The 57,671-nt window shown below is 61.9% G+C and carries 41 protein-coding genes and 12 pseudogenes (1 of these 53 running past the window's edge); 26 read left to right on the top strand and 27 right to left on the bottom strand.

The window, feature by feature from the left end; translation table 11 throughout:
* Together ACF2JD_RS08995 and ACF2JD_RS08990 are read right to left on the bottom strand one after the other, a co-directional pair.
* A protein-coding gene (locus ACF2JD_RS08995) for an acyl-CoA dehydrogenase family protein (RefSeq protein ID WP_171276076.1) crosses the window boundary here: on the bottom strand, positions 1–734 show its 5' portion. The gene continues 424 nt to the left of window position 1, outside the view; 734 of the gene's 1,158 nt are visible here — the first part of the coding sequence; the start codon lies at positions 732–734; its stop codon lies off the left edge, out of view.
* Positions 735–844: 110 nt separating this feature from the next.
* The gene (locus ACF2JD_RS08990; protein ID WP_440987234.1) at positions 845–2,356 is read right to left on the bottom strand and encodes a CoA-acylating methylmalonate-semialdehyde dehydrogenase; all 1,512 of its coding nucleotides are present in this window, start codon (positions 2,354–2,356) and stop codon (positions 845–847) included.
* 276 nt (positions 2,357–2,632) lie between these two features.
* Here ACF2JD_RS08990 and ACF2JD_RS08985 point away from each other — a divergent pair, with 276 nt between their 5' ends.
* The 11 genes and pseudogenes from ACF2JD_RS08985 to ACF2JD_RS08925 all read left to right on the top strand — a co-directional run bounded on the left by ACF2JD_RS08985 (position 2,633) and on the right by ACF2JD_RS08925 (position 14,910).
* Complete coding sequence (locus ACF2JD_RS08985; RefSeq protein ID WP_234570600.1) at positions 2,633–3,781, top strand: isovaleryl-CoA dehydrogenase; 1,149 nt, start codon at positions 2,633–2,635, stop codon at positions 3,779–3,781.
* A gap of 55 nt (positions 3,782–3,836) precedes the next feature.
* The gene (locus ACF2JD_RS08980; protein ID WP_440987233.1) at positions 3,837–5,456 is read left to right on the top strand and encodes a carboxyl transferase domain-containing protein; all 1,620 of its coding nucleotides are present in this window, start codon (positions 3,837–3,839) and stop codon (positions 5,454–5,456) included.
* An 11-nt stretch (positions 5,457–5,467) separates the two neighbouring features.
* A pseudogene (locus ACF2JD_RS08975) lies at positions 5,468–6,317 on the top strand (enoyl-CoA hydratase-related protein).
* Positions 6,314–8,282: pseudogene (locus ACF2JD_RS08970) on the top strand (acetyl/propionyl/methylcrotonyl-CoA carboxylase subunit alpha). The pseudogenes ACF2JD_RS08975 and ACF2JD_RS08970 overlap by 4 nt, the downstream one beginning before the upstream one ends.
* Positions 8,279–9,245: pseudogene (locus ACF2JD_RS08965) on the top strand (hydroxymethylglutaryl-CoA lyase). The pseudogenes ACF2JD_RS08970 and ACF2JD_RS08965 overlap by 4 nt, the downstream one beginning before the upstream one ends.
* Positions 9,246–9,247: 2 nt before the next feature.
* Positions 9,248–9,659: pseudogene (locus ACF2JD_RS08960) on the top strand (MerR family transcriptional regulator).
* Between the two features lie 36 nt (positions 9,660–9,695).
* A pseudogene (locus ACF2JD_RS08955) lies at positions 9,696–10,449 on the top strand (substrate-binding periplasmic protein).
* Between the two features lie 86 nt (positions 10,450–10,535).
* Positions 10,536–10,667 (top strand): hypothetical protein, encoded by a 132-nt coding sequence (locus ACF2JD_RS08950; RefSeq protein ID WP_440987232.1) that lies wholly within the window; start codon positions 10,536–10,538, stop codon positions 10,665–10,667.
* Positions 10,668–10,897: 230 nt separating this feature from the next.
* Positions 10,898–11,089, top strand: a complete 192-nt coding sequence (locus ACF2JD_RS08945; protein WP_440987231.1) for a hypothetical protein — start codon at positions 10,898–10,900, stop codon at positions 11,087–11,089.
* 891 nt (positions 11,090–11,980) lie between these two features.
* Complete coding sequence (locus tag ACF2JD_RS08930; RefSeq protein ID WP_440987230.1) at positions 11,981–13,474, top strand: DUF748 domain-containing protein; 1,494 nt, start codon at positions 11,981–11,983, stop codon at positions 13,472–13,474.
* Positions 13,475–14,313: 839 nt separating this feature from the next.
* Positions 14,314–14,910: an acetate uptake transporter gene (locus tag ACF2JD_RS08925; protein WP_005315399.1), complete on the top strand. Its 597-nt coding sequence runs from the start codon at positions 14,314–14,316 to the stop codon at positions 14,908–14,910.
* A 78-nt stretch (positions 14,911–14,988) separates the two neighbouring features.
* On the opposite strand, the gene ACF2JD_RS08920 is transcribed toward ACF2JD_RS08925, so the two are convergent.
* From ACF2JD_RS08920 to ACF2JD_RS08910, 3 genes and pseudogenes are all read right to left on the bottom strand, one after another.
* Entirely contained in the window at positions 14,989–15,798 is an 810-nt protein-coding gene (locus tag ACF2JD_RS08920; RefSeq protein WP_163136873.1) for a M90 family metallopeptidase, read from the bottom strand.
* A pseudogene (locus tag ACF2JD_RS08915) lies at positions 15,780–16,149 on the bottom strand (GNAT family N-acetyltransferase); the annotation flags it as partial. The pseudogene ACF2JD_RS08915 and the gene ACF2JD_RS08920, both read right to left, overlap by 19 nt.
* Positions 16,150–16,226: 77 nt before the next feature.
* A complete protein-coding gene (locus tag ACF2JD_RS08910) occupies positions 16,227–16,427 on the bottom strand; it encodes a hypothetical protein (protein WP_440987229.1) in 201 nt (66 codons plus the stop codon).
* Between the two features lie 159 nt (positions 16,428–16,586).
* On the opposite strand from ACF2JD_RS08910, the gene ACF2JD_RS08905 reads away from it, so the two are divergent.
* Positions 16,587–18,083 (top strand): alanine/glycine:cation symporter family protein, encoded by a 1,497-nt coding sequence (locus ACF2JD_RS08905; protein ID WP_163136877.1) that lies wholly within the window; start codon positions 16,587–16,589, stop codon positions 18,081–18,083.
* A gap of 73 nt (positions 18,084–18,156) precedes the next feature.
* On the opposite strand, the gene ACF2JD_RS08900 is transcribed toward ACF2JD_RS08905, so the two are convergent.
* A complete protein-coding gene (locus ACF2JD_RS08900; protein WP_393935637.1) occupies positions 18,157–18,963 on the bottom strand; it encodes a crotonase/enoyl-CoA hydratase family protein in 807 nt (268 codons plus the stop codon).
* Between the two features lie 158 nt (positions 18,964–19,121).
* Here ACF2JD_RS08900 and ACF2JD_RS08895 point away from each other — a divergent pair, with 158 nt between their 5' ends.
* The 5 genes from ACF2JD_RS08895 to ACF2JD_RS08875 all read left to right on the top strand — a co-directional run bounded on the left by ACF2JD_RS08895 (position 19,122) and on the right by ACF2JD_RS08875 (position 25,412).
* Positions 19,122–20,909: a putative nucleotidyltransferase substrate binding domain-containing protein gene (locus tag ACF2JD_RS08895; RefSeq protein ID WP_440987228.1), complete on the top strand. Its 1,788-nt coding sequence runs from the start codon at positions 19,122–19,124 to the stop codon at positions 20,907–20,909.
* A gap of 2 nt (positions 20,910–20,911) precedes the next feature.
* Positions 20,912–21,538 carry a 3'-5' exonuclease gene (locus tag ACF2JD_RS08890; protein WP_429089695.1) on the top strand — a complete coding sequence of 209 codons (627 nt, stop codon included), beginning with the start codon at positions 20,912–20,914 and terminating at the stop codon, positions 21,536–21,538.
* Between the two features lie 106 nt (positions 21,539–21,644).
* Positions 21,645–21,956: a DUF485 domain-containing protein gene (locus ACF2JD_RS08885; protein WP_106886928.1), complete on the top strand. Its 312-nt coding sequence runs from the start codon at positions 21,645–21,647 to the stop codon at positions 21,954–21,956.
* Positions 21,953–23,608, top strand: a complete 1,656-nt coding sequence (locus ACF2JD_RS08880) for a cation acetate symporter (protein ID WP_106886929.1) — start codon at positions 21,953–21,955, stop codon at positions 23,606–23,608. The genes ACF2JD_RS08885 and ACF2JD_RS08880 overlap by 4 nt, the downstream gene beginning before the upstream one ends.
* Positions 23,609–23,819: 211 nt before the next feature.
* Positions 23,820–25,412 carry an ABC-F family ATPase gene (locus tag ACF2JD_RS08875; RefSeq protein WP_106886930.1) on the top strand — a complete coding sequence of 531 codons (1,593 nt, stop codon included), beginning with the start codon at positions 23,820–23,822 and terminating at the stop codon, positions 25,410–25,412.
* A gap of 259 nt (positions 25,413–25,671) precedes the next feature.
* On the opposite strand, the pseudogene ppiD reads toward ACF2JD_RS08875, so the two are convergent.
* The 7 genes and pseudogenes from ppiD to ACF2JD_RS08840 form a co-directional block, all read right to left on the bottom strand.
* Positions 25,672–27,586 (bottom strand): annotated as a pseudogene (ppiD, locus tag ACF2JD_RS08870) (peptidylprolyl isomerase).
* 149 nt (positions 27,587–27,735) lie between these two features.
* Entirely contained in the window at positions 27,736–28,008 is a 273-nt protein-coding gene (hupB, locus tag ACF2JD_RS08865) for a nucleoid-associated protein HU-beta (protein ID WP_005315375.1), read from the bottom strand.
* Positions 28,009–28,248: 240 nt separating this feature from the next.
* Positions 28,249–30,603, bottom strand: a complete 2,355-nt coding sequence (lon, locus tag ACF2JD_RS08860) for an endopeptidase La (protein ID WP_043130769.1) — start codon at positions 30,601–30,603, stop codon at positions 28,249–28,251.
* A 140-nt stretch (positions 30,604–30,743) separates the two neighbouring features.
* A complete protein-coding gene (clpX, locus tag ACF2JD_RS08855; protein ID WP_005324108.1) occupies positions 30,744–32,018 on the bottom strand; it encodes an ATP-dependent protease ATP-binding subunit ClpX in 1,275 nt (424 codons plus the stop codon).
* Between the two features lie 70 nt (positions 32,019–32,088).
* Positions 32,089–32,712 carry an ATP-dependent Clp endopeptidase proteolytic subunit ClpP gene (clpP, locus tag ACF2JD_RS08850; RefSeq protein ID WP_005324106.1) on the bottom strand — a complete coding sequence of 208 codons (624 nt, stop codon included), beginning with the start codon at positions 32,710–32,712 and terminating at the stop codon, positions 32,089–32,091.
* Between the two features lie 86 nt (positions 32,713–32,798).
* Complete coding sequence (tig, locus tag ACF2JD_RS08845; protein ID WP_106886931.1) at positions 32,799–34,109, bottom strand: trigger factor; 1,311 nt, start codon at positions 34,107–34,109, stop codon at positions 32,799–32,801.
* 42 nt (positions 34,110–34,151) lie between these two features.
* Positions 34,152–34,385 carry a hypothetical protein gene (locus tag ACF2JD_RS08840; protein WP_395948498.1) on the bottom strand — a complete coding sequence of 78 codons (234 nt, stop codon included), beginning with the start codon at positions 34,383–34,385 and terminating at the stop codon, positions 34,152–34,154.
* Positions 34,386–34,539: 154 nt separating this feature from the next.
* Between ACF2JD_RS08840 and ACF2JD_RS08835 the strand changes: the two genes are divergently transcribed.
* On the top strand, positions 34,540–34,974 hold the full coding sequence (locus ACF2JD_RS08835) for a YccF domain-containing protein (RefSeq protein WP_106886933.1): 435 nt from the start codon (positions 34,540–34,542) through the stop codon (positions 34,972–34,974).
* 90 nt (positions 34,975–35,064) lie between these two features.
* Positions 35,065–35,655 carry a 5'-deoxynucleotidase gene (yfbR, locus tag ACF2JD_RS08830; protein ID WP_168234985.1) on the top strand — a complete coding sequence of 197 codons (591 nt, stop codon included), beginning with the start codon at positions 35,065–35,067 and terminating at the stop codon, positions 35,653–35,655.
* A gap of 99 nt (positions 35,656–35,754) precedes the next feature.
* Here the strand turns inward: yfbR and lolE are convergent, their stop codons facing one another.
* From lolE to ACF2JD_RS08815, 3 genes are all read right to left on the bottom strand, one after another.
* Positions 35,755–36,996: a lipoprotein-releasing ABC transporter permease subunit LolE gene (lolE, locus tag ACF2JD_RS08825; RefSeq protein WP_440987227.1), complete on the bottom strand. Its 1,242-nt coding sequence runs from the start codon at positions 36,994–36,996 to the stop codon at positions 35,755–35,757.
* A complete protein-coding gene (gene lolD / locus ACF2JD_RS08820) occupies positions 36,996–37,694 on the bottom strand; it encodes a lipoprotein-releasing ABC transporter ATP-binding protein LolD (RefSeq protein WP_167402261.1) in 699 nt (232 codons plus the stop codon). The genes lolE and lolD overlap by 1 nt, the downstream gene beginning before the upstream one ends.
* 97 nt (positions 37,695–37,791) lie before the next feature.
* Positions 37,792–39,027: a lipoprotein-releasing ABC transporter permease subunit gene (locus tag ACF2JD_RS08815; RefSeq protein WP_440987226.1), complete on the bottom strand. Its 1,236-nt coding sequence runs from the start codon at positions 39,025–39,027 to the stop codon at positions 37,792–37,794.
* A 310-nt stretch (positions 39,028–39,337) separates the two neighbouring features.
* On the opposite strand from ACF2JD_RS08815, the gene ACF2JD_RS08810 reads away from it, so the two are divergent.
* Positions 39,338–39,913, top strand: a complete 576-nt coding sequence (locus ACF2JD_RS08810; RefSeq protein WP_106886938.1) for a PilZ domain-containing protein — start codon at positions 39,338–39,340, stop codon at positions 39,911–39,913.
* Positions 39,914–39,953: 40 nt separating this feature from the next.
* A pseudogene (gene mfd / locus ACF2JD_RS08805) lies at positions 39,954–43,407 on the top strand (transcription-repair coupling factor).
* A gap of 80 nt (positions 43,408–43,487) precedes the next feature.
* Here mfd and fbp read toward each other — a convergent pair.
* Positions 43,488–44,522: a class 1 fructose-bisphosphatase gene (gene fbp / locus ACF2JD_RS08800; protein WP_025326809.1), complete on the bottom strand. Its 1,035-nt coding sequence runs from the start codon at positions 44,520–44,522 to the stop codon at positions 43,488–43,490.
* Between the two features lie 361 nt (positions 44,523–44,883).
* Between fbp and ACF2JD_RS08795 the strand changes: the two genes are divergently transcribed.
* Positions 44,884–46,500, top strand: coding sequence for an ABC transporter substrate-binding protein (locus tag ACF2JD_RS08795; RefSeq protein WP_440987225.1), 1,617 nt, complete (start codon positions 44,884–44,886; stop codon positions 46,498–46,500).
* Positions 46,501–46,546: 46 nt separating this feature from the next.
* On the opposite strand, the gene ACF2JD_RS08790 is transcribed toward ACF2JD_RS08795, so the two are convergent.
* The 3 genes from ACF2JD_RS08790 to sixA all read right to left on the bottom strand — a co-directional run bounded on the left by ACF2JD_RS08790 (position 46,547) and on the right by sixA (position 48,473).
* Positions 46,547–47,467 carry a DMT family transporter gene (locus ACF2JD_RS08790; RefSeq protein ID WP_395948501.1) on the bottom strand — a complete coding sequence of 307 codons (921 nt, stop codon included), beginning with the start codon at positions 47,465–47,467 and terminating at the stop codon, positions 46,547–46,549.
* A gap of 198 nt (positions 47,468–47,665) precedes the next feature.
* A complete protein-coding gene (locus ACF2JD_RS08785) occupies positions 47,666–47,872 on the bottom strand; it encodes a DUF1107 domain-containing protein (protein ID WP_005324080.1) in 207 nt (68 codons plus the stop codon).
* A gap of 133 nt (positions 47,873–48,005) precedes the next feature.
* Positions 48,006–48,473, bottom strand: coding sequence for a phosphohistidine phosphatase SixA (sixA, locus tag ACF2JD_RS08780; RefSeq protein WP_025326806.1), 468 nt, complete (start codon positions 48,471–48,473; stop codon positions 48,006–48,008).
* Positions 48,474–48,635: 162 nt separating this feature from the next.
* On the opposite strand from sixA, the pseudogene ACF2JD_RS08775 reads away from it, so the two are divergent.
* Positions 48,636–51,409 (top strand): annotated as a pseudogene (locus tag ACF2JD_RS08775) (insulinase family protein).
* Between the two features lie 263 nt (positions 51,410–51,672).
* On the opposite strand, the pseudogene ACF2JD_RS08770 reads toward ACF2JD_RS08775, so the two are convergent.
* Positions 51,673–52,376: pseudogene (locus ACF2JD_RS08770) on the bottom strand (thiopurine S-methyltransferase).
* A gap of 230 nt (positions 52,377–52,606) precedes the next feature.
* On the bottom strand, positions 52,607–52,831 hold the full coding sequence (locus ACF2JD_RS08765; RefSeq protein WP_440987224.1) for a hypothetical protein: 225 nt from the start codon (positions 52,829–52,831) through the stop codon (positions 52,607–52,609).
* Between the two features lie 73 nt (positions 52,832–52,904).
* Here ACF2JD_RS08765 and ACF2JD_RS08760 point away from each other — a divergent pair, with 73 nt between their 5' ends.
* Positions 52,905–53,030 carry a hypothetical protein gene (locus ACF2JD_RS08760; protein WP_440987223.1) on the top strand — a complete coding sequence of 42 codons (126 nt, stop codon included), beginning with the start codon at positions 52,905–52,907 and terminating at the stop codon, positions 53,028–53,030.
* 73 nt (positions 53,031–53,103) lie between these two features.
* Here the strand turns inward: ACF2JD_RS08760 and ACF2JD_RS08755 are convergent, their stop codons facing one another.
* Positions 53,104–53,250, bottom strand: a complete 147-nt coding sequence (locus ACF2JD_RS08755) for a hypothetical protein (protein ID WP_440987222.1) — start codon at positions 53,248–53,250, stop codon at positions 53,104–53,106.
* A 79-nt stretch (positions 53,251–53,329) separates the two neighbouring features.
* Positions 53,330–53,950 (bottom strand): leucine-rich repeat domain-containing protein, encoded by a 621-nt coding sequence (locus ACF2JD_RS08750; protein ID WP_440987221.1) that lies wholly within the window; start codon positions 53,948–53,950, stop codon positions 53,330–53,332.
* A gap of 139 nt (positions 53,951–54,089) precedes the next feature.
* Here ACF2JD_RS08750 and ACF2JD_RS08745 point away from each other — a divergent pair.
* Positions 54,090–54,227: pseudogene (locus tag ACF2JD_RS08745) on the top strand (methylated-DNA--[protein]-cysteine S-methyltransferase); the annotation flags it as partial.
* A gap of 141 nt (positions 54,228–54,368) precedes the next feature.
* Here ACF2JD_RS08745 and ACF2JD_RS08740 read toward each other — a convergent pair.
* Entirely contained in the window at positions 54,369–54,950 is a 582-nt protein-coding gene (locus ACF2JD_RS08740) for a GNAT family N-acetyltransferase (RefSeq protein WP_440987220.1), read from the bottom strand.
* A gap of 190 nt (positions 54,951–55,140) precedes the next feature.
* Here ACF2JD_RS08740 and ACF2JD_RS08735 point away from each other — a divergent pair.
* Positions 55,141–55,425, top strand: a pseudogene (locus tag ACF2JD_RS08735) (methylated-DNA--[protein]-cysteine S-methyltransferase); the annotation flags it as partial.
* A 320-nt stretch (positions 55,426–55,745) separates the two neighbouring features.
* On the opposite strand, the gene ACF2JD_RS08730 reads toward ACF2JD_RS08735, so the two are convergent.
* Positions 55,746–56,591, bottom strand: a complete 846-nt coding sequence (locus ACF2JD_RS08730) for a hypothetical protein (protein WP_440987219.1) — start codon at positions 56,589–56,591, stop codon at positions 55,746–55,748.
* Between the two features lie 518 nt (positions 56,592–57,109).
* The gene (locus tag ACF2JD_RS08725; RefSeq protein ID WP_025326799.1) at positions 57,110–57,382 is read right to left on the bottom strand and encodes a hypothetical protein; all 273 of its coding nucleotides are present in this window, start codon (positions 57,380–57,382) and stop codon (positions 57,110–57,112) included.
* Positions 57,383–57,671 lie beyond the last annotated feature (289 nt).

The raw sequence follows: 57,671 nt of genomic DNA, 5'->3' as shown, positions 1-57,671 counted from the left end.
GCGATGTTGATGCGCCCCCCATCGAGCGCCTGCATGGCAAACCTGAACCCTTCCCCCTCCTCCCCCAGCCGGTAGCGGGCAGGAATGCGCACGGCGCTGAAATTCACCTCCCGGGTCGGCTGGCTGTTCCAGCCCATCTTCTCCTCCGCCTTGCCATAGCTCACACCCGGCGTCTCGGCGGGCACCATAAAGGCAGATATCCCCTTGGCCCCCTCGCCCCCGGTGCGGGCCATCACCACCAGCACCTCTGTGCTGCCCGCCCCCGAGATGAAGACCTTGCTGCCGTCGATGAGGTAGTCATCGCCGTCCCGCACCGCACGGGTCTTGAGGGCGGCGGCGTCCGATCCCGCCCCCGCCTCGGTGAGGCAGTAAGAGCCCAGCAGCTCGCCGCTGGCCAGCCTCGGCACCCACTCTGCCGCCACCTCGGCCGGCAGCCAGCTGCCCAGCATCCAGCTCACCATGTTGTGTATGGTCAGGTAAGCCGTGGTGGAGGTGCAACCCATGGCCAGGCGCTCGAAGATGAGGCTGGCGTCGAGCCGGCTCAAGCCGAGCCCGTCATATTGCTCCGGGGTGTAGAGGCCGCACAGGCCCAGCGCCGCCGCCTGCTTGATGGTGGGGATGGGGAATTCGTGCTCCCTGTCCCAGCGCGCGGCGTGGGGCTTGAGCGCCAGATCGGCGAAGGCACCGGCCGAGTCGACACAGGCCCGTTGGGATTCGGTCAGGGTAAAATCCATCTTGTTCGCTTCCTCGTTATCTCGATTGCTTGTCGCAGATCCACCGTTCACCACAGGGGGATAGCCATGGTGGGCGTCGGCGGGAGTGCCGTCGACCCATCGGCCACACCTCACCGCAGGTGGATGGTCATGTTGGGTCCGGTCGGTATGTCCTCATCGAACCAGCGCTCGGTCACCGTCTTGGTCTCTGTGTAGAAACGCACCGCCTGCTTGCCATAGGCGTGCAGATCCCCGTAGAAGGAGCCGCGCCAGCCGGTGAAGGAGAAGAAGGGCAGCGGCACCGGAATGGGCACGTTGATCCCCACCTGACCCACCGCCACCTCGTGGCGGAACTTGCGGGCCGCGGCGCCGCAACCGGTGAAGATGGAGGTGCCGTTGCCATAGGGGTTGTCGTTGATGAGGGCGAGCGCCTCGTCCAGGCTCTCCACCTCCAGGCAGGCGAGCACGGGGCCGAAGATCTCCTCCTTATAGATGCGCATCTCGGGCGTCACGCCGCGAAACAGGGTCGGCCCCACCCAGTTGCCCACCGGGTAACCGGGCACGTCGCAAAAACGCCCGTCCAGCAGACACTGGGCCCCCTCGGCCATGCCTGCTTCAATCAGCCCCTCGACTCGTACCTTGGCTTCAGGGCTGATAAGGGGGCCATAGGCAGCTTGCGGATCGTGCCAGACACCCGGCTTGACCCTGGCAAACTCGGCGGCGAGATCCGGGATCCAGTCGCGGGCACTACCCACGAAGACCGCCACGCTGATGGCCATGCAACGCTGACCGGCGGCGCCCACCCCGGCCCCCACCAGGTTGCTCAGCACCTGTGCCTTGTTGGCATCCGGCATGATCACCATGTGGTTCTTGGCGCCGACAAAACACTGGGCGCGCTTGAGGTGGTCGGTGGCGGTGCGATAGACATGGGCCCCGACCCGGGCAGAGCCCACGAAGCTCACCGCCTTCACGTCCGGGTGGGCGAGCAGCGCATCCACCTGCTCGGCGCCGCCGTGCACCACGCTGAGGATGCCCGCTGGCGCCCCCGCCTCGGTGAACAGCTCGGCCAGCCGCATGGGGGTCAGGGGATCCTGTTCAGAAGGTTTGAGCACGAAGCCGTTGCCGCAGGCCACCGCCAGGGGGAACATCCAGAGCGGTATCATGGCGGGGAAGTTGAACGGCGTGATACCGACGCAGACCCCCAGCGGCTGCACCCAGGAGTGGCCATCCACCCGGCGCGCCACGTTGCCCATGGTCTCCCCCAGGGTCTGGCTGGCGACGCCGCAGGCCTGCTCCACCACCTCGATGCCGCGCCACACATCTCCCCTGGCGTCCGCCAGATTCTTGCCCGTCTCCTGGGCCAGCAGGGTCGCCAGCTCGTCGTGATGGGCTTTGAGCAGATGCTGGTAGTTGAACATGACCCGGGCCCGCTCAGGGGCCGGCACCTCCCGCCACAGCAGGTAGGCGTCGTGAGCGCGGCGCACCGCAAGCTCCACCTCGGCCGGGGTGGCTCTCGGTACCCGCGCCAGCAGGCTCTGATCCGCCGGGTTGGTCACCTCGATCCAGGACTCGCTCGCGGAAGGGTACGCCTCGCCGCCAATATAAAGCGGCAGATCCCCGTACTGGGTATGGTGTTGGCTCATACCGCACTCTCCTTGGCTGTCCGGTGGCTGGCACTGTGCCAGAGCCCCTCAGGCAGGCCGGCAGACCGGATGCACTCGCTGATCATCTTGCTCACTCCTTGCGTTTGCCCGCTCGGGGCTATGCCCCTTGCAGTCGGCACTCAACGAATTTACCTTAGACTAACAACTCATTTACGTTTACGCTAACGTAAACTTAAATCACGAATGGACTGACCAGTTTTCCCTCCGTTTCGGAGGCGCGAGATTGGTGAGCACCAGAGACCAAGGAGAGCAAGGATGCATGCCCTGATGGATGAAACCCTCCGCGCCCTGACCGAGCAGGTCGAGGCCTTCTGCCAGAAAATGATCGCCCCGCGCGCCGCCGAGATTGACCAGAGCAACGCCTTCCCCCGCGACCTCTGGCCCCTGATGGGTGAGCTCGGGCTCCACGGCATTACGGTGGCGGAAGAGTATGAGGGGGTGGATCTGGGTTATCTCGCCCATGTGCTGGTGATGGAGCAGGTGAGCCGTGCCAGCGCCTCGGTCGGCCTCTCCTACGGCGCCCACTCCAACCTCTGCATCAACCAGATCCACCGCCACGGCACCCCTGATCAGAAGGCCCGCTACCTGCCCGATCTGGTCAGTGGCAAGCACGTGGGGGCGCTCGCCATGAGCGAGCCGGGGGCCGGTTCCGACGTGGTCAGCATGCGGCTCACCGCGGTGCGCGAGAATGATCACTATGTGCTGAACGGCAACAAGATGTGGATCACCAACGGCCCGGATGCGGACACCTTCGTCATCTATGCCAAGACGGATGCCAATGCCGGGGCCAAGGGGATCTCCGCCTTTATCGTCGAAGCGGGCACCCCGGGGTTCACCACGGCCCAGAAGCTCGACAAGCTCGGCATGCGCGGCTCCAGCACCTGCGAGCTGGTGTTCGACAACTGCCCCGTGCCGGCAGAGAACCTGCTAGGCGCCCTGCACGGCGGGGCCCGGGTACTGATGAGCGGCCTCGACTACGAGCGGGTGGTGCTGGCCGCCGGCCCCCTTGGCATCATGCAGGCCTGCATGGACGTGGTGCTCCCCTATGTGCGCGAACGCAAGCAGTTCGGCCAGGCCATCGGCGATTTCCAGCTGGTGCAGGGCAAGCTCGCCGACATGTATACCCGGCTCGCCAGCAGTCGCGCCCTGGTCTATTCGGTGGCGAGCGATTGCGATCTGGGCCATACCAGCCGCAAGGATTGCGCCGCCGCCATCCTCTTTGCCGCCGAGAATGCCACCCAGATGGCGCTCGATGCCATCCAGTTGCTCGGCGGTAATGGCTATATCAACGAATACCCCACCGGCCGCCTGCTGCGGGACGCCAAGCTCTACGAGATAGGGGCCGGCACCTCGGAGATCCGCCGCTGGCTCATCGGCCGCGAGCTGATGGGAGAGAACGCATGATGCTTCTCTCTTTGCCCCCTGCCATTGGCAGCAACAACCAGATGGGAGAGAACCCATGAGCCAGATCCACTCCCGCCTGGATACCACGAGCGCCGACTTTGCCGCCAATCGGGAGGCCATGCAGACCCTGGTGGCCGATCTCAACGCCCGCCTCGCCGAGATAGCCCAGGGCGGCGGCGCGGCCAACAACGCCCGCCATCAGGGCCGTGGCAAGCTGCTGCCCCGCGAGCGCATCAATCAGTTGCTGGACCCGGGCTCCCCCTTCCTCGAGCTCTCGGCACTGGCTGCCTGGCAGGTCTATGAGGAGCCCGTGCCCGCCGCTGGCATCATCACCGGGCTCGGCCAGATTGCGGGCCGGCTCTGCCTGCTGGTGGTGAACGACGCCACCGTCAAGGGGGGCACCTACTACCCGCTCACGGTGAAAAAGCACCTGCGGGCACAGGCCATCGCCGAGCGGCTGCGCCTCCCCTGCCTCTATCTGGTGGATTCCGGCGGTGCTTTCCTCCCCATGCAGGACGAGGTGTTCCCCGACCGGGAGCATTTTGGCCGCATCTTCTACAACCAGGCCCGCATGTCGGCCCAGAACATCCCCCAGCTCGCCGTGGTGATGGGGCTCTGCACCGCAGGGGGCGCCTATGTGCCCGCCATGGCGGATGAGTCCATCATGGTCAGGGAACAGGCCACCATCTTCCTGGCGGGCCCGCCCCTGGTCAAAGCCGCCACCGGCGAGGAGATCAGCGCCGAAGCCCTGGGGGGGGCCCTGGTGCACTGCGCCCACTCCGGGGTGGCCGACCACCTGGCCGAAGACGATGCTCATGCCCTGGCCATAGCCCGCACCCTGGTGAGCAATCTGGGGGAAAACAGCCTGCCAACCTCGGGTTTGCCTTCAGGCCACCCAAGCTACGATGAGCCCCTCTACCCCATAGAGGAGCTCTACGGCCTGGTGGGCACCAGCCTCAAGCGCCCCTATGATGCCCGGGAGCTCATCGCCCGCCTGGTGGATGGCTCCGTGTTCGACGAATTCAAGGCCCTGTTCGGCACCACGCTCGTCACCGGGTTCTCCCGCATCCAGGGTATGCCGGTGGGGATACTCGCCAACAACGGCGTGCTCCACAGCGACAGCGCCCAGAAAGGTGCCCACTTTATCCAGCTCTGTAACAAGCGTGCCATTCCCCTGCTGTTCCTGCAGAACATCACCGGCTTTATGGTGGGAAGCCAAGCCGAGCGGGAGGGCATCGCCAAGCACGGCGCCAAGCTGGTCACCGCCGTGGCCTGCAGCAGGGTGCCCAAAATAACCCTGCTCGTCGGGGGCAGCTTTGGCGCCGGCAACTACGGCATGTGCGGCCGCGCCTATGAGCCCGATTTTCTGTTCAGCTGGCCCAACAGCCGCATCTCCGTCATGGGAGGCGAGCAAGCTGCCGGGGTGCTGGTGCAGGTGCGCCGGGACAAGCTGGCGGCCGACGGCAAGACCCTGGGGGAGCAGGAGGCGGACGCCATCCGCGCCCCCGTTATCGCGCAATATGAACGCCAGGGGCACCCCTACTACGCCAGCGCAAGGCTCTGGGATGACGGCGTCATCGATCCCGTCCAGAGCCGCACCGTGCTGGCCCTGGCGCTGGCCGCCTGCCAGGGGGCCAAGCCCGGGCCCGAGCAATACGGCATCTTCAGGATGTAAGGAGCAAAACGATGTCAGATCCACTCACTTCCTCAGCACCTCCCAGACCCCGTTTCGGCTGGAACGGCACGGCCCGCTGGCCGAGCTGGTGCTGTCGCGCCCGGCCCGCCACAACGCCTTTGATGCCGACCTGATGCTGGGGCTGCTCGACTGCCTCGACGATCTGGCCCATCTCCATGGTCATGATCTCGCCGAACGCCCCCACGCCCTGCTGCTGCGGGCAGAGGGCAAACACTTTTGCGCGGGCGCCGACCTCAACTGGATGCGCAACCTGGCCCACGCCGATTTCGAGCACAACCGGGAGGATGCCCGGGTACTGGCGCGGCTGATGCAGACCCTGGACGAGCTCCCCTTCCCCACGGTGGCGCTGGTGCAAGGGGCCGCCTATGGCGGAGCGCTGGGCCTCATCTGCGCCTGCGACATGGTGCTGGCCAGCGACGATGCCCGCTTCTGCCTCTCCGAGGTGAGCCTGGGCCTGGTGCCCGCGGTGATCAGCCCCTACGTGGTGCGCGCCATGGGGATGCGTCAGGCGCGCCGCTACATGCTCAGCGCCGAGCCGTTCGATGCCATCACCGCCTGTCGGCTCAATGTGGCGCACCAACTCTGCAAACCGGAGAAGCTGCTGGCGGAGGGACGGGCGCAGGCCCTGCGTCTGTGCCGCAACGGGCCGGAGGCGATGAAAGAGACCAAACGACTGCTGGCCGCCATAGAGGCCCACCTTCCCGCCTGCACGAAGAGAAAACCGTCGAGACCATCGCCCGGGTGCGGGTCGGGCTCGAAGCCCAGGAGGGGATGCAGGCCTTCTTCGACAAACGCCCTCCCGCCTGGCGCCCCCGTTTCAAGGACGAGTGTGGAGCATGACCCATCACACTCAGATTAAGCGCCTGCTGATCGCCAATCGCGGCGAAATCGCCGTGCGCATCATCAAGACGGCCCGAAACGCCTCGGCATTCACACCATCGCCCTCTACTCGGACGCCGACGCCCACGCCATGCACACCCGTCTGGCCGATGAGGCCTGGCATCTGGGGCCCGCACCGGCCAGAGAGAGCTACCTCGACACCGGCAAGGTGCTGAAGATTGCCCAAGAGGCGCGCGCCGATGCCATCCATCCCGGTTACGGCTTTCTGTCGGAAAACAGCGATTTTGCCACCGCCTGCGAACAGCGCGGCCTGCGCTTTGTCGGCCCAAGCGGCGCCGCCATTCTCGCCATGGGCGACAAATCGGGCGCCAAGGCGCTGATGCAGGCAGCCGGCGTGCCGGTGCTGCCCGGCTATCACGGCACGGATCAGCGGCCGGACTTTTTGCGCGATCAGGCGAGCCAGATTGGCTTCCCGCTCCTTATCAAGGCGGCCAGTGGCGGCGGTGGCAAGGGGATGCGCCGGGTCGATCAGCTGGCCGACTTTGACGAGCCGCTGGCGGCAGTCAAACGGGAAGCCCTGGCCGCCTTCGGGGATGACAGTGTGCTGCTCGAGCGCTACCTCGCCCGCGCCCGCCACGTGGAGGTGCAGGTCTTCGCCGATACCCTCGGCAACGTCACCTACCTGGGGGACAGGGACTGCTCCTTGCAGCGCCGCCACCAGAAGGTAATCGAAGAGGCCCCCGCCCCCAACATAGCCCCGGCGCTGCGCCGCGCCATGGGCGAGGCGGCCGTGGCCGCCGCCCGGGCCATCGACTATGTGGGGGCCGGTACCATCGAATTTCTGCTGTGCGGGGAGGCGTTCTTCTTCATGGAGATGAACACCCGGCTGCAGGTGGAGCACCCTGTCACCGAGGCCGTCACCGGCCAGGATCTGGTGGCCTGGCAGCTGGCAGTCGCCGAGGGCAAGCCCCTGCCGCTCACCCAGGAGGAAGTGGTGCTGCGCGGCCATGCCGTGGAGGCGCGCCTCTACGCCGAGGACGTAGGCGCAGGCTTCTTGCCCGCCAGCGGCCCCATCCATTGGCTGCACTGGCCACAGGGGGTACGCATCGACACCGGGGTCACCGCGGGCGATGAGGTGAGCCCCTATTACGATCCCATGATCGCCAAGCTGGTCGCCCACGGCCAGAGCCGCGCCGAGGCCTTTGCCAAGCTGGCCGATGCCCTGGCGGCCCTGAGTCTCGGCCCCCTGGTGCACAACGGCCCACTGCTGCTGCGCCTGTGTGAGGAGCCGGACGTGCTGGCAATGGCGCACCACACCCAGTGGCCCATCCCCACCACAGCACAGCCCATTCCTGAGCTCGCCTGGCCGCTGGCCACCCTCTGGCTGGCGAGCCGCACTGCGGCCCTCCCCTGGCAGCAAGCCTGCGGATTTCGGCTGGGGCCGGATCGCAGCTGGACAGCAGCGGTGCGCATCGGTGATGAGCACCGGGTATTGACCCTTAACGAGCGGGGCGGCCAGTTTGAGTGGCAAGGGGAGACCCATTGCTACCAGCTCGGTGATGATCATATCCGGCTGCAGCAGGGCGGGCTGCTGGCAGCAGATCCCCATTCAGACCCTCGCAGGCCGGAGGCAACCTTCATCATGACAACTGGCGGGCAGCGCATCCGCTTCGCGGCCGATGATCAGCAGCACAGCCACCACCATGATCAGGCAGATGAGAAGGCGCAGGGCGCCATCGCCCCCATGCACGGCATCGTAGTGGCGTACTGGTCGAGCAGGGGCAAACAGTCAGCAAGGGGCAACCCCTGCTGGTGCTGGAGGCGATGAAGATGGAACACCAGTCCTCGTGCAGAGCGGGACGGGGTAATTGAAGCCCTGCAGTGCAAACAGGGCGAGCAGGTAAGCCAGGGCGCCGTGCTGGTGCGCTTTGCCGAAAAGATACCGCACAGGAGGAACACCCATGAACCGAGCACAGGAGAGCCGGACGACAAGGTCAGTCTGGTGGAGATGGGGCCGCGAGATGGCCTGCAAAATGAAGCCGCCCCCTCTCGCTGGTGCAGCGGCTGGAGCTGATCCAGCGCCTTACCGACAGCGGTCTGCAGCGCATCGAGGTCGGCGCCTTTGTCTCTGCCAAAAAGGTGCCGCAGATGGCGGACTCCGCCGCACTTTTTGAGGCCCTGCCCCGCAAGGGAGCGACTCGTTACGGCGCCCTGGTGCCCAATTTGCAGGGCTTGCAGGCCGCGATCCAGGCCAGGGTCGACGAGATTGGCCTCTTCACAGCCTGCTCAGACGGCTTCACCCGCGCCAATATCGGCATCAGCGTGGAGGAATCCCTGGTGCGCTTCGCCCCGCTGGTGGCTGAGGCGCGCCGCCTCGGCATCAAGGTGCGGGGATACCTTTCCACCGTCATCGCCTGCCCCTATGACGGCCCGACCCGCCCGAAACGGGTCGCCGCCCTGGCCGAGCGGCTGCTGGATCTCGGCTGTCACGAGATCTCCCTTGGTGACACCATAGGAGTCGGCACCCCGGGCACTGTGGCGCCCATGCTGGATGCTGTGCTGCACGAAGTCCCGGCCGGCCGGCTCGCGGTGCACTTTCACGATACCTATGGCCAGGGGCTCGCCAACCTGCTGCCGGCGCTCGAGCGCGGCATCCGCACCATAGACTGCTCTGTGGCGGGGCTCGGCGGCTGCCCCTATGCCCCCGGCGCCTCCGGCAACGTTGCCTCGGAAGAGGTGGTTTACCTGCTGCACGGCCTTGGCATGAGCACAGGAGTGAACCTCGACAAGCTGGCCGCCACCGGCCAGTGGGTGAGCGAGCAGCTCGGCCGCCCCAACGGCTCCCGGGTCGGGCAGGCGCTCCATGCCAATGCCGAGCGGCTGCGCGCCCGCCTCTGCCAGCCACACGCCCAGCAACAGGAGTCATGACCATGTCCCGTTCCCTGCCCGGCAAGGAAGGAGCACCTACAGCATCTCCGAGCTGGCCCACGAGTTCGATGTCACGCCGCGCACCATCCGCTACTACGAGGACGAGGGGCTGATCACCCCGGCCCGGGAGGGGCAGACCCGCATCTACAGCCACAAGGACAGGATCCGCCTGAAATTGACCCTGCGTGGCAAGCGGCTCGGCTTCAGCCTGGCGGAGATCCGCGAGCTGTTCGACATGTATGACACCGACCGCTCGAGCCGGATCCAGCTCCACTCCATGATCCAGCTGATCGAGGCAAAACGCACTCCCTGCGCCAGCAGCTGGAGGATATCCAGATGGTGATGGCCGAGCTGGAGGCCGCCGAACAGCGCTGTGTTAATTCCCTTAACAGCTTGAAAAGCAGCGCAGATTAACCGAATCTGGGATCATGCTATTGCCCTGGGGATCCCATGAAATATTGGTGCTGGTTGTTGCTGCTGTTCAGCCTGTCTGGCATGGAGCCATCCCCTCATCAAGGTTGGTGGCTACCCCTATGCCCCCTTCGTGGTCAAACTCGACAGCACACTATGAAGGGCTGACCCTGGATCTCATCGACCAGCTCAACGACATCCAGCAAGAGGTGAGTTTCGTGTTTGTCCCCACCTCGGCCGCCAACCGCTACAAGGCGCTGATATGGGCCGTTTCTCGCTGATGCTGTTTGAAGACAGCCGCTGGGGCTGGAACACCGATAAATACAAGATGACAGCCCCCTTTGCGGTGGTGGCGAGGTTACGTCGCCCTCAAGGCGGGCCGGGATCAACGCTTTTTCGACAACCCCCAGCATCATCTTATCGGGGTGACCGGCTATCACTACGGCATCGGTCAGTTCAATGCCGATCCCGAGCTACCTGCAGCAGCAAGCTCAATATCACCCTGGTCAAGGACAACATCAGCGCCCTGCAAGCCCTGCTCAAAGGGCGTGGCGAGGTGGCCATTCTCAACGTCTCCTACCTTAACCAGTATCTGCTGGCCCATCCCGACACAGCCGACCAGCTGCTGATCTCGCAAAAATGGGATCAACAGTATCAACACCGCGCCATCCTTCACCCTGCGGCCCCCATTACCCCTGCCCAGCTGGAACAGTGGCTGGCAGCGCTGCAACAAAAGGGTGAACTGGATCGCCTTTGGACAAAGTACGGCGTACAACAGCACGCAACCCCATGATTACTATCCAGCTTTTCTGTACCATGGCGGGAACCAAATGGGAGTGCACCAAATGAACACCACCGAGCCCGCGTCCCCAGCTCTGCTTGCTACGCTACCTTGCCTACGCTTTCCTGCTGCTTCTTATCCTGCGTCACCATCTGCTGCTGTGGCAAGCCCCCAACCTCATCCAGCGCCACCTGCCGGGCTGGCTGGCCAGCACTACGGCCTGCAGCTGACCCTGGGGGAGATTGACGTAGGCTGCGCAACCCTCCCTCACTCTCGGCCCACCGCCCTGCTCGATGCCAGCAGCAGCCCATCATCCGTTTTGAGCAGCTCTTTATCACCCCCAGACCTGCAAGCCAGCTGGCAGCAGAAAGGCCCTGGTGCTGGAGGTCACCCTGACCAAACCCGTGGTGCTGCTGCGCGGCTGGCAGGACAACAGGGGATGTTCGTTTCAATCTGACCGATGCGCTGGCCACCTTGCTCTCGCCAGTGCAAGCCCTCCCCCGACCGAGACAGCCAGCGCCCGCTGGTGGTAAGCATCGCCAGCATCGCGGTCACTGACGGCCATGTGCGCTATCAGGATCAGCGCAAGCAGAGCGAACCCGGCTGGTTGCCGCCCCTCAATCTGGAGAAAGTGACCCTGCAAGCTCGATAACCTGCGCGCCGAGGCAAACTACAACCCCTATCGGCTGAGCGCCGCCCTCAACGGCAAAAGCAGCCTCGCCGCCCACGGCAAGTTCGACATGATGAGCGGCATGGGTCAGGGCAAGCGAGCCTCAAGCAGGTCGAGCTGAAACCCTTCGCCCCGCTCTGGGCACCCTACGTCAAGCTGGACTGGCCAAGGGCCACGCCAATGCAGAGCTGGAGTACCAGCTCCGAGGGCAAGCAAGGGGCTGCAGTGGCAATTGTCCAAAGGCAAGCTGACCCTGGACAACTGGCAGCTTAAAAAACAAAGGGCGACGAATTTGCCCGCTTCAACCAGCTGGCCCTGACCGCGAGCTGGCGGTCGATGGCAACAAGCAGTCCCTGCAGATTGGCAAGGTGACCCTGCAGCAGCCCCTGCTCAAGGCCACCCTCAACCCACAGCAGGAGCTGGATCTGGCTGACTTGCTGATTGAACAGGCCCCCGCCAAACCCGTCAAAGCCGCTAAAACGAGGTGGCCAACAATGCGGCGCAAACCGGCACAACAAGCAAAGACAGCCGGTAACGGCAGACGGCGCCAGACAAACCCTGGCAGTGGCAGATCAAGCAGATCGCCATCGACAAGGGCGATCTCACCTTCACCGAATCGAGCAGCGGCAAACCGCTGGCACGCCAGCTCTCCGGCCTCAAGCTGGCGCTGGGGCCACTGGGCAGCAAGGGGAGCAACCTAGCAAACTGACTCTGGCCACCCACTTCAACCAGAGCAGCCCCCTCGCCTTTGATGGCCAACTGACCCTGACCCTTTCACCTTAAGCGGCGACATCAACCAGCAGGGGCTGCCCCTGACGCTGGCACAGCCCTATCTGGCAGATCTGCTGCGCATCAGCGTGCGCGACGGGCTGCTTGCCAGCCGCACCAAACTGGCCCTCGCCACCACCGCCCAAGGGGCCCTCAGCAAGCTGGACCCTGCAAGGGGGGCTCGATATCAACGGGCTCAAAGTGCTCGATCGGGCCGACAACCAGCGACTGCTGCAGATCAGACACCTGCAGCTCACCGGCCTGCACTATGACGGCATCAGCCAGCAGATGCGGATAAGGACATTGCTGAGCAAACCCTTCGCCCGCATCGAGATCAACGAAACTGGGGTCACCAACGTGCAACAGTTGCTGCTGCCGCAACCGGCCAGCAACAGCACCCAAGCGGCTGCAAGCAGCGCCCGCACCGCACATCGTTTCACCATCGACCAGGTGCGCACCACCCAGGGCAACCTGCGATTTGCCGATCGCAGCCTGAGCCCGGAATTCGTGGTGGACATCGCCTCCCTCGCGGGCCAGAGCCGCCACATCACCAATGTCCCGGGGCAGCGCTCCGAGCTCGACTTCAACGGCAAGGTGGACAGATATGCCCCCGTCACCATAAGGGGCGGCGCCAACCTGCTGATCGCCGATCCCGTGCTCGACGTCGCCGTGGCCTTCAACAATCTGGAGCTCACCACCTTCACCCCCTACTCCAGCACTTATGCCGGCTACGCCATCGACAAGGGGCAGCTCTCCATGAAGCTCAACTACAAGCTGCAGGGCAACCGGCTGGAGGGGGACAACGACATCACCATCAAGAAGCTGCAGCTCGGCGAAAAGGTGAAGAGCGAGCAGGCCAAGGATCTGCCTCTGGGCCTTGCCATCGCCCTGCTGAGCGACGCCAGCGGTGTCATCAAGATGAACCTCAAGGTGAAGGGCAACCTGGATCAGCCGGATTTCAGCCTGGGCAACATCTTCTGGGACGTGCTCGGCAACACCCTCGGCAAGGCCATCACCTCCCCCTTCTCCCTGCTGGCCTCCCTGACCGGCGGCACCAAGGATCTCGATGAGCTCCCCTTCCTGCCAGGCGATCCCGCCCTTACCCCGACCCAGCAGAGCAAGCTGACCACCCTGGCCCAGGCGCTGAAAGACAGACCCAGGCTCAGCATGAACATCCGCGGCAAGGTCAACTTCAACCAGGAGCGCCCCCTATTGCAGCGCCAGAAACTGGAGCGGGTGCTGGCCAAGATCACCGGCAGCCCGGTGGATCTCGCCCTGCTGGAGCAGGACCCCGCCCTGCAGAGTGCCCTGGCCGAGGCCTATGAGGCCAAGTTCAGCGAAAACCTCGGCACCCTGGCCGATCGCCTGACGCTCCCGGCTCAGAGCCCGGCTCTGCGCGCCCAGGCGGTGATCCTGTTGCGGGATCAGCAGCTGATCACCGCCAAGTCCCTGCGCAACCTCGCCATGCGCCGGGCCCAGAACACCAAGGAGTATCTGGTGGATACCCAGGGCATCACGCCGGATCGCCTGTTCGTGCTCGACAGCCAGGTCAAGGAGACCGACAAGGAAGCCAAGGTGGTCCTCACCCTGGATAATTGAGCCGCTGTGATGGCCCCGCTAAGGGGGATCTTCCCCCTTCTGGTTCCCCTTCTCTGATCGCCGCTTAGCGCGCTTTCTTGCTAGCCCCACGCCCTTGGCCTTGCGACATTCCTCCCCAGTGAAGAGGCTGACAAGCCGGCACCTGCCCACCCCACGGGAGGGTTGAAAATCTGGCGCACCCACACAAGCCTCCTTCTGGCGGTGGGCAGACCGCCTCTGTGTGCCCGCGCCCTTCCCTCAAGCTGATGGGCGTGAAATACGCGGACCTTCCTTCCCCCGCGACTCGTGAGAGAGAATCATCGGCTGCGCTGCCCGGCTCCTTGTGTCTGGGGCAGGCAGCGCCACACTCTCCTCTATCCAGCCTCTGCCCACCCCCAAGTACGCCCCTGCCTGGCGTAGGGACCAGTAACCCCCCACCGGCCTCAACCCTGCCCCAGGGACGCACTTACTGCGAGACAGGGAATTGGCAGCACCATGCAGCGGAAGGCTCGGGGTCATCAAAGGGGGTTGAACAACTCTTGTCTGATGGCATATGAGATGAATTTTCCACCCGGGCGTCACTTGCTCAAGGGCGAGGCGGTACCCACAACCCGGTCATAGCGGCAGAGGCGTATTTTGTTGCCCGCTTTCATTTCGGGAGCCCTGCATACAAAAAAGCAACATTGAAAACGTTATCCATTCACCTGTCGTCTACCTGAATGGCACGAATGGTTGGTCACTTAAAATTTCGTGTCATTTTTTTACCATTTAGCCCCCTCACCCCCTTGCTCGGGACCAAGAGCCTGCCTAAAATCGCGCGTCTTTTATCAACCCCCACCTCTATTTTTGGAGAACGCCACGTGAGCGAAAAATTGGCCAACCCTGCCCCTCTGGGTCTGATGGGTTTCGGTATGACCACCATTCTGCTGAACATCCATAACGCAGGTTTCTTCCCCATCAGCGCCATGATCCTGGCCATGGGCCTGTGCTATGGCGGTCTGGCCCAGATCATCGCCGGTATCATGGAGTTCAAGCGTGGCAACACCTTCGGTGTCACCGCCTTCATCTCCTACGGCACCTTCTGGTGGAGCCTGGTGTTCCTGCTGGTGATGCCGACCATGGGTCTGGCCGAAGCCACTCCCCACGCCTACATGGGCTGGTACCTGCTGATGTGGGGCATGTTCACCCTCTTCATGCTGGTTGGCACCGTCAACTTCCCGCGCGTGAAGCAGTTCGTGTTCGCCTCCCTGACAGTGCTCTTCTTCCTGCTGGCCGCCCGTGATTTCACCGGCAGCACCCTGATCGGCACCATCGCCGGTTTCGAAGGCATCATCTGTGGTGCCAGCGCCATCTACCTGGCCATGGCCACAGTGATCAACGAGCAGTTCGGCCGCACTGTGCTGCCGATTGGCGATCACAAGAAAGCCGCCGCAGTCCAGCTCAAGGCTGCCGCATAATCTGCCGCGTCCTGGCGCTCGCGCCCATGCAAAAGGCACCTTCGGGTGCCTTTTGTTTTTCTGTCGCCGCAATGCCGGTCAGCTGTGCTGCTCGGCATCCCCCGCCAGCAATCGGGTGGCCGGGAAGCGGGCGGCAGGCTGCTGACCATAGAAGCGGGCGAGCTGCTCGTAGACGGCGGGATAGACGGCCCGCAGGCGCAGGGGCTCGGTGAAGAAGCTCTCGCTGCACACCGCGAAAAACTCGGCGGGGTGGGTGGCGGCATAGGGGTCTATCTGCGTCACCTCTCCCCTGGCCAGTTCTGCATTCATCTCATCGAACGCGCTCTGCAGCGCCTGGGTCCATTGCCGCTGATCCATGCCGCTCGGGAGCGGCGGCCCCCCGTCGGCATCCCCCCCCAGCATGTCGAGCTTGTGCGCCAGCTCGTGGATCACCAGGTTGAAGCCATCCCAGTCCCCATCCTGCTGCAACTCGCTCCAGGCCAGCACCAGGGGCCCCTGAGGCCAGGATTCGCCGGCGTTCTCCTCCTCCCACTCGCTCACCAGCCCGAACTCGTCCTGCACCTCCTGGCGGCGGGTAACGGGCTCGGGGATGATGATCACCTCGTGAAAGCCGCGATACCACTCCAGCCCCAGATGCAAGATGGGCAGCACCGCCTGCAGGGCCAGCACTCCCTGCTGACGGGGGCTGAGCTCGACCCCGAGCTGGGTCAGCGTCTTGCGGGAGAGGAAGTGGCGGGCCAGTTCAATCAACTGCTGCTCTTCATCCTGGGAGAAGCCCTGCAAGATGGGCACGGCCGCCAGGGCCTGCTGCCACTCCAGCGCCTGCGGGGCATGACGCTCCCCGGGAGAGGCAAGACCGAATACCGCTTTCAACCTGGACCAGAACACACAGACTCCTTCTTTTGATGCCACATCAAGTTACAGCATTTCACGAACCGTTTCGGCCGCTCCCATACCCTGCGCCAGATAGAAGCGATGGGCCCCCCTCGCGCTTGAGGCTGCTGGAGAGCTCCAGCTGACTGCAACCTGCGGCCCGCGCCATCGCCTTCGGCCTTCCGCCAGCAGCAGGCACGCCAACTGCCGCGTCCCCTTGCACCCTTCATCGACAACCAGCGCCGAGATCAGGCCCCAGCTGGTGCAACATGCAGCGGTGCAGCCAGTGCCACACCAGCACCCCGACCACTTGTCCCCCAGGCAGGCCACCAGCACCTCGCTGGCGGGATCCGGCTCGGCCAGCCGTCAGATCCACAGCGCCTGTCGGGCTGACCGATAACATTGCGAACAGGTGGGCGATGGCGCTCGCTGCCACATCGACCTCAGGGGACGTATTCCCTCAACGTCTCAGGAGGTTTTTCATTGTTGGCCTCATGTTTGGCTTCAAAATGCTTTACGCCCGTCACAAGGTCTGGCTGTTTCAGGAGAAAATAACGCCATTTCACCATAGAAAACGCTGCCTGCCATGGATCCCGTGCCACCACATCAAGTTCACAAATTAGCAACACTAACGTAAATTTCACTGGGAAGCACCGAAACAAGTCGATATGTTACAACGCCATGCATGGCCAATGCCGCTTAACCCCTCAACCTCGCGCTCATTTGTTAACTGGATTGTTAACAAAAGGGCGAGTGGGCGAGAGCCCATCTGCCAAGACAGCGCAACAAAGGAGTTGTTGTACATGAATGAGATCGTCAATGCCATCAATGGCGTGATTTGGAGCCCAGCGCTCATCTATCTGTGTCTGGGGGTGGGCCTCTACTTCTCCCTGCGCAGCCGTTTCCTGCAACTGCGCCACATGAAAGAGATGGTGCGCCTGATGTTCCAGGGCAAGGGCAACGATGCCGGTGTCTCCTCCTTCCAGGCACTCTCCATGACCCTGGCCGGTCGGGTCGGTACCGGCAACATCGCCGGCGTCGCCACCGCCATCACCTTCGGGGGCCCGGGCGCCCTGTTCTGGATGTGGATGGTCGCCTTCCTCGGCGCCAGCTCCGCCTTCGTGGAATCCACCCTGGGTCAGGTCTACAAGGAGAAGATCAACGGTGAATACCGCGGCGGCCCGGCCTTCTACATCGAGAAAGGGCTCGGCATGAAGTGGTACGCCTGGACCTTCGCCATCGCCACCATCTTCGCCTGCGGCGTCTTGCTGCCTGGGGTGCAAGCGAACTCCATCGGCTCCAGCCTGCAGACCGCCTTTGACATCGATCCGAACGTCACCGCCGCCGGTCTGGCGCTGCTGCTCGGCTTCATCATCTTCGGCGGCGTCAAGCGCATCGCCAACTTCGCCAGTACAGTGGTGCCCTTCATGGCGCTGGGCTACATCATAGTCGCCTGCGTCATCATCGCCCTCAACATCGGCCAGCTGCCAGGCGTCATCCTGCTGATCTGGAAGAGCGCCTTCGGGATGGAAGCCGGTTTCGGTGCCATTCTGGGTCTGGCCATCATGTGGGGCGTCAAACGTGGGGTCTACTCCAACGAAGCGGCTCAGGGCACAGGCCCGCACGCCTCCTCCGCCGCCGCCGTGAGCCACCCGGCCAAGCAGGGCCTGGTGCAGGCGTTCTCCGTCTACATCGACACCCTGTTCGTCTGCTCCGCCACCGGCTTTATGCTGCTGATCACCGGCCTGTACAACGTACAGGGACCGGACGGCGCCGCCATCTACACCGGCATCGCCGGCATCGCGGCCGGTCCAGGCTATGTGCAGACCGCCATGGAGAGCATGATGCCCGGCTTTGGCAACTACTTCGTCGCCATCGCCCTGTTCTTCTTCGCGTTCACCACCATAGTGGCCTACTACTACATCGCCGAAACCAACATCGCCTTTATCAACCGCAAGATTAACCGTCCCTGGCTCACCTTCCTGCTGAAGATTGCGCTGATGGCTGCCACCGTCTATGGCACAGTCAAGACCGCCGATCTGGCCTGGGGTCTGGGTGACATCGGGGTCGGCCTGATGGCCTGGCTCAACATCGGCGCCATACTGATGCTGCAAAAGCCCGCCTTCGCCTGCCTGAAGGATTACGAGGCACAGCTGGCACAGGGGGTTGATCCCGTGTTCCACCCGGAGAAACTCGGCATCAAGAACGCGGATTACTGGATTGACAACCGCGCCGAGGTCAACCTGATGCGCGAGCAAACCGGCCACCCCTTCGAGGCGGACCCGGATACCGTCAAATAATCAGACGGCACAATGCAAAATGGCAGCTTAGGCTGCCATTTTTATTTGTGCTCTCTTGAGAGTGAGCGCCGGTTCAGAGCGCGTTGCGGCGGGGTCCGAACGGCAGGCGCCAGCGAAACAGGCTGTTGAGGGTCGCCCGCCACTGATTGGGGCGCCCCAGGATCTGCTTTTGCAACCGGGTCTCCTCTTTTAACATCACCTCATCGCTGCGGGCCCAGGCCTGATGGTAGAGCTGTTTGATCCCCGCCAGCGCATCCGGCGACTTGGTGATCAGGGTCCTGGCGAACTCCCGCGCCGCGTCGAGGGGATCCTCGCAGACCCGGCTCACCAGCCCGAGCGCCCGCGCCTCATGGGCATCCAGCTCGCGGCCGCTCATGGCCAGCTCCATGGCCACGTCCACCCCCATCAGATTGCGCAGGGTGACGCTGCCACTCATGTCGGGGATGATGCCCCACTTGATCTCCATCACCGAGAAGCGACAATCCGGGGTGCTGAAACGAAAATCGGCCCCGAGCGCTATCTGCAGGCCGCCGCCGAAACAGACCCCCTGGGTCACGGCGATCACCGGCACCGGCAACTGGTGCCAGCCATAGGCGACCCGCTGGGCCAGGTTGGTCGCCTCATCCGCCTCGCGTCTCAATATTTCCAGAGCCGCCACCGGCTGCCTCAGCATGGATTTCACATCCAGCCCGGCGCAGAACGCCCGCCCCTCGCCGTGCAGGATCACAGCCCGCAACCCCTTGTGGCGCGCAAGCTGGTTCAGCGTCTCGTCGATGGCGCCGAACATGGCCCTGTCCAGCGCATTGAGCTTGTCCCCCCGGGTCAGCATCACCTCTGCGATGCCGTCCCGGATCTCGCACCTGATCCTTGGCTTGTCCATTTCTTTCCTCTTCCTTGTGCCGACACTGGTCATACCACAACGTTACCAGAGTGTTATCGGCAGGTACAGGGAGGCCAGCCCGGCTCTGCGACTAAAGTCGGCTGGCCCCGCTCCCCCCTTTGCCAGACTGGCCCCATGCCCTCAGGCCGAGAATTGTCATGTCACTTCTGTTCGATTTTGCCCGCCCGCCCTTTGACTGCCTGGGCGAGGCTGCCCGTGAACGGCTCGGCCAACGCCTCAGCATCTGCTACTTTCGCGCCGGCCAGACGGTGCAACAGCCGGGGGATGAGCCCGCCGGCCTCTACCTCGTCATCAAGGGCGCGGTGGAAGAGTCGGGGCCCCATCAGCCCTTCGGCGACTATGGCGTGGGAGACATGTTCGACGTCCGCGCCCAGTTCGACGGCCGCTGCCGCCATCGTTTCAGCGCCCTGGAGGACACTCTCTGCCAGCTGATCCCCCGCGACACCTTCCTGGGGCTGTGCGATGCGCACCCCGCCTTCGCACACTATTTCACCGCCACCCTGGCCGAGCGTCAGCGAGAGCAGGAGCGCCGCGGCCAGCTCGGGCAACAGAACCTGGCGGAATTCATCCTGACCCGCATCGACCCAGGCCACCTGCAGCCCCCCCTGCAGCTGGACAGCAAGACCAGTCTGCTGGCCGCCAGCGAAGCCATGGCCAGCCGGGGCACAGATTGTCTGCTCTATCCCGCCGCTGACGGCAGCCTGAGCCTCGCCACCCGCAAGACCCTGCTCCATGCCCTGACCCTCAAGGGTCTGCCCCTGACGGCGCCGCTGGCGGTGCTGACCCCGGCGCCGCTGATCGGCCTGGCGCAAGGCAGCTATCTGTTCGACGCCCTGCTGCTGATGACCCGCCACCGCATCAAGCGGCTGGTCATCTGGCAGGGGCAGGAGGTGGCGGGGATACTGCACCTGACTCAGGTGCTGGGACTCTTCTCCGCCCACTCCCATGTGCTGACCCTGCGCATCGCCCGGGCAGACAGCCAGGCGGCCCTGGAGGCGGTGGCCAGGGAGCAGCAGCAACTCATTCGTTCCCTGTTTGCCCAGGGGATACATACTCTGTTTCTGATGAAGCTCATTGCCACCATCAACGAGCAGTTGATCGCCAAGGCCTTCGCTCTGGTGATCCCCCCCGAGGTGCAGGAGCAGGTGTGCCTGCTGATGCTGGGCTCGGAGGGGCGCGGCGAGCAGATCCAGAAGACCGATCAGGACAACGCCCTGATCCTGCCGGATGACCTGCATTGGCCCGATCAGCAGGCCGATCTGGCCGCCTTCAGCGCCCTGCTCGCGCGGCTCGGCTATCCCCCCTGCCCGGGGAAGGTGATGGTCAGCAATCCGGAGTGGGTCAAGGGCGCCCGGCAGTGGCGGGATGAGATAGAGCAGGCGTGCGTGCGCGCCAGCGAGGCCGACCTGCTGTGGCTCGCCACCCTGGCCGATGCCCAGGCCATCATGGGGGATCGCCCCCTGCTCGCCCCCCTCGCCCGCCACCTGAGAGAGCGCCTGGCCGACAGGCCGGATCTGCTGGCGGAGATGGCCCGGGCGGCGGTTGCCTTCCACACCCCCCTCACCCTCTTTGGCCGGCTGGAGCAGGCCCCCGAGGGGCTGGATCTCAAGCGTGGCGGCCTCTTCCCCCTGGTGCACGGCCTGCGCGTGCTGGCCCTGGAGGCAGGAGTGCTGGAGACCTCGACCCTGGGGCGGATCGACGCCCTGGTGGCCGCGGGGCGCCTCAGCCCCGACTATGGCGCCAACCTGGCGGAAGCCTTCCGGCTCTTCATCCGCTTGCGGCTGCGCAGCCAGCTCAAGGATGGCGACAGCCGGGTACAGGTCGCCGAACTCGCTCACGGGGAGCGGGATCTGCTGCGCCATGCCCTGCATCAGGTGAAGAAGTTCCAGCAGTGGCTCACCTTGCACTTTCGTCTTAGGCAATAGGCATGTGGCACCACTGGCGACGTCGTTGGCTGGGTCGGGGCTTTTGGGACGGGGAGTTTGCCCCGCTCTTTGCAACGCCCCCAAAGGAGGAGTGGGTGGCGCTCGATTTCGAGACCACCAGCCTGGATCCCGCCAAGGCGGACATCGTCTCCATCGGGGCTGTGCGCATCCAGGGCAACCGGGTGTTGACCGGCGAGGCCCTCACCATCAGGGTGCAGCCACCGGCCAGTCTGAGTGCGCAGTCCGTGGTGATCCACGGCCTGCGCCATCAGGATCTGCAACAGGGCATGACGCTGGAGGCCGCGCTGCGCCTGCTGCTGGCCTTCATCGGACCCCGTGAACTGGTGGGCTACCACATCGCCTATGACCTGCGGATCCTCAATCTGGCCTGCCAGAAACTGTGGGGGCTGCGCCTGCCCCAGCGTGGCATAGAGGTGAGCCGCCTCTATCACGACCACCTCTATCGGCGCTATCCCGACGCCGTCATCGACCTGCATCTGGCCGCCATCTGCCAGCACCTGGGGTTGCCGCCCCTGCCCCTTCATGACGCCCTGAGTGACGCCACCGCCGCCGCCCTCATCTTTCTGCGCCTGCATCAGGGCGGCCCCCTGGCTTATCCCAAAGTCTAATTGCCCAAAAATAACATTTGCTTCACATTTTGATTACATGAGCAGCCCCCTGCTCGGTAGGGACACCCTTCAATCACAGCTGACACAACCGTCACGGAGAACTGCAATGGAACAGCAACGTTATCTGAGGATCCAGCAAGATCCCAATTTCAAGGAGCTGGTCAGCAAACGCCAGCGTTTCGCCTGGACCCTCTCCATCCTGATGCTGGGGCTCTACCTGGCGTTTATCCTGCTCATCGCCTTCGCCCCGGGCTGGCTCGGCACCCCGCTCAGCGAAGGCTCCAGCATCACCCGCGGCATCCCGGTTGGCGTGGGCCTCATCGTCTCCTCCTTCGTGCTGACCGGCATCTATGTGTTCCGGGCCAACGGCGAATTTGACGAGCTGAACCAGAAGATTCTCAAGGGAGTGCAATCATGAAAGGCAAGTCTCTGCTGCTGCTCACCGGCCTGGTCTCCACTCCCTTGCTGGCGGCCGATGCGCTGACCGGCGAGGTGCAACGCCAACCCCTCAACATCTCGGCCATAGTGATGTTCGTGGCCTTCGTGGCCGCCACCCTCTTCATCACCTACTGGGCCTCCAAGCGCAACCGCTCGGCCTCCGACTACTATGCGGCCGGCGGTCGCATCACCGGCTTCCAGAACGGTCTGGCCATCGCCGGTGACTACATGTCCGCCGCCTCCTTCCTCGGCATCTCCGCCCTGGTCTACACCTCGGGCTATGACGGCCTCATCTACTCCATCGGCTTCCTGGTGGGCTGGCCCATCATACTGTTCCTGATCGCAGAGCGGCTGCGCAACCTCGGCAAGTACACCTTCGCCGACGTCGCCTCCTACCGCCTCAAACAGACCTCGGTACGCAGCCTCTCCGCCAGCGGCTCCCTGGTGGTGGTAGCCCTCTACCTCATCGCCCAGATGGTGGGTGCCGGCAAGCTCATCGAGCTGCTGTTCGGCCTGCAATACCATGTGGCCGTGGTGCTGGTCGGCATACTGATGGTGCTCTACGTGCTGTTCGGCGGCATGCTGGCCACCACCTGGGTCCAGATCATCAAGGCGGTCATGCTGCTCTCCGGCGCCTCCTTCATGGCCATCATGGTGATGAAGTCCGTCAACTTCGACATCGGTGCCCTGTTCAGTGAAGCGGTCAAGGTCCATGCCAATGGCGCCGCCATCATGAGCCCGGGTGGCCTGGTGGCCGATCCCATCTCCGCCATCTCCTTAGGGCTGGCCCTGATGTTCGGCACCGCCGGTCTGCCCCACATACTGATGCGTTTCTTCACCGTGAGCGACGCCAAGGAAGCCCGTAAGTCAGTGTTCTATGCCACCGGCTTCATCGGCTACTTCTACATCCTGACCTTCATCATCGGCTTCGGTGCCATCCTGCTGGTCAGCACCAACCCGGACTTCAAGGATGCCACCGGCGCCCTGCTGGGGGGCACCAACATGGCCGCCGTCCATCTGGCCGACGCCGTGGGTGGCAGCCTGTTCCTCGGCTTCATCTCCGCCGTGGCCTTCGCCACCATACTCGCCGTGGTTGCCGGGCTGACCCTGGCGGGCGCCTCTGCGGTCTCCCACGACCTCTATGCCTGCGTCATCAAGGAAGGCAAGGCCAACGAAGCCGACGAGCTGCGCGTCTCCAAGATGACGACTCTGGTGCTGGGTGTGGTCGCCATCGGTCTGGGCATACTGTTCGAGAAGCAGAACATCGCCTTCATGGTGGGCCTGGCCTTCTCCATCGCGGCCAGCTGCAACTTCCCGGTGCTCTTCCTCTCCATGTTCTGGTCCCGCCTCACCACCCGCGGCGCCGTCTATGGTGGCTGGCTGGGCCTCATCAGCGCAGTGACCCTGATGATCCTGGGCCCGACCGTGTGGGTGAAGGTGCTGGGCCATGCCCAGGCTATCTTCCCCTACGAGTACCCGGCGCTCTTCTCCATGGGGTTGGCCTTCGTCGGGATCTGGTTCTTCTCGGTCACCGACAAGTCCCAGAACGCCAGCGAGGAACACCAGAAGTTCTTCCCGCAATTCGTCCGCTCCCAGACCGGGCTCGGTGCCTCCGGCGCCTCCGCCCACTAAGGTTGTCTGACCGCCCCAAAGCCGGCCCTGTGCCGGCTTTTCTTATTCCGGGCCTCACCTTCGCCTCCCCTTTCCCGCCCTCCCGGCAAGTGGCGGCTTTCTCGCCAACTGGCCCCCGGTGCAATGGGCCCCGATCACAGTTCTTGCTAAAACTTTCGGGGGATCTGTGCCATAATGCGCGCCATTTGACAGACAACCTGGGACATCTCCTTTGTTAAGCAGCAACAACATCACCATGCAGTTCGGCGCCAAGCCGCTGTTTGAGAACATCAGCGTCAAGTTTGGCGGCGGCAACCGCTACGGCCTCATAGGCGCAAACGGCTGTGGCAAGTCCACCTTCATGAAGATCCTCGGCGGCGATCTGGAGCCCACTGGCGGTAATGTGAGCCTGGACGTCAACGAGCGCATCGGTAAGTTGCGCCAGGATCAGTTCGCCTACGAAGAGATGCGCGTGCTGGACGTGGTCATGATGGGCCATAGCGAGCTGTGGGCCGCCATCGCCGAGCGCGATGCCATCTATGCCAACCTCGAAGCGACCGACGACGACTACATGAAGGCCGCCGAGCTGGAAGGCCTGGTCGCCGAGTATGACGGTTACACCGCCGAGGCCCGTGCCGGCGAGCTGCTGCTGGGTGCCGGCATCCCCATCGAGCTGCACAACGGCCCCATGAGCGAAGTGGCTCCGGGCTGGAAACTGCGGGTGCTGCTGGCACAGGCGCTGTTCTCCAACCCCGACATCCTGCTGCTGGACGAACCGACCAACAACCTGGACATCAACACCATTCGCTGGCTGGAGCAGGTGCTCAACGATCGTGAAAGCACTATGATCATCATCTCTCACGACCGTCACTTCCTGAACTCCGTCTGCACCCACATGGCGGATCTGGACTACGGCGAGCTGCGCGTCTACCCGGGCAACTACGACGAGTACATGACGGCGGCCACCCAGGCCCGCGAGCGTCTGATCTCCGACAACGCCAAGAAGAAGGCCCAGATTGCCGACCTGCAATCCTTCGTCTCCCGATTCAGTGCCAACGCCTCCAAGTCGAGCCAGGCCACCTCCCGCCTCAAGCAGATCGACAAGATCAAGATCGAGGAAGTGAAGGTCTCCAGCCGTCAGAACCCCTTCATCCGCTTCGAGCAGGACAAGAAGCTGTACCGCAACATCCTAGAAGTGGAAGGGGTGTCCAAGGGTTATGGTGAGGCGCCGCTGTTCAAGGGCCTCAGCATGATGCTGGAAGTGGGCGAGAAGGTCGCCATCCTGGGTACCAACGGCATAGGTAAATCCACCCTGATCAAGACCCTCATGGGCGAGCTGGCACCGGACAGCGGCACCATCAAGTGGTCCGAGAACGCCCAGATCGGCTACTACGCCCAGGATCACGCCGACGATTTCGACACCGATCTCAACGTGTTCGACTGGATGGCCCAGTGGAAACAGGCCAACGAAGACGAGCAGGCGGTACGCTCTGTGCTGGGTCGTCTGCTGTTCACCCAGGACGACATCAAGAAGCCGGTCAAGGTGCTCTCCGGTGGCGAACAGGGTCGCATGCTGTTCGGCAAGCTGATGATGCAGCGTCCCAACATCCTGATCATGGATGAGCCGACCAACCACCTGGACATGGAATCCATCGAATCCTTGAACCTGGCGTTGGAGATGTACCAAGGCACCCTGATCTTCGTCTCTCACGACCGTGAGTTCGTGTCGTCCCTGGCGACCCGCATTATGGAACTGACCGAGAACGGTATCCGCGACTTCGGCGGCACCTACGAGGATTACCTGCGCAGTCAGGGCGTGGTGTAACCCCCCGGGTCTTCCATCATGAAACCGGCGCCAGTGGCGCCGGTTTTTTTATGCCTCTCAGCCCCCTCTGCGAGCGGCTCCCACTGCGAGAGAAGGGCTGAGGATGGGGGCCGCTGTTATGCCCTATCCGGCTTATCCCCTGCCAGGATCAGGGTGCATGTCCCCTTCCCCAGCCCGCCCGCGCTTGCCGAGCAGCGCCTCGCAGATAAAAAAAACGGCCCCATCACGGGGCCGTTTTCAATGGGTTGCGAGTGGTCGATTACTCGACGGTCGCTTCCACGTCGGTGAAGTACTCGATCTTGGCAGCTTTGCGCAGCTCGTCGATCAGAGACTTGTAGCTCACCTGGGCCTTGCCCTGACCCAGCTGGCCTTGCAGCAGCTTGGCCATGCCGGGACGGCTCCTTGGCACAGTTGACCTTGTCCAGCGGCCACCACCACGCGGTCGCCATTGGCTTCGGTCACCAGCTCGACGCTCGGCTTGCCGTCCTCGGATGAGGCATGCGGAACGCCTGAGCAACCAGGTTCTGATCCAGATCCTGAGCGAAGCGGGCTACCCCGTCATGATTCTCCACCTTCAGACCCAGCGCGGTCAGCTCGGCCTGGATATTCTCGCCAGCCTTCAGCTTGTCCAGCAGACCCTGCGCCTTGCCACGAGCCACTTCACTGGCCTTGTCGTGCTTGATGGCCGCAATCACCTGGTCTTTCACCTCCGCCAGCGGCTTGGCCGCCTTGGGCTGGTGACCCATGATGTGCAGCACCAGCGCCTTGCCATCGGCGAGCTCGATCACGTCGGAGTTGGTGTTGTCATCGCGCAGCTGCTCGGAGAAGGCGGCGGAGAGCACCTTGGGATCGTTCAGCGGTGCCTGGGCATCGGCCTGGCTGAAGTAATCAGTCGAGACCACCTTCATACCCATGGTTTCGGCGGTCAAGTCCAGCGAATCCGGGTTCTCGAAGCTGCTGTCGGCCATCTTCTGCTGCTCGGCGAAGAACAGCTCCTTGGCCTTGTCCGCTTGCAGACGGGTGATGGTTTCGCTTATCACATCCACGAACGGCTTGGTCTTGGCAGGCTCGACGGCCAGCAGCTTGATGATGTGGAAACCGAACGGGCTCTTCACCACAGCGGAGAGATCCCCCGCCTTGGCCAGCGCAAAGGCAGCCTGCTCGAAGGCTGGATCCATCACCCCTTTCTCGAACCAGTCCAGTTCGCCGCCCTTCTTGGCAGAGAAGGTATCGCTGGAGTTGGCTTTGGCCAGGGTAGCGAAATCTTCACCGCCCTTGACCTTGGCCAGCAGCTCGTCGGCCTGCTTCTGGGCCGCCTTCTCATCCTTGCCGAAGGGGATCAGGATGTGTGCCACCTGGCGACGCTCGGCACGCTGGAACAGGTCCTGGTGCTGATCGTAGTAATCCTGGGCATCCTGCTCGGTCACCTTGATGTTCTTGCCAAGGTTGGCGGCATCGAGCAACAGGTAGTCGACCTTGACCTTCTCGTCGTTCATGAAGCGGCCGCTATTGGCCTTGTAGAACTGATCCACCTCGGCGTCGCTCACCTCGACCTCACCCATGTAGGCGGAGGCAGCCAGGCGCACCAGACGCAGGTCCCGGGTCTGGTTATAGAGCTTGTCGAGCTGCTCGGCCTCGCCCTTGAGGGCGAACTCGGAGCCCAGCAGGGCGCCCATCAGTTGCTGGCGCACCATGTCCTGGCGCAGGGAATCGCGGAACATCTCGGGGGTCATGCCGGCGCGACGGATCAGCTGCAGGTAACGATCGTTGTTGAACTTGCCGTCCTCGGCAAACTCCGGCATCTCCACGATGGCCTGCTTGATCTGCTCGTCACTGACCCGCAGGCCGAGCTGACGGGCCTTGTCATCGATCAGCGCCTGATCGATCAGCCTGTCCAGCACGCCGCGGCGGAACTGTTTCATGTAGTCGGGGTTGGCGGCCAGCTGGTTGAAGGCCTCACCCATTTGGGATTCCATGCGGGCCCGCTCGTTGCGATAGGCATTCTCCAGTGCGGGGGCACTGATGTCATTGCCGTTGACGGTAGCGGGGGCGGTACGTGCCGGGCCATTGAGGTAGCTGCCTACACCGGCCAAGGCAAAGGAGAGGATGATCAGGCCCAAGATAACCTTGGCTACCTTGCCCTGCGCCCCTTCGCGTAGTTTATCCAACATCATGTTTGTACTTATGCTCCCGAACTCGATGGGCATGAATAATGAAAAGGCGCACCGAATGCGATGCGCCTTGGTCAATCAGTATGAGGGAGAGCCCTCTCACTTGTCTGGTCAGCGACCAAGGTCGGAGCCGATGAGAATCAGCGCCCGGCTTAGTTGACCGCGTCTTTCAGGGCCTTGCCGGCTTTGAAGGCAGGAACTTTACCGGCAGCGATTTCGATGGTCGCACCAGTTTGCGGGTTACGGCCAGAACGAGCGGCACGCTCGCGCACGGCGAAAGTCCCGAAGCCAACCAGAGCAACCTGGTCACCCTCTTTCAGGGCTTCACCCACGGCGTCAATGAAAGCATCCAGCGCACGGCCAGCGGCAGCTTTGGAGATATCAGCACCGTCTGCAATCTTGTCAATCAGTTGAGATTTATTCACTCTTATATTCCCCTTTTATCGAACATCGCTGCGGCACTGATTTCCCTGGCCACAACAAGTGGAGGTTTTATAACAAGCCTCCTGATCAGTTGCAAGTGACAATCTGGCGCAAACCCGCGCCACATCACGCATTGCGACTCATCATGAGTACCCGATCGGTGGTCAAGGCTACTTCCGTTATCCGGCGCATGCAAGCCTTAACCACCCCCCGAATGCGCCAAATTTGCGGCGCATCAACATTTACACGACAGAAACGCGTTCGAAACCCTGCGGATTGTCCTGCAACGCCAGTGCAAGCACCTCATCAATCCAGCGAACCGGATAAATTTCAAGGTCTTGTTTGACATTGTCCGGGATCTCCTCGAGATCTCGCTCGTTCTCTTTCGGGATGAGCACCCGCTTGATGCCGCCACGGTGAGCCGCCAGCAGTTTTTCCTTGAGACCCCCGATGGGCAGCACTTCGCCGCGCAGGGTAATCTCCCCCGTCATGGCCACATCGGCACGCACCGGGTTGCCGGTGAGGCTGGAGACCAGGGCGGTACACATGGCGATACCGGCGCTCGGGCCGTCTTTCGGGGTCGCCCCTTCCGGCACGTGCACGTGGATGTCGCGCTTCTCGTAGAAGTCGGCGTTGATGCGCAGCTTCTCGGCACGGGCCCGCACCACCGTCATGGCGGCCTGGATGGACTCCTGCATCACATCACCGAGTGAACCGGTATAAGTGAGCTTGCCTTTGCCCGGCACGTTGGTGGTCTCGATGGTGAGCAGATCGCCCCCCACTTCGGTCCACGCCAAGCCGCACACCTGGCCTACCTGGTTCTGATCGGTGGCCTTGCCGTAATCGAAACGCTGTACCCCGAGGAACTCCTTGAGGTTCTCCTGATTGACCTGAACATGCTTGATGCTCTTGTCCAGCAGGATGCGTTTGACCGCCTTGCGACAGATCTTGGAGATCTCGCGCTCCAGGCTACGCACCCCCGCCTCGCGGGTGTAGTAGCGGATAACGCCGACCAGAGCAGAATCCTCGATGGTGATCTCGGACTCTTTCAGACCGTTGCGCTGGATCTGCTTGGCCAGCAGATGCTGCTTGGCGATGTTGAGCTTCTCGTCCTCGGTGTAACCGGACAGACGGATCACTTCCATCCGGTCCAGCAAGGGACCCGGGATGTTCATGGAGTTGGAGGTGGCCACGAACATCACGTCCGACAGGTCATAATCCACTTCCAGATAGTGATCGTTGAAGCTGCTGTTCTGTTCGGGATCCAGCACCTCCAGCAGGGCAGACGCGGGATCGCCGCGCATGTCCGAGCTCATCTTGTCGATTTCGTCGAGCAGGAACAGCGGGTTCTTCACGCCGACTTTTGCCATCTTCTGGATGAGCTTGCCGGGCATGGAGCCGATATAGGTGCGGCGGTGACCGCGGATCTCAGCTTCGTCACGCACGCCACCCAGCGCCATGCGCACGTACTTGCGACCGGTCGCCTTGGCAATGGACTGACCCAGCGAGGTCTTGCCCACACCGGGAGGCCCGACCAGACAGAGGATGGGGCCCTTGAGCTTGTTCACCCGTGCCTGTACCGCCAGGTACTCGAGGATGCGATCCTTGACCTTGTCCAGGCCATAGTGATCTGAATCCAGCACCTCTTGTGCCTTGGCGAGATCTTTCTTGACCTTGGAGCGGGCCTTCCACGGCACCTGCACCATCCAGTCCACATAGCTGCGCACCACTGTGGCTTCGGCGGACATGGGGGACATCATCTTCAGCTTGGCAAGCTCGGCCAGGGCCTTCTCACGGGCATCGTCCGGCATCCCCGCCTCGTCAATCTTGCGATTGAGGGCTTCGAATTCGTCCGGGCTGTCTTCCAGCTCACCCAGCTCTTTCTGGATGGCCTTCATCTGCTCGTTGAGGTAGTACTCCCGCTGGCTCTTCTCCATCTGCTTCTTGACCCGGGAGCGGATGCGCTTCTCGACCTGCAAGAGGTCGATCTCCGACTCCATCATGGCCATCAGAAACTCGATGCGCTCGGACACAGAGGCGATTTCCAGCACCTTCTGCTTGTCTTCGAGCTTGAGCGGCATGTGGGCAGCCATGGTGTCAGCCAGGCGCGCCGCATCGTCGATCGCCGAGATCGAGGTCAGCACCTCGGGCGGGATCTTCTTGTTGAGCTTGATGTAGCCTTCAAACTGGCCGATGGCGGAGCGCACCAGCACATCCTGATCCTTTTCCTCGATGGGGGCAGACGCTATGTACTGCGCCTCACCGACGAAGAAGTCCTTGTCATCGATCATCCGCTCAAGACGGGCACGCTGGCCCCCTTCCACCAGCACCTTGACGGTGCCGTCAGGCAGCTTGAGCATCTGCAAAATGTTGGCTACTGTCCCGACGGAGAAGATCTCCTCCACCGTCGGCTCGTCAGTTGACGCATCCTTCTGGGCCACCAGCAGGACTTTCTTGTCCTGCTCCATGGCCGCTTCCAGACAGCGAATGGATTTTTCCCGCCCCACAAAGAGTGGAATGACCATGTGGGGGTAAACCACCACGTCACGAAGAGGCAGGACGGGAATCTCGATGCGTTCTGAACGCTCTAGGTTCATATATGTCCTCTCGGCTTGTTATACCGTTGGCAAAGCGCTTGGCTGAGTATATGGGGGCGCAAAGATGAGATTCAATCGCCTTGGCCGTAAAAAGCATGAAAGGGGCAAAATGCCCCTTTATGTGATTAAAAATCAGTCAGTTACTCTGACGCAGCGGCCTGTGTCTCGGGATTGTCGTAGATCATCAGGGGCGCGGAGTCCCCCTTGATCACCGTCTCGTCGATCACCACCTTGCTGACCCCTTCCAGGGAGGGCAGGTCATACATGGTGTCGAGCAACACGGCTTCGACTATGGATCTCAGACCACGGGCACCTGTCTTGCGCTCCATCGCCTTGCGCGCAATGGCGTTCAGGGCGTCGTCGCGGAACTCCAGCTCCACCTCTTCCAGGGCAAACAACGCAGCGTACTGCTTGGTCAGCGCGTTCTTCGGCTCTTTCAGGATCTGGATGAGGGCCGCTTCGTCCAGCTCGGTGAGGGTTGCCACTACCGGCAGACGACCGATGAACTCGGGGATGAGACCATATTTGATCAGATCTTCCGGCTCCACCTTGGCAAAGTTCTCGCTCAAGGTCGCCTTGGCATTCTTGGATTTGACGTCAGCGCCAAAGCCTATGCCGGTCCCCTTGACGGAACGCTGCTCGATCACCTTGTCCAGGCCGGCGAAGGCGCCGCCACAGATGAAGAGGATCTTGGAAGTATCAACCTGCAGGAACTCCTGCTGCGGATGCTTGCGGCCCCCTTGCGGCGGCACTGAGGCGATGGTGCCCTCGATCAGCTTCAGCAGTGCCTGCTGCACCCCTTCCCCGGAGACATCGCGGGTGATGGAGGGGTTGTCCGACTTGCGAGAGATCTTGTCGATCTCGTCGATGTAGACGATGCCGCGCTGGGCCTTCTCCACGTCGTAGTCGCACTTTTGCAGCAACTTCTGGATGATGTTCTCCACGTCCTCGCCCACATAACCGGCTTCGGTCAGGGTGGTGGCATCGGCCATGGTGAAGGGCACATCCAGCAGACGGGCGAGCGTCTCGGCCAGCAGGGTCTTGCCGCTGCCGGTCGGGCCAATCAGCAGGATGTTGGACTTGCCAAGCTCCACACCACCGGACTCGCTGCCGCTGCGCAGACGCTTGTAGTGGTTGTAGACGGCAACTGCCAGCACCTTCTTGGCGTACTCCTGCCCGATCACGTAGTCGTCCAGATGGGCGCGGATTTCATGAGGGGTCGGCAGCTCGCTACCATCGCGCTTGGGAGAGATCTCGCGGATCTCCTCGCGGATGATGTCGTTGCACAGCTCGACACACTCATCACATACGTAGACGGAAGGGCCAGCGATCAGCTTACGCACTTCATGCTGGCTTTTGCCGCAGAAAGAGCAATAAAGCAGCTTGTCGCCCTCACCCTTGCGTTTCTCTGTCATTCAGCGACCTCGTTTTATCAATAGAGGATGGATCGTCCTGTTGAGTTTACAACAGGACGGGATACCCTGCTCAGCCGCGCTGGCTCAGGATGCCGTCAACCAGACCATAGGCCACGGCCTGCTCGGCCGACATGAAGTTGTCACGGTCGGTGTCGCGTTCGATGGTGGCCATGTCCTGTCCGGTATGGAAAGCCAGACGATCGTTCAGGGTATTCTTGATTTTCAGGATCTCCTGGGCATGGATCTGGATGTCAGATGCCTGGCCCTGGAAGCCGCCCAGCGGCTGGTGGATCATCACGCGAGCGTTAGGCAGGCAGAAACGCTTGCCCTTGGCACCGCCGGCCAGCAGGAAGGCGCCCATGGAGCAGGCCTGCCCCATGCAGACGGTGCTGACGTCCGGCTTGATGAACTGCATGGTGTCATAGATGGACATCCCCGCAGTGACGGCACCACCCGGCGAGTTGATGTAGATGCTGATGTCCTGATCCGGGTTCTCGGACTCCAGGAACAGCAGCTGAGCCACCACCAGATTCGCCATGTGATCTTCAACCTGACCGGTCAGGAAGATCACCCGCTCTTTGAGCAGACGGGAATAGATGTCGTAGGAACGCTCCCCTTTCGCCGTCTGCTCGACCACCATAGGGATGAGCGCATTGCGTGGGGATTCAGTCACATCGTTATAGTTCTTGTACATAAGGCATTGTCCCTAAAATAAAATGGCCCGAGTGGAGATCACACGAGCCATTATACTTAACAGTTTTGACCTTAAGTCAAATGTTCTTAGGCAGCGGCACCGGACTTGTTGATCACTTCGTCGAAGGCAACTTCTTTCTCGGTCACTTGCGCCTTGGACAGGATCAGGTCGATGGCTTGATCTTCGATGGCCAGGTTACGAACGCCGTTCAGCATCTGCTCGTTCTTCTGGTAGTACTCGATCACTTCCTTCGGATCTTCGTAGGCAGTGGCCATGGACTCGATGATGCTGGTCACACGGGCGTCGTCAGCCTTGATCTCGTTGGTGCGGATGACGTCACCCAGCAGCAGACCGACGCGTACACGACGCTCGGCTTGCGCCTGGAACAGCTCGGCCGGCAGCTCGGGAGCGTTGCCGCCCTGGAAGCCACCGAAACGCTGCAGGGCTTGCTGACGCAGGGTGTCGATTTCCTGGGCAACGGCAGCCTTCGGCAGATCGATCTGGTTGGCTTCAACCAGGCCGTTCAGCACTTGCTCTTTCACGCTGTTTTTCAGGGCTTGAGCCAGTTCGCGCTCCATGTTCTTGCGCACTTCGGCTTTCAGCTCTTCAACGCTGCCGCTCTCGATGCCAAAACGCTTGACGAACTCTTCGGTCAGCTCAGGCAGCACCTGCTCTTCAACCTTGTTCAGCTTGGAGGCGAACTTGGCCGCTTTGCCCTTCAGGGCTTCGGCGTGGTAGTCAGCCGGGAAAGTCACCTCGATGGTGAACTCGTCGCCCGCTTTCTTGCCCAGGATGGCGTCTTCGAAGCCAGGGATCATGCGGCCGGCGCCCAGTTCCAGAGTGAAACCTTCAGCCTTGCCACCGTCGAACTCTTCACCGTCGATGGAACCGACGAAGTCCAGGGTGACACGCATGCCATTGGCGGCAGCGGCATCGACGTCAGACCAGGTAGCGTGCTGCTTGCGCAGGGTGTCGATCATGTTGGCCAGGTCGGCATCCTTGACGGAGGCAACCGGCTTCTCAACCTTGATGCTCTCGAGACCGGCAACTTCAAACTCCGGGTACACTTCGAAAGTGGCGGTGAATTCGAAATCCTGGCCTTCCTTGATCTCTTTCGGATCCATGGTCGGCGCACCGGCCGGGCTCAGTTTGCTCTCGATGATGGCCTTGATGAAGTTGTTCTGCATCATTTCATCGGCAACGCGGGCATGGGCCATGGCGCCGAACATCTTCTTGATGATGGCAACCGGAGCCTTGCCAGGACGGAAACCGTCGATGCGACGAGTCTTGGCCAGGCCATTCAATTCTTTACGCACGGCAGCGTCAACGGTAGCAGCCGGTACAGTGATGGTAAGACGGCGTTCCAGACCTTGGGTTGTCTCTACAGAAACTTGCATTCTTTTACCTCGTTCAACTCAGCACTGTGTGCTGACCCTTTATTACCCCTGGGCAAAGCCCGGAGTCTTCCTGTTTATAAAGACAACGACTGTCTTTGTGATGAGAAAATATGACGCGACATTATAGCGGCGCACATTGGTCGCGTCGAGCCGCACATCCCCCATCCGGGGCACAGACAGCACAATTTGCGCAAGACTGCCTCCTATATGGGGAAGCCTTGCGCCGAGTTCAAGCATCAGGTTCGCAATAATTTGCACTTGCTCACCTTTTTGCACGCCACCCTATGCTTTTTTCATCTCTCGGCGTCGCCGGGAGCGGTGCGCTCAGGGGGTCTGCGACCCAAATTGTCCGCCTTCTCGCATCAGCCATTGCGTCCCTCGGCGCCGCTCGCTATGGTGACTGCCAATTTATGAGTCTGGAGAGACCCACATGTCCTTTTTCCGCTTCTTGTTCAATCTGCTCTGGTTTGTACTGGGGGGCGTCTTTATGGGGCTGGCCTGGTGGCTGGCCGGGCTGCTCTGCTTCGTCTCCCTGATAGGGATCCCTTGGGGGCGAGCCTGTTTCGTCATCGGCACCTTTACCTTCTTCCCGTTTGGCAAGCAGGCGGTCAACCGCAAGACAATGACGGGGCAGAGCGACATAGGCACAGGTGCCCTCGGGATGATTGGCAACATCCTCTGGTTCCTGGTGATCGGAGTCTGGCTGGCCATAGGCCACATCGCCTCGGCCCTGGCCTGCTTCGTGACCATCATCGGCATCCCGTTCGGCATCCAGCACCTCAAGCTGGCCCTGATTGCCCTGGCCCCCATAGGCCAGATGATAGTCACCAACCACGAGGCCGAATCCGGTCGCTATATTCGCTAAACAAGAATGCACCGCCAGGCTATGCCTGGGATGTCAAAAAAGGGCAGACTAGGGTCTGCCCTTTTTCATTGCCCCAGTTCGAGGTCCCCCATGCTGCCCAGCCACTTCTTCGCCAACCTCGCCCGCATGCGGCTCATCTACCGCTGGCCCCTGATGCGCAACATACAGCCGGAGAACATCGCCGAGCACAGCCTGCAGGTCGCCATGGTGGCCCACGCCCTCGGCGTCATCAGCAACCGGCTGTTTGATGGCAAGGTGGATGCCAACCACGCCGCCGTCATGGCCCTCTACCACGACAGCAGCGAGGTGCTGACGGGCGACTTGCCGACCCCCGTCAAATATTTCAACCCCGAGATAGCCCGCGAGTACAAGAAGATTGAGCTCGCCGCCGAACAGCGTCTGCTCGGCATGCTGCCCCCCGAGCTGATGGAAGACTTTCGCCCCCTGCTCGACTCCGGTGCCCAGGACGACGTCCTCGCCCGGTTGGTGAAGGATGCCGACACCCTCTGCGCCTATACCAAGTGTCTGGAGGAACTGAGCGTCGGCAACCGGGAGTTCGAGCCCGCGCGCAAGCGCCTCGAGCAGATGCTGGCCGCCCGCATGAACCCGGCCATGCGCTACTTTATCGATGTGTTCGTGGCGAGCTTCTCGCTGCCGCTGGATGAGCTCAACGCCCACTAGGCCAGTCGAACGACCAGAAGACAGAAGGGCCCGCCGGTCTGCACCGGCGGGCCCTTCTTTTTCAGCATCTTGTCAGGCTTGGCAAACCTGGCTCACGGATCAGTGGCCCAGCTCCCGGGAGGGCACCAGATCGCTGGCCCGCCAGGCGGGATAGAGGGTGGCCAGCAGACTCATCAGGATGGCGGCACTGGTCACAATCACCAGATCCTGCAGGTGCAGCTCGGTCGGCAGGAAGTCGATGAAATAGATGTCCGGGTTCAAGAAGCGATGGCCGATGAGCTTCTCGATAACGCCCAGGATCTGGGTCAGCTTGCTCGAAAGCAGGCCCCCCAGCAGGGCACCGAGCAAGGCGCCCGCCACCCCGTTCACCATGCCCTGGATGACGAAGGTGAGCCGGATCTGGCCCGGGCTAGCCCCCATGGTCTTGAGGATGGCGATCTCGCTGCGCTTCTCGTTCACCGCCATCACCAGGGTGGAGACGATGTTGAAGCAGGCCACCGCCACCACCATCAGCATCACCACGTACATGACGGTGCGCACCATCTGGATGTCCTGATAGAGATACCCCTGGCGACTCATCCAGCTGCTGATGTAGACGTAGTGCGGGAATTTGCGGGCGGCCGCCACAGTGATGGACTGGGCCTTGAGCACGTCGTTCACCTTGAGGCTGAAGCCCTCCACAGCGCTGCCCATGCCGGTGATGGACTGGGCATCGGCCAGGTGCATGAACCCGAGCACGCCGTCGAGCTGGCCGCCTATTTCCAGCAGCCCCACCACGGTCAGGGTCTCCCGCCGGGGATTCTTGATCCCCGTCTCGTCTCCCCCTTGGGGCAGCAGCAGAGTCACGGGGTCACCTATCTTGACCCCCAGCTTGTCGGCTATGGTCTTGCCGAGGATCACCCCGTGCTCGCCCGCCTGCAGTTCACGAAACCCCAGCCCCGTCATGTAGTTGCCCGCATCCGACAGGTTCGCCTCGAGCTCGGGCAGCACGGCACGCACCTGCACCCCCTTGATGGCGGAGCCGTGCTCCAGCAGGCCATCGAGGCGGATGACAGGGGCAGCGGCTTCGATCCCGGGCTGGGCCAGCAGGTAGTCCCTAAGCCTCTGCCAGTCGGGCAGCGGCGCCTCCATGCCGATGAGTTCCCCGTGGGGCACCACCGAGAGCACCCTGTTTTTAAGCTCCCGCTCGAAGCCGTTCATGGCGGAGAGGCCAAGAATGAGGGCCATCACCCCGAGGGCTATGCCAATCAGGGAGGAGGCGGAAATAAAGGCGATAAAGCCGTTGCGACGGCGGGAGCGGCTGTAACGCAGGCCCAGAAAGAGGGGCAGCGGCTTGAACATCAGGCGACCTCCGCCATGATGCCGCTCACCAGGGTCACCCGGCGGTGCAGCTTGGCGGCGAGGCTCAAGTCATGGGTGACCACCACGAAGGCCGTGCCCAGCTCCCGGTTGAGCTCGCAGAGCAGCTCGTACACCGCAGTGGCACTGGCGTGATCCAGGTTGCCGGTGGGCTCGTCCGCCAGCACCAGGCTAGGCTCGTTGACCAGGGCACGGGCGATGGCCACCCGCTGGCGCTCGCCACCGGAGAGCTCGGAAGGCCTGTGATTGAGACGATGGGAGAGCCCCACCCGTCCCAGCATCTTGCTCGCTTTCTCGGTGGCGCTCGCCACCGACTCGCCGGCGATCAGCAGCGGCATGGCGGTGTTCTCCAGCGCGGTGAACTCGGCCAGCAGGTGGTGGAACTGATAGACGAAGCCCAGCTCCTGATTGCGAAAACGGGCCTGGGTCTTGCTGTCCCAGTGGTGGATGTCCTGCCCCTTGAACAACACGGCGCCGCTCGAGGGGTTGTCCAGCGCCCCCATCAGGTGCAGCAGGGTGGTCTTGCCCGAGCCCGAGCTCCCCACCACCGCCAGCATCTCGCCAGGGGCGACGCAGAGATCTATCCCCTTGAGCACCTGGGTCTCCAGATTGCCCTCTTTATAGACATGGTTGAGGGCCTGACAGCGCAGCAGAGGCTCGCAGGACTGGGGTTCATTCATAACAGGGGCTCCACTTATACCAGTGACAACATTGGCACCGGCCACAACGCCGGCACTCGCACCGGAGGTAACAACAGAAGATGATGGATTCACGGCGCTATTCATAACGTAATGCCTCGGCCGGTTTGACCCGGGCCGCACGGGCCGCCGGATAGAGGGTGGCACTGAAGCTCAGCAGCACGGCACCCAGCAAGATGGTCATGACCTGGGCGGGTTCGACGATGACCGGCAGACCGCTGCCCCCCGCCGCCATATAGAGGTTGAGCCCCACCGCATCGAGCAGGGGGTTGAGTCCGAACGACAGGGCCAGCCCCGCCAGACCGCCAAACAGGGCGCCGATGACGCCGCTCGACGCCCCCAACACCATGAAAATCTTGACTATCCCCGCCTCGCTCATGCCCATGGTACGCAGTATGGCGACCTCACCTTCCTTGTCGGTAACCACCATCACCAGGGCGGAGAGGATATTGAAGGTGGCGACCGCGATGATCAGCACCAGCATCAGCCCCATCATGCGTTTCTCCATGGCCACCGCCTGGAAGAGTTCACCTCGCTCCCGGCGCCAATCCTGCCACTCCAGCCCGTCCGGCAGCGCGGTTCTCACCACCTCATCGGCGGCGAAGGGATCGTCGAGCCAGAGGCGGATGCCGCCCACCGTCTCCTCGGGCAGGCGCAGCAGGCGCTGGGCGTCCCCAAGGGCAATCAGCGCCACCTGGCTGTCCACGTCGGCACCGACTCCGAAGATGCCGGAGACGGTGAAGAGCCGCTGGGCCGGCACCCGGCCAAAGGGGGTGAAGCGGGTCCCTTCGGTCAGGATGAGACGCACCTCGTCGCCAATGGAGACCTTGAGGCGGTTGGCCACCCCCTGCCCCAGCACTATGTGGTATTGGCCGCGCTGCAGGCTGTCCAGCCGTCCCCCCAGCATCTGGGCATGGAGGATGTCATCCTTGGGCCAGCGGGCCGGATCTATCCCCTGCACGCTCACCCCGGTGAGCTGGCCCGGGCTTTGCAACATGCCTTCGCTGTCGAGCATGGGGGCCGTGGCCACCACGTGGGGCAGCTTGTCGAGATCGGGCAGGCCTGGCGGATGGGCATCGATGCGCCCCGCCGTATTGGTCACCACCACGTGGGGGATCACCCCGAGAATGCGCCCCTTGAGCTGCCCTTCGAACCCGTTCATCACCGAAATGACCACCATCAGGGCCGCAACCCCGATGGCGATGCCAAAGGTGGAAAACAGGGAGATAAAGGAGACGAAGCGGTTACTGCGTCGCGAGCCTGCATAACGCAGGCCTATGGCCAGCGAGAGTGGCTGAAAAAGTCCAGTCTTCAAGGATATCTACGTTGCCAACAAAATAAGATGCCGGATAATAGGGTCTGTTGACGCCTCAACGCAAGCCGCGTTGCCGCAGCAGATGACGCAGGGGCAGGCGCAATGGCCCATTCTCCTGAGCCTTAAAGGCAGCCCATGGCGCCATGTTTCGCCCAATGCGCAGGCCCCCGCCGCCATGCTGCGCCCCGTCGTGACGGGAGCACCCAAGGGACGGCCGGACATGACGTCTCGCGCCAGGCCGGGGACACCGCCGCGGGGCAAGGTCAACAGCGCCGTTAAAAATCGTCTATGACAACAAGGGATAGCCTCCATGCAGGAACAGTTCTTCAGCGTCACCCATGCCACGCCGGTCAATGTGATCCCCATGCCGGCCGACTTTCACCTGCCGACGCTGGAGGCCCTTGATGCCGAGCTGCCCGAGCCCTTTCGCATCGCCTCCGCCATCACCTCCATCGATCTGGTGAGCAGCCGCCTGCTGCGCAACCAGAACGAGTCCATGCACGATCTGGTGGAGATCATCAATCAGCAGTCCCGCAAGATCGACATGATCATGGGCTTCGTGCTGGCGGCGCAGGATCACCCCGAACATCGCTTCCACACCCTGCGCTTTGGTGCCGGCCAGCTCACCTACCTGCACCCGCGCCAGGGGCACGGCGAGCCGCCGCAACTGCACCAGCTGGTACGACTCAAGATCTTCCTGCGGGAGGAGGCCTCCGCCGTCTACTGCTATGGCGAGGTCAAGCAGCGGGAGCCCGGCGAGCACGGCACCCATGTGGTGCTCGATTATGTGCGGATCCGCGAGGACGACAGGGAGCTGCTGGTGCGTGCCAGCCTGCATGTGCAATCCAAGCAGCTCAAACTGCGTGCCCAAGAGCGTCAGCGCTAATCACAGCCAACGTCAACGTTAAAAGAATCGAACGATGCCAATGAAACTCCCTGCCTTGCCCGCCAAAGCGGGCCAGAAAATAACCCTGGGCCAACTGGTCGGCAGCAGCCTGGCACTGGTCGCCGCCCGCCTCACCCGGGAGGCCAACCGCCCCGTCCTGCTGGTGACCGCCGATACCCCGAGCGCCCTGCGCCTCGAACAGGAGCTCAGCTTCCTGCTGGCCGATCAGGGTTGCCCCGTGCTGATGTTCCCGGACTGGGAAACCCTGCCCTACGACACCTTCTCCCCCCATCAGGACATCATCTCCCAGCGGCTCGAGACCCTCTATACGCTGCCGCAGATGAGCAGCGGCGTGCTGATAGTGCCCATCTCCACCCTGATGCTGCGCACGGCGCCCCAGGCCTATCTCGACAAATACAGCCTGATGGTGACCAGCGGCCAGCGCCTCAACCTGCAACAGCTGCGGGGACGGCTGGCCGAGGCGGGCTATGTGGCGGTGGAGCAGGTGCTGGAGCACGGCGAGTTCGCCGCCCGTGGCTCCCTGCTGGATCTCTTCCCCATGGGCAGCAGCCGCCCCTATCGCATCGACTTCTTCGACGACGAGGTGGACTCCATCCGCCCCTTCGATCCCGAGAGCCAGCGCTCCAGCGAGCCGGTCAAGAGCGTCAGCCTGCTGCCCGCCCGGGAATTTCCCACCGACGAGGCCGCCATCGAGCTGTTTCGCGGTCAGTTCCGCGAGCAGTTCGAGCTGTCGCGGGCGGAGGGATCCGTCTATCAGGAGGTGAGCAAGGGGCGCTGGCCCGCCGGCATCGAATACTATCTGCCGCTCTTCTTCAGCCAGACCGCCAGCCTGTTTGACTACCTGCCAGACAACACCCTGCTGCTCACCGTGGGGGAGATCTACCCGGCGGCCCAGCGCTTCTGGAACGACATAGGCCAGCGCTATGAAGACAGGCGCTGGGACAATACCCGCCCCCTGCTGCCTCCCCAGCAAATTTACCTGCCGGTAGAGCAGCTCTTCGCCGCCCTCGGCCAGTACGGCGCCGTGCGCCTGCAGGAGGCGGCCACCGACGGCGGCGCGGGCCAGCACGACTTGCCCATAGCCCCATTGCCCGACCTGCAGCTCGATCACAGCAAGGAGCAACCCCTGCTGGCCCTCAGCCAGTTCCTGCAAGGCTTTGCCGGCCGCACTCTGTTCGCGGTGGAGTCCGAGGGGCGGCGCGAGGGGCTAGGCGATCTGCTGGCACGAATCAACCTGCAACCCAAGGAGTTCGCCTCCCTCGAGGAGTTCGTCGGGAGCAAGGCGCGTCATGGCCTGCTGGTCAGCCCGCTGGAGCGGGGCTTCCTGCTCGAACCCGCCGGGGCAGAGGCCCTGGCCCTCATCACAGAGACCGAGCTGCTCGGCGGCAAGATCAGAAGCAAGCGGCAGCGGGAGAAGAGCAAGAACCTAAGCTCGGATGCGGTGATCCGCAACCTCGGCGAGCTGACCCAGGGCCAGCCCGTGGTGCATCTGGATCACGGGGTCGGCCGCTATCTCGGGCTCGAGACCCTGGATGCCGGCGGCCTGCCCACCGAGTTCCTCACCCTGGAGTACGCAGGTGGCGACAAGCTGTTCGTGCCGGTCACCAACCTGCACCTTATCAGCCGTTACACGGGTTCGGATAACCCCCCCAGCCACAAGCTAGGCGGCGAGGCCTGGGTCAAGGCGCGGCGCAAGGCGGCGGAGAAGGTGCGCGACGTGGCCGCCGAGCTGCTCGATGTCTATGCCATACGCGCGGCGCGGGCCGGCTTTGCCTTCAAGCACGACAAGGAGAGCTACCGCCAGTTTGCAGCCAGCTTCCCGTTCGAGGAGACAGAGGATCAGCTCAACGCCATCAATGCGGTGCTCGGCGACATGTGCCAGGCCAAGAGCATGGACCGGCTGGTGTGCGGCGACGTGGGCTTTGGCAAGACGGAGGTGGCGATGCGCGCCGCCTTCGTGGCGGTGCACGGCGGCAAGCAGGTGGCCGTGCTGGTGCCCACCACACTGCTGGCCCAGCAGCACTACGACAACTTCCGCGATCGCTTCGCCAACTGGCCGGTGCGGGTGGAGGTGCTGAGCCGCTTCCGCTCCGCCAAGGAGCAGACGGCCGTGCTCAAGGAGCTGGCCGATGGCAAGGTCGACATCATCATAGGCACCCACAAGCTGCTCGGCTCAGACCTCACCTTCAAGGATCTGGGGCTGCTCATCGTCGACGAGGAGCACAGATTCGGGGTGCGCCAGAAGGAGAAGATCAAGGCGCTGCGGGCCGACGTGGACATCCTCACCCTCACCGCCACCCCGATCCCGCGCACCCTCAACATGGCGATGTCCGGCATGCGGGACCTCTCCATCATCGCCACCCCGCCCGCCAAGCGGCTCGCCATCAAGACCTTCGTGCGCCAGCACGAGCCGGCCGTGGTGCGCGAGGCTGTGCTGCGGGAGCTCAAACGGGGCGGTCAGGTCTACTACCTGCACAACGACGTCGAGAGCATAGAGAAGTGCGCGGCTGATCTCGCCGAGCTGGTGCCGGAGGCGCGCATCGGCATCGCCCACGGCCAGATGCGCGAGCGCGATCTTGAGCGCATCATGTCGGACTTCTACCACCAGCGCTTCAACCTGCTGGTGTGCACCACCATCATAGAGACAGGCATAGATGTGCCGAGCGCCAACACCATCATCATGGACAGGGCGGATCACTTGGGGTTGGCCCAATTGCACCAGTTGCGGGGCCGGGTCGGCCGCTCCCACCATCAGGCCTATGCCTACCTGCTCACCCCCCATCCCAAGCTGATGACCAAGGACGCCGCCAAGCGGCTCGAAGCCATCGCCTCCCTTGAAGATCTCGGGGCCGGCTTTGCGCTCGCCACCCACGATCTGGAGATCCGGGGCGCAGGTGAGCTGCTCGGTGACGATCAGAGCGGCCAGATCGAGTCGGTCGGCTTCACCCTCTACATGGAGATGCTGGAGCAGGCGGTGGAGGCCCTCAAACATGGCAAGGAGCCGTCCCTCGAGCAGCTGATGAGCCAGCACACCGAGGTGGAGCTGCGCCTGCCCGCCCTCTTGCCGGACGACTATATCCCTGACGTCAACATGCGCCTCTCCATGTACAAGCGCATCGCCAGCGCCGCCGACGAGCAGGAGCTGCGCGAGCTGAAGGTGGAGCTTATCGATCGCTTTGGCCTGCTGCCGGAGCCGACCAAGACCCTCATGGAGATCGCGGCCTTCCGCCAGCGGGCCACGGCCCTTGGCATTCGCCGGGTGGAGATGAGCGATCGCGGCGGCTATCTGGACTTCACCCAGGAGACCCGCGTCAACCCGACCTATCTGGTAAAACTGCTCTCCAGCCCAGCCACGTATCTATAAAATGGATGGACCTACCCGCTTGCGCTTCCAGGTACCGAACCAGGACAGGGCCATGCGCCTGAAACTGGTGGATGCCCTGCTGACGGATCTCGCCAACAACAGCCTCTAGTGGCAGCGAGTGCCAAACAAAACGGGAGCCATATTGGCTCCCGTTTTTTATCTGCTCATCGCAGGCACGACATCCGGGCATCACCCCTGATTGGCCGGATCTTCGTGGGCGGAGAACTCACGCATAAAGGCCTCGGCCCGCTCCACCATCCTGGTGGAGCCGACGAAGTAGGGGGTACGCTGGTGCAGCGCCGTGGGCTGGATGTCCATGATGCGGCCAAAGCCGTCGGACGCCTTGCCACCGGCCTGCTCCACCAGGAAGGCCATGGGGTTGCACTCATAGAGCAGCCGCAGCTTGCCGTTCGGGGAGTTGGTGCCGGACGGATAGATGTAGATGCCGCCCTTGAGCAGGTTGCGGTGGAAGTCGGAGACCAGGGAGCCGATGTAGCGGGAGGTGTAGGGCCTGTGGGTCGCCTCGTCCCGCTCCTGGCAATATTTCAGGTACTTCTTCACCCCGTCCGGGAACTTGATGTAGTTGCCCTCGTTGATGGAGTAGATCTTGCCCTCCTCCGGGATGCGGATGTTCTCGTGGGAGAGGCAGAAGCAGCCGATGGAAGGGTCGTAGGTGAAGCCGTTGACCCCGAAGCCCGTGGTGTAGACCAGCATGGTGGAGGAGCCATAGACCACGTAACCGGCGGCCACCTGGCGGTTGCCCGGTTGCAGGAAGTCCTCCAGGGTCACCCCGGCGCCCGGCTTGCTGACCCGGCGATAGATGGAGAAGATGGTCCCGACCGAGACGTTGACGTCTATGTTGGAGGAGCCGTCCAGGGGGTCTATCAGCACCACGTACTTGGAGTGGCGGGAGAGCTCGGAATCGAAGGAGACGAAGTCCTCCTCCTCCTCGGACGCCATGCCGCACACCTCGCCACGGGCCTCCAGCGCCGCCTTGAAGCGCTCATTGGCGTAGACGTCCAGCTTCTGCTGCACCTCCCCCTGCACGTTTTCGGCCCCCATGGAGCCGATGATGTCCGCCAGCCCCGCCTTGTTGATCTCCCGGTTCACCACCTTGGCAGCCAGACGAATGGAGCTGAGCAAGGAGGTCAGCTCGCCGGTCGCGGTAGGATAGTCCGCCTGCTTTTTGACGATGAACTCGCCCATGGTGATCATGTTTCGCATTCTTGTTCCTTTAAGATCGTTTCCGTTGGCCGTTGAAAACGTTTGCAAGTGTCGGCAAAAAAAGTGCCGATCCTCGGCAGCGTTGTTTTGTAACCTAATGTAACGCCTGTTTTTTGTTTTTGCAGCGAATTAAGCCGCCGTATAAATCGCCAGAAAACCCCGTCGACAGGGGGCCTAGCGCTGAAAAACGGGCTTCAATCGGCGTCTTTCATCATGTTAATTCGTGACAAGAATGCCATTTCACCCCGCCCCTCCCCATCCGGTTCTCTCCCCCGGCGTCCGCCGGCCCCCCTCTTGAGATCTCGCCCTCAATCCAGCACACTGGCTCGGCTTTGGAAGCAAAAAAACATAAGGATATTCAATGAAAAGGACTCTCATTGCCGGCGCGGTTGCCGCCCTGATCTCCCTCCCCGCCCTGGCGGCCCAGGTGCCCGCAGGCACCAAGTTGCTACCCAGTGCCCAGCAAACCTTCGTGCGCAACATAGGCACAGAACCCGCCTCCATCGACCCCCAGATGGTGGAAGAGAGCGCGGGCAGCGACATCGTCAACGATCTGTTCGAGGGGCTCTACACCCTGGATGGCGACGGCAAGCTGCAGGCGGCCGGCGCCCTTGGTTACGAGCTAGATGACACCGGCACAATCTACACCTTCAAGCTCAGACCCGATGCCAAGTGGTCCAACGGCGAGCCGGTGACGGCGGCGGATTATGTCTATGGCTGGCAACGGGCGGCCGATCCCAAAAACGCCTCCAACTACGCCTGGTTCATCGAGCTGACCGGCGTCGCCAACGCCAGCGAGGTGGTGCAGGGCAAGAAGAGCCCGGATGCCCTGGGGATCAAGGCGCTCGATGATCACACCCTGCAGGTAACCCTCAAGGCCCCTGTCCCCTTCTTCCTCAAGACCCTCTCCCACTACACCACCTTCCCGGCCCCCAGGGCCACCATAGAGAAGTTCGGTCACGAGTGGGTCAAGCCTGGCAACATAGTCTCCAACGGCGCCTTCGCCCTCAAGGAGTGGACTCCGAACGAGCGCCTCATCGCCGAGCGCAATCCCCATTACTGGGACAATGAGCGCACAGTGCTGAACAAGGTGATCTATCTGGAGATCGTCTCCGATACCGCGGCCTACAACCGCTATCGCGCGAGCGAATTGCACTACACCACCTATCCCCTGGAGCAGTATCAACAGATCAAGCGCCAGAGCCCGGACGATCTGGTGAGCGCCCCCATGCTCGCCACCTACTACTACGTGTTCAACACCCAGCGCAAACCCTTCGACGACGTCAGGGTGCGCAAGGCGCTCTCCCTTGCCATCGACAGAGACACCATCACGGAGAAGATCCTGGGACAGGGGCAACTCTCGGCGTTCAGCCTGACCCCGCCGAGCGTGGATGGCTTCGAGCTCAAGCCGCCGGCCAGCGAGCTGATGAGCAAGGAGGCGCGCATCAAACAGGCCAAGGCGCTGCTCGCCGAGGCGGGCTACGGGCCGCAAAATCCGCTGGATGTGGACATCCTCTACAACACCAACGAGGGGCACAAGAAGATAGCGCTGGCCATCTCCTCCATGTGGAAACACAACCTGGGGGTCAAGGCCGAGCTCAACAACATGGAGTGGAAGACCATGGTCTCGGCCCTGAACGAAGGGGATTTCGGGGTCAGTCGCTATTCCTGGAACGGGGACTACAACGATGCCTCCACCTTCCTCGACATCATGACATCCAGCAGCAGCGCCAACAGCGGCAAGTGGTTCAACAAGGCCTATGACGCCCTGCTGGCCAAGGCCCATGACGCCAAGGATCCGGCCGAACGCAACCGGCTCTATCAGCAGGCCGAGGCACTGATCGACGAAGAGGCCCCCATAGCCCCCGTCTACTTCTATGTGAAGTCACGGCTGCTCAAGCCCTTCGTCAAGGGCTACCCCTACCATAACCCGCAAGATCTGGTCTATGCCAAAGACCTCTATCTGACGGCGCAGTAAGCGCCCCCCAGATAGCAAAAGACCGCCTCCAAGGCGGTCTTTTCGTTCAATCTTCCTGGCAGCCGGCCATCGCGAGCCGGGCCCGCCGCCGCACCCTCACAGGTTTGACCAGCAGCTGTGCCAGCAGCACCCCCAGCAGTGTCATGCCGCCGCCGATCAGGTGATAGCTGGTGAGCGTCTCTCCCAGCCAGCTGATGGCCAGGGCTGCCGTCATCACAGGCAACAGGTTCATGAAGATGGCGGTGCGGCTGGCCCCGAGCAGGGCTATCCCCTGCATCCAGAGCCAGGGGGAGAGGGCCGAGGTCGGGATCCCCGCATAGAGGATGAGCCAGAGCGCGCTGCCATCAGGCCACTTGCCGTCCACCAGCAGGTAGAAAGGGGTGAGGAACAGCAGGCTGCAGAGCACCTGGCCGTAGAGCATGGACCAGTTGTCGAGCCCCAGATCCCAGCGCTTGAGCAGCACGCTGTAGAGCGCATAGGTGGCCGCCGACAGCAGCATGTAGACGGATCCGATGTGAATGCCCTGGGTGAACAAGCGGGTTGGATCCCCCTGCCCCAGCAAGATAGCGAGCCCCAGGATGGAGATGACGCCGCCGACGAGGGCGCCCCAGGTGGGGCGCTCGCGCAGCAGCCAGATGCTGAGCAGCACCGTCATCAGCGGGGTCAGCCCCATCATCAGCCCGATCTCGGTGGCCCCCAGGGTCTGGGCCGCGTAGTAGCCGAAGGTCTGGTTCAGCACCATGCCGAGCAGGGCCAGCATGGCCAGCCGGGAGAAACCGGCCCGCAGCTTGTCACGCATGCGCCAGGCTCGCCGCGCGAGGAAGGGGGTCAGCACCAGGGCCGCCACCATCCAGCGCGACCAGGCCAGGGCGGCCGGCGAGAGCACCCCCACCGCCAGCTTGCTGACGATGCCGTTGCCGGCCCAGATGGCCATGCAGGAGAAGGGGAACAGGAAAGCAAGGGGCATCGCTATGTCCAGAGAAAGGGGGCGGATATTTCGCGGGAGTATAGAGAGGCAAACAGGATAAGCAAGCACCCTGATGCGGGACGCGGCAACCTTATTCGAAAATCGATTTGAAGAGGCCTGAGAGGCGTCACAGAGGCCCAGATGCAATCATGCCCGCACTGGGCGGGCATGAGGGGGAGATGACACCATAGATGCGATTCAAGCGGCATCCATGTGCAGCCTCGATATCAGCTCGTTGACTTCGAGCACCGTCTGACGGTGGGGAATATCGGCTTGCAGTGGCATCATCAGCAGGCCCGACTGGAAATCGAAGCGCCCCCTGCCGTGGATGTAGATCCGTCCCTTGAAGAAGGTTTTTACATGCTTTGCCACCATCAGTGGCAGGTACTTCTTGAACACTCTCATCGTTTGCAACCTCTTGCAGTTGTATCCGTATGACAGCAGCTTATGCGAGATAATTCCGTTAAATTTGTATAAAAAACCGGAAAAATCGACTCTCTCTTCCCCAAAAAACCAATCTGTAACTTTTTATTAACTTTTACCGTATTGTATGCGGTCCTTCCAGCCAGAGCAAGGCCCCCTTGCCATCTTGCCACTCGATGCAAGCCAGACCCGAGGTGGCAAACATGGGTGCACCCGCCGCCGGACAGAGGCTCTGCACCAGATACCCGACCAGGGGCAGGTGGCTGACCATCAGGATGTTGTCGTGGGTCGCCGCCAGCGCGGTGAGATAACTCGCCACGAAGGCCGGATCCCCATAGGGGGTGATCTCGCCGCTCTCCTCGACCTTGAGGGCCTCGGGCAGCTCGGCAGAGATAGCCTGCCAGGTCTGTCTGGCACGCAGGTAGTTGCTGTGGATCACCAGGCTCAGGGAGCCGGCCAGCTGAGGGGCCAACCAGCTCGCCATGTGGATGGACTCTTCGATGCCTTGCTCGGTCAGTGGACGCTGTTCATCAGTCTTTGCGTTCATGCCAGCCTGGCCATGACGCATGATGTAGATTTTCATTACAACCTCGCCCAGGGGGCCTGTTTAAATAGCGGGGGGATCTTACCCCGCCATGCAGGGGGAAACAATTGCGCTACCTCTCAGAAAAGGGTTTGCCTCGTGAGATAGCGGGGTCGATAATCATGTTTAAATTCAAATAAATTCACCGCGAGTCACGCCCCAATGAGCCCATATGCCAGTCCCAACGACCATCGGCGGTATCACTATCTGGAGCTGGCAAACCGGCTCAGGGTCTTGCTGATCTGCGATCCCGAGACCGATAAATCGGCCGCCTCCCTGGCCGTCAACACCGGCCACTTTGATGACCCTGTCGATCGCCAGGGCATGGCCCATTTCCTTGAGCATATGCTGTTCCTCGGTACCCGTACTTATCCCAAACCCGGCGAGTACCAGCAGTTCATGAGCCGCCACGGGGGCAGCAACAACGCCTGGACCGGCACCGAGTTCACCAACTTCTTCTTCGATATCGACAACGGCTTCTTCGAAGCGGGGCTGGATCGCTTTTCCCAGTTCTTCATCTGCCCCACCTTCGCCCCCGAGTGGGTCGACAAGGAACGCAACGCGGTCGACTCCGAATACCGCCTCAAGTTGCAGGACGATGTGCGCCGCAGCTATCAGGTGCACAAGGAGACGGTCAACCCGGCCCACCCCTTCTCCAAGTTCTCGGTCGGCAACCTGGATACCCTGGCGGACTTGCCCGGCCGGGATCTGCGCTCCGACCTTATTGCGTTCTACGAAAGCCACTACAGTGCGGATCGCATGGCGCTGGTAATGCTCTCTCCGGCATCCATTGAAACCCAGCTGGCGTGGTGCGACCGCTTCTTCAGCACAATTCCGGATCGCCGCCTGGGCCCCCCCGCCCTCTCGGCGCCCCTCTACCGACTCGATGATCTCGGCATCCGCATCCAGATAGCGCCGGTCAAGGAGACCCGCAAGCTGGCGCTGACCTTCCCGCTGCCGAGCGTGGATGCCCTCTACGACAAGAAGCCCCTCACCTTCCTGAGCCACCTCATCGGCTACGAAGGGGAAGGCAGCCTGCTCTCCCTGCTCAAGGCGAGAGGCTGGGTCAACCAGCTCGCCGCCGGAGGCGGCATCAGCGGCGCCAACTTCAAGGACTTCGGCATCAGCTTCGGCCTCACGCCCCTCGGGCTTGCCCATGTGGACGACATCATCGCCGCCCTGTTCGGCTACCTGAAACTCATCGAACGCCATGGCCTGCAGGCCTGGCGTTATGACGAGAAGCGCAGCGTGCTGGAATCCGCTTTCCGGTTCCAGGAGCGGGGCCGGGCGCTGGACACCGTCTCGGGGCTGGTGCTCAATCTGTTCAGCTATGCCCCGGACGATCTGCTCCACGGCGACTACATGATGCGCGAGTACGATGAGCCCCTGATCCGGCGCTTCCTCGCCAAGCTGACCCCCCACAACCTGCGCGTCACCATACAGGCGCCGGAGGTGAGCACGGATCGCCTGGCCCGCTGGTATCAGACCCCTTACAGCGTCCAGGCCATCACCGAGGCCGAGAAGATCCGCTGGCAGCAGAGCGAGCCGGATCCCGCATTGCACCTGCCCTCCCCCAACCCCTTTATCAGCAACCGCCTCGACGCCAGAACGCCGTCCCTCAGTGCCGACATGCCGGCCTGCCTGGTCGACCCCCCGGCTTTCGCCTCTGGCATCTGCACGAGCACCTGTTTGGGGTGCCCAAGGGGAGCCTCTATATCTCCATCGACAGCGAACATGCGGTCAGAAGCCCGCGCCACATCGCCATGGCCAGGCTGGCGGTGGAGCTGCTCACGGATCACCTCAATGCCCTCACCTACCCGGCAGAACTCGCCGGGCTCGGCTACCAGATCTATGCCCATCAGGGGGGCTTTACCATCAACCTGAGCGGCTTTGCCGACAAGCTGCCGCTGCTGCTCGACATGATCCTCGGCAACCGTACCCTGGGCTATCCGGATCCGGCTCGCTTCAGCGAAATCAAGGAACAGCTCATCCGCAACTGGGAGAACCAGTCCAAGACCAGGCCCATCTCCCAGCTGTTCAACCAGCTCACCAGTTTGCTGCAACCGAACAACCCGCCGTTCGAGCAGTTGCTGCGCCACCTGCGCACCATAGCACTCGACGAAATGCCCGACTTCGTCGCCCGGCTCTTTGCCGAGGTGCACATAGAGACCCTGGTGCACGGCGACTGGACCGCCGCCGAGGCACTCGAACTGGCCGCCCTGCTGGAGCGTCACCTCGGCGTCAGTAGCCAGCCCAGCGCCGAGACCCGCCGCCCCCTCATCTCCATTCAGGACAGAGGCACCCTCATTCGCGAGCAGGGGTGCGATCACGAAGACTCGGCGCTGCTGGTCTATTACCAGTCCCGCACCACCCGGGCGCGGGATCTCGCCTGCTTCACCCTGGCCAACCACATCATGTCCTCCACCTTCTTCCACGAGCTGCGCACTCGCCAGCAGCTGGGTTACGTGGTGGGGGCCGGCAACCTGCCCCTCAATCGCCATCCCGGCCTCATCTTCTATATACAGTCGCCGGTGGCAGGGCCGCAGATCCTGCTGGACGCGGTGGAGGAGTTCATCGATCTCTTCCCGCTGGCCATGCTGGAGTTCACCGAGCAGCAATGGCAGGACAGCAAGGCGGGCCTGCAGGCCCAGCTCAGCGAGCGGGATGCCAACCTGCGCAGCCGCGGCCAGCGGCTCTGGGTCAGCATAGGCAACAAGGATCTGGGCTTCGATCAGCGGGAGCGGGTACGCGAGGAGGTGGGCAGGCTCAGCCGCGCCGATCTGGTGCGCTTTATCACCCAGCTGCGCTCGCGTACCTCGGATCGGCTGATCCTCTGCAGCTATGGCCTGGGCCACGAGCACGACGAGCGGATCACCGGCCAGTTCATCGACGATCCCAAGGCGTTCCGGCTCAATGCCGCCACCTTCGAAGCCTGATCAGGCCTCGATACCCGCCCCACGGCAGATTGCAGGCAATAAAAAGCCGACCCCTGGGGGTCGGCTGGAAAAACCATAATCAATTGCGACCAGAGCCGCCAAAAGTGAACATGAGCGTGAAAATCAGACACTGAGTCGATGAACGGCCGAATGGTTCAAACCAGAGCGTATCGGTCGACACCTGCAGTGATTGAGAAACAGCCTCATCTTAGGCATTCCCCCGATTTGTCACGTTGATCTATGTCAAAGGAGGTAATAAAGAGTCAACCAGCTGCAGCTTTATGGCGAGTTTTATCGCCTTGGCTCACGCTTTTGGTCACCTCTGGACGGCGCACCAGCCGGTAGGCCACCTCATCGAAGTAGGAGAGCTGACCCGACAGCACCCTGGGGTGATCCACCTCGGCGGCGCGCCCCAGCACCTCAACCTGGAAATCGCGCTCGAACAGGGTACGCACCTCCATCTCTCCCACCGAGAACGGCGGCTGACGCTGCTGCTCCGGCTGATATTCCAGAGTCACCAGCAGGATCTGGCCGCCCGCCTCGATAAGCCGGCTCATCAGCTCGGCATACTGGCGGCGCATGGCGGTCGGCAGCGCGATGAGGGCTGCCCTGTCGTAGGCCAGCCGATAGCGGCGGCCAAGTTCGGGGGCGGCGAAAAAATCCCCCTCATAGATGCGCAGGCTGTCGTGCTGATGGCACTGATAAGGCCCCTCGGCACTGTCCGTTTCATTCAGCTTGTTCTCGCTGAAAAAGCTGTTGATGGCGACGGCCGAGAGCTCGAACCCGTCAACCGGATGGCCCTGCCCGCTCAGCCAGAGCATGTCGCGGGACTTGCCGCACAGGGGTACCAGCACGGGCTCGCCCGCTGCTGGGCCGACCACCAGGATTGCAGCCAGCGATTGAAATCCGCCTGATGAAAGCCGATCCGGTTCTCTTCCCAACGCTGATGCCAAAACGCCGCTTCCATCCAGTCACCCCTGTCATGTAAAGATGACTCAATATCACAACTTAGCCCGCTGCACGCAAGCACCAACAAGGCGGCAGCCATAACTTTTACCCAAAAAAGCGGAACAAAACAAAAAAGGGCCCCAAGGCCCCCTTTTGACATCTTTTCGTCATCCACTCCTGCTCTTTTTCGCCTGCTTTGCGCCTGCTACTACCGCGACGGCAGGGCGAGCCGGATCACAGCAAAACTGATCACAGCAAAACTGGCTCGGCGCAGATGACCGCCGCCACCGCAGCAAGCCTTGCCGCAATCTCGGCAAAGTCGGGGCGCGCCGCCACCGCCTCGGCGAGACAGGCATCCACCAGCACATGCAGGGCATCCAGTTTGTCATCACAAGGGACGCAGCGGGCCAGCAGCTCCTCCAGCAGGCAACCAAAGGCCCTGACTTCCAGACGCTCCAGCCCCGGCCCGCTCACGGTCGGCGCTCATAACAGGAGGCGGCGCCGAAATCCCCGAGCAGGGCCGCCCCTGTTCCTCAGAGTGCAAGGAGTGCAGCATATTGTGGGCGTAGAGATCCCCATGCAGGATGCCGCGTCCGTGCAGATGCAGCGCGGCGCTCGCCACCCCCTGCACCATGGCCAGCAGCGCAGCCGGGGTAAAGGGGCATCAGCTTGATAGATGTCGCGAGTGCAGGAGTCCAAGCTCGGCGGCCCCGCCAGGTTGATAAAATCAGGGTCTATCAGCGCCATCACCAGTGCCGGATGCCGGAGGGGTAATCGCCGCCGCCCCTCAACCCCGACCAGATGGGGATGACGCCTGCCGCCAGCGACACCGCCATCTCGCAGCGGGGCAGGCCATCGCTGGTCACGGCCCCCTTGAAGAGCTTGACCGCCACCGCCCGCGGTCCCTCATCGGCGCGCAGCTGGCGCGATGGATGACGCCGGATGCCCCCTGCCCCAGTTGCTCGCCCAGCGTCAACGAATCCCAGGGGATGTCGGCCACGGGCTGCACTGGCCCAGCCGCTGCTCCTGCTTGTCGCTAAAGGGGTTGCCTGCATAGGCCAGCCAGGCGAGGCGCGGCAAACCGAGCAGCCACTCGGGAAACGCCTCCAGCCGGTTGGCGGCGATGCGCAGCAGCTCCAGATGATGGCAGTTGGCAAGGCTTGCCGGCAGCTCGCGCAGGCGGTTGCCAGAGAGCATCAGCTTTTGCAGGGCGGCGCACTGCCCTAGCTCGTCCGGCAGTCGTTCGATAACGTTGTCGGTCAGGATCAACCAGCGCAAGCCTGCAGGCAGGGATGCGGCCGAGACAGTGGCAATCCGGTTGGCCTTGAAGCCCACCATGGTGAGCAACCGGCAGCGCCCCAACACCTCGGGCAACTCGGTAAAGCGGTTCTCGGAGCAGAAGAGGATGCGAAGCTTCTTGAATTCAGCCAACTCGTCAGGAAGCCGGCTCAACTGGTTGCCGGTGAGATCCAGCACCTCCAGCGTCTCTTTGAGGCTCAAAATCTCGGGGGGGAAAACCGTCAGGTTTTCGGCGAGTTTGAGGTGGCGAGCGCCAAGCAGTTCGCCCGCGCGCAGCTGTTCCAGGGTATGCATAACCGTTTCTCAATCTTGTCGTGGCCCTGCCTCGCGGCGCTAAAGCAGACCATATGGTACCGCCGGACATGAGCCCGGCGGTTTTAAAGGAGGGCATTATAGAGAATTGGGATCGAGATCGCCTGTTTTGTTACAGATGGCCGCCAGAGCCATCGGCCTCGTGGTGGACGCCAACCCTGTCGCCTTGATGATCCCCTGCCACAGACTCATCCAACAGAACGGCAAGCTCGGCGGCTATCACTGGGGCGAGACCCGTCAGGGAAGCGGCGAGGTATGAATGGAGAGGGTATTCACCTGATAGCGGTGGCGACGAATACCGCCTTGACCTGGTCTATCTTTCGAAAGCCGTCTTCACCTTTGAAGCCACGTGGGCCGTACTGATGTATCGCACAGCCTACAGAGAGCGAAGCAAGCGAGGTCAATCGCCTGGTTGGCTTTCGCGTTTACCAGCACTCGCACCTTCCATTATTTTCTCAAACCGGAACATCTCATCGTCATCTCCTTTGCCATCAATATGGTGTGAGACCTGATGAGGATCCGGATGGTGCTTGTTGTAGAAATCGACAATTTTGAAACCACATCTATTCACGTAGAAGTGAATATTCCTTTTCTCAAAATATGGCGTCACCGTTTCCCAGACTTTAGTGAGAGGAAACGCGTTTTCAATCGCATGCCAGGCTTTAAGGCCCAAGCCTTTGCTCTGTTGGCTCGTCGCGATGAAAAAGAATGACAGTGAGTTGCGACCGCTCATCTGGTCTATCACTACCACGGCTCCGCCAACACGTTGTTCGGCTGCCATGATCCAGTATGTAACGGCCCCTTTGGTGTGGAATGACTGTTCAATATCTTCGTCAGAAGGAATGGGCTCTTCAAGTGGGTGTCCAAAGTCTGCCTCTGCCGCCACACGAAAAGCATCCTGCAAGGCGACCTTGAACTCGGGAAGGCTGCCAGGATCAGCCTCCAGGAGGCTGATGTTTTCGTTCTCTTCTGATCCTTTCACTTATTTAATCCCCGACAGATATCTCATGAACATTGAACGGCAAAGAAGAGCACCGACCTGGCTTGGAAACGTAATTGAAATACCCATAGCTATGCGGCTCCCATTGCCCAGCCCCCACGTTTGGTTAAGTAGCGGATTTTAGCCAGCCTTAGTGAGGCAGGCGAGCGATTTGAACTCGTTGTTAGGGTAACGCCCCATCTCCCTGCATGTGAGCGGCACCCACTTTCAGATCAGCGGCTGGCGGGCGCTGCTCGAGATCCCGCCAGCCAAAGTGGTGAGCTACGCCCAGGTGGCGAGCGCCATCGGCAACCCCAAGGCCGCCCGCACCGTGGGGCTGGCGGTGGGCGCCAACCCCGTCGCCTTGATGATCCCCTGCCACAGAGTCATCCAGCAAAACGGCAAGCTCGGCGACTATCACTGGGGCGAGACCCGCAAACAGGCGATACACGCCTGGGAAGCGGCGAGGTATGAGTGAACGTGGCCTTTTTCTGCCCGGCCTGATGAGGAAAACAGGAATCTTGGTAGTGAGTCAGCAGACAATCAGGCAGCGTGCGGCGATATAAAGCGGGGAGACCTGAAGAATCGGGGCGCAGATCGCCCCTTTTGTTGCTTTGGCGAAGCATGGCGCTTAGCAACACCACCCCAGGGATTGACGAAACACGTAGGGTGCAATAAGCGAAGCGCATTGCACCGTTTGCAAGGCGGCTTTTGTGCTGATACCAGAAGCCATATTAGCGGTGCAATTTCATTGCCCCCTACGGTACGTCGGCTTAATCAAGTGTTAGAGCGTGTGCCTCAATCCTGAGGCTTGAAGCCTGATAACCAAGATTCATAGTCTTCCCTTGGTGGCATGAGCCCAGATTGGCGTGGACCGGAGAAATCTATAGCGTTGGCTTTTGGGGCTTCACGTCGAATCTGGAGCAGCTTTTCGCGCATGCGCGACGCGTGAGCCTGAAGCTCCTCGGCGAGCTCTGTACTGAAAAAGGCGACATCATCAGTGTTCTGAGAAACAGCGACCATAGTGTCGTGATACATGGCATTCGTATTTCCGTCCGGCCGCTTCAATCCGAAGTAGTCGAGGCAGAGAATCTGGGATGAAAGATTTGCTTTGTGAAAAGCATCGATCATCTCTGACCGGGTGTTGAGAGCATGCGTGAGATCGGTAATTGATTGCTCGACCATCGAGACCAGCGCTAGTGCCCGCCCAGGCATGAGTTGGGCAGAAAACGTCAAGTTCTTGAGTGTTTCGATTGGAAGAGTCAGCGGAGTGATCTTCGTTAGTTGAATTTGGAAGCTGATAGGCTGCACAGGTGCAACATCTACCAAGTTGCTCTGTAAGGCTTCGGCAACCTCACGGTCTTTAAAATATTGGTCAGAGAGTGGCTTTATTTGCTGCTTCTTTACCGAAAGAGCTTGATTAGCGATTGTCGATGCTAAAACGACTATAGCATTTGCCTGTCGTAATGCTTCAAGGAGCTCTTTGGCCCTAGCCGATCGTTCCGCAAGTTTTTGCGCACCCCAAACGCCGAGTCCAGCGCCAGCTAGCGCGGATAAAAACGCGCTTATAAAGGACGAATTAAGGAAGCTCACAATGCTTTCCCATACAACGTGCATTGAGTTCGGTAAGTCGAGATAGAGCATATTGTTTGTTCTAACAGTTATTGTGTAGAAGGCTGTGTAAATCAGAGAGTAGAGTCATCTGCATAACTCGCCTCATCTTCAAAATTTCTTTTAAAAAACATAATCTTACCATGCCACCGCTGGCATTTTCACCTATTTCTATAACTATTTACCTTAGCCATACAATTTTCACTTTATAAAAAACAATGAATGAATTACTAAGCTAGTGCCATTGAATGACACCCTCTGATCTGCTGAATGCCTATGATTTTTCTCTGGTCCAGCCCGTTACTGGCGCAAAAAAGTATTGCTGAACAAACAGTTTCACCATCTAGGACGATAAAAAAGAGGCATATGCTAATTTGAAAAAGCAAAATTAATTAAATGATATTAGTGGATCTTGCTTGGCAATTCTATCAATACGTTGGCGACGTTAGGGCATGGATACAGAAAGACGCCCTCGGGCGTCTTTCTTATTGCTGGGTGTTGAGGCAAACCGGTTGAAGGCTATGCCCTCCCCGCCTTGCCCCACTACCGGATCAGATCGGGGTGATGGAGGTGATATGGGCCGACCCATCCAGAGACTGGAAGATCTGCACCACGGCTTCCCCGTGGATGGGGTTGGGCAGCGGCACAGTGCTCTTGCATTTAAAGCGGTAGTTAGTGCCGGCGACGACCTGGGTGGAGACTTCAAAGGGTGTGTACTGCACCCCGACAAATCCTTCCAACGCCTGGTTGAATACCGCCTGATCCTTGGCGCTCAGCTTGTGGTAGGCAGTCCATCCACCCAGCAGCACTGCTTGTTCTGACATAACAAACCCTCCGTGATCTCTTGTCCCTACTCGTTTGGCTGTTCGGGTTCCGCCCCGTTGATTCAAGTGGTGTCCGGACTCCACCGGGGTGTCATCACTGCCGTTTGGCGTGATGACGATGGGCAGTTTGTACAGCTGTCAGCTCGTGAGTCACCCCTCCCCCTTGCCATGAGCGCCTGATGACAATGGTCTCAATTGGCATGAGAGAGCCTAGTGCGGGATGGTGAAAATGCCCCTGTCACATATGACAGGGGCAAAGCGGTGAAAAAGCTGCTCGGAAAACGAAGAT

The sequence above is a fragment of the Aeromonas ichthyocola genome, assembly GCF_046087985.1.
Classification (GTDB): Bacteria; Pseudomonadota; Gammaproteobacteria; order Enterobacterales; family Aeromonadaceae; genus Aeromonas; species Aeromonas rivipollensis.
This window is presented reverse-complemented; position numbering and strand designations above follow the sequence as displayed.

Excerpts from the sequence above, each read along its gene's own strand:
- ACF2JD_RS08990 (WP_440987234.1), bottom strand. The coding sequence starts at position 2,356 with ATGAGCCAACACCATACCCAGTACGGGGATCTGCCGCTTTATATTGGC.
- ACF2JD_RS08985 (WP_234570600.1), top strand. The coding sequence starts at position 2,633 with ATGCATGCCCTGATGGATGAAACCCTCCGCGCCCTGACCGAGCAGGTC.
- ACF2JD_RS08980 (WP_440987233.1), top strand. The coding sequence starts at position 3,837 with ATGAGCCAGATCCACTCCCGCCTGGATACCACGAGCGCCGACTTTGCC.
- ACF2JD_RS08945 (WP_440987231.1), top strand. The coding sequence starts at position 10,898 with ATGCGCTGGCCACCTTGCTCTCGCCAGTGCAAGCCCTCCCCCGACCGA.
- ACF2JD_RS08905 (WP_163136877.1), top strand. The coding sequence starts at position 16,587 with ATGAATGAGATCGTCAATGCCATCAATGGCGTGATTTGGAGCCCAGCG.
- ACF2JD_RS08900 (WP_393935637.1), bottom strand. The coding sequence starts at position 18,963 with ATGGACAAGCCAAGGATCAGGTGCGAGATCCGGGACGGCATCGCAGAG.
- ACF2JD_RS08895 (WP_440987228.1), top strand. The coding sequence starts at position 19,122 with ATGTCACTTCTGTTCGATTTTGCCCGCCCGCCCTTTGACTGCCTGGGC.
- ACF2JD_RS08890 (WP_429089695.1), top strand. The coding sequence starts at position 20,912 with ATGTGGCACCACTGGCGACGTCGTTGGCTGGGTCGGGGCTTTTGGGAC.
- ACF2JD_RS08885 (WP_106886928.1), top strand. The coding sequence starts at position 21,645 with ATGGAACAGCAACGTTATCTGAGGATCCAGCAAGATCCCAATTTCAAG.
- ACF2JD_RS08880 (WP_106886929.1), top strand. The coding sequence starts at position 21,953 with ATGAAAGGCAAGTCTCTGCTGCTGCTCACCGGCCTGGTCTCCACTCCC.
- lon (WP_043130769.1), bottom strand. The coding sequence starts at position 30,603 with ATGAACCTAGAGCGTTCAGAACGCATCGAGATTCCCGTCCTGCCTCTT.
- clpX (WP_005324108.1), bottom strand. The coding sequence starts at position 32,018 with ATGACAGAGAAACGCAAGGGTGAGGGCGACAAGCTGCTTTATTGCTCT.
- clpP (WP_005324106.1), bottom strand. The coding sequence starts at position 32,712 with ATGTACAAGAACTATAACGATGTGACTGAATCCCCACGCAATGCGCTC.
- tig (WP_106886931.1), bottom strand. The coding sequence starts at position 34,109 with ATGCAAGTTTCTGTAGAGACAACCCAAGGTCTGGAACGCCGTCTTACC.
- ACF2JD_RS08835 (WP_106886933.1), top strand. The coding sequence starts at position 34,540 with ATGTCCTTTTTCCGCTTCTTGTTCAATCTGCTCTGGTTTGTACTGGGG.
- yfbR (WP_168234985.1), top strand. The coding sequence starts at position 35,065 with ATGCTGCCCAGCCACTTCTTCGCCAACCTCGCCCGCATGCGGCTCATC.
- lolE (WP_440987227.1), bottom strand. The coding sequence starts at position 36,996 with ATGTTCAAGCCGCTGCCCCTCTTTCTGGGCCTGCGTTACAGCCGCTCC.
- lolD (WP_167402261.1), bottom strand. The coding sequence starts at position 37,694 with ATGAATGAACCCCAGTCCTGCGAGCCTCTGCTGCGCTGTCAGGCCCTC.
- ACF2JD_RS08810 (WP_106886938.1), top strand. The coding sequence starts at position 39,338 with ATGCAGGAACAGTTCTTCAGCGTCACCCATGCCACGCCGGTCAATGTG.
- fbp (WP_025326809.1), bottom strand. The coding sequence starts at position 44,522 with ATGCGAAACATGATCACCATGGGCGAGTTCATCGTCAAAAAGCAGGCG.
- ACF2JD_RS08795 (WP_440987225.1), top strand. The coding sequence starts at position 44,884 with ATGAAAAGGACTCTCATTGCCGGCGCGGTTGCCGCCCTGATCTCCCTC.
- ACF2JD_RS08790 (WP_395948501.1), bottom strand. The coding sequence starts at position 47,467 with ATGCCCCTTGCTTTCCTGTTCCCCTTCTCCTGCATGGCCATCTGGGCC.
- ACF2JD_RS08785 (WP_005324080.1), bottom strand. The coding sequence starts at position 47,872 with ATGAGAGTGTTCAAGAAGTACCTGCCACTGATGGTGGCAAAGCATGTA.
- sixA (WP_025326806.1), bottom strand. The coding sequence starts at position 48,473 with ATGAAAATCTACATCATGCGTCATGGCCAGGCTGGCATGAACGCAAAG.
- ACF2JD_RS08750 (WP_440987221.1), bottom strand. The coding sequence starts at position 53,950 with ATGCATACCCTGGAACAGCTGCGCGCGGGCGAACTGCTTGGCGCTCGC.
- ACF2JD_RS08730 (WP_440987219.1), bottom strand. The coding sequence starts at position 56,591 with ATGCTCTATCTCGACTTACCGAACTCAATGCACGTTGTATGGGAAAGC.
- ACF2JD_RS08725 (WP_025326799.1), bottom strand. The coding sequence starts at position 57,382 with ATGTCAGAACAAGCAGTGCTGCTGGGTGGATGGACTGCCTACCACAAG.